52 protein-coding genes (2 of these 52 running past the window's edge) are annotated in these 56,915 nt (G+C 72.7%); 27 read left to right on the top strand and 25 right to left on the bottom strand.

The window, feature by feature from the left end; genetic code table 11:
- The 8 genes in view from ACZ7KX_RS07725 to ACZ7KX_RS07690 are tightly spaced (each overlapping or abutting the next) and all read right to left on the bottom strand, a layout consistent with a single transcriptional unit that may run on beyond the window.
- Nucleotides 1-554, bottom strand: partial view of an NADH-quinone oxidoreductase subunit 5 family protein gene (locus tag ACZ7KX_RS07725; RefSeq protein ID WP_470325759.1) — the beginning only. 1,507 nt of this gene lie to the left of the window's left edge; the window shows 554 of its 2,061 coding nt (coding positions 1-554); it begins with the start codon at nt 552-554; its stop codon lies beyond the left edge, outside the window.
- Nucleotides 551-925, bottom strand: coding sequence for an NADH-quinone oxidoreductase subunit NuoK (nuoK, locus tag ACZ7KX_RS07720; protein ID WP_396549074.1), 375 nt, complete (start codon nt 923-925; stop codon nt 551-553). The genes ACZ7KX_RS07725 and nuoK overlap by 4 nt, the downstream gene beginning before the upstream one ends.
- Nucleotides 925-1,689, bottom strand: a complete 765-nt coding sequence (locus tag ACZ7KX_RS07715) for an NADH-quinone oxidoreductase subunit J family protein (RefSeq protein ID WP_470325758.1) — start codon at nt 1,687-1,689, stop codon at nt 925-927. The genes nuoK and ACZ7KX_RS07715 overlap by 1 nt, the downstream gene beginning before the upstream one ends.
- The gene (locus tag ACZ7KX_RS07710) at nt 1,686-2,267 is read right to left on the bottom strand and encodes a NuoI/complex I 23 kDa subunit family protein (RefSeq protein ID WP_470325757.1); all 582 of its coding nucleotides are present in this window, start codon (nt 2,265-2,267) and stop codon (nt 1,686-1,688) included. The genes ACZ7KX_RS07715 and ACZ7KX_RS07710 overlap by 4 nt, the downstream gene beginning before the upstream one ends.
- Entirely contained in the window at nt 2,264-3,223 is a 960-nt protein-coding gene (gene nuoH / locus ACZ7KX_RS07705; RefSeq protein ID WP_396549069.1) for an NADH-quinone oxidoreductase subunit NuoH, read from the bottom strand. The genes ACZ7KX_RS07710 and nuoH overlap by 4 nt, the downstream gene beginning before the upstream one ends.
- Entirely contained in the window at nt 3,220-4,293 is a 1,074-nt protein-coding gene (locus tag ACZ7KX_RS07700; protein ID WP_470325756.1) for an NADH-quinone oxidoreductase subunit C, read from the bottom strand. The genes nuoH and ACZ7KX_RS07700 overlap by 4 nt, the downstream gene beginning before the upstream one ends.
- Nucleotides 4,290-4,961, bottom strand: coding sequence for an NADH-quinone oxidoreductase subunit B (locus ACZ7KX_RS07695; protein ID WP_470325755.1), 672 nt, complete (start codon nt 4,959-4,961; stop codon nt 4,290-4,292). Before ACZ7KX_RS07695 ends, ACZ7KX_RS07700 begins: the two co-directional genes overlap by 4 nt.
- Nucleotides 4,952-5,368 (bottom strand): NADH-quinone oxidoreductase subunit A, encoded by a 417-nt coding sequence (locus ACZ7KX_RS07690; RefSeq protein WP_350521727.1) that lies wholly within the window; start codon nt 5,366-5,368, stop codon nt 4,952-4,954. Before ACZ7KX_RS07690 ends, ACZ7KX_RS07695 begins: the two co-directional genes overlap by 10 nt.
- Before the next feature lie 304 nt (nt 5,369-5,672).
- Between ACZ7KX_RS07690 and ACZ7KX_RS07685 the strand changes: the two genes are divergently transcribed.
- Nucleotides 5,673-6,896 carry a sensor histidine kinase gene (locus ACZ7KX_RS07685; RefSeq protein ID WP_470325754.1) on the top strand — a complete coding sequence of 408 codons (1,224 nt, stop codon included), beginning with the start codon at nt 5,673-5,675 and terminating at the stop codon, nt 6,894-6,896.
- Between the two features lie 162 nt (nt 6,897-7,058).
- Here ACZ7KX_RS07685 and ACZ7KX_RS07680 read toward each other — a convergent pair whose 3' ends face one another.
- Complete coding sequence (locus tag ACZ7KX_RS07680; RefSeq protein WP_470325924.1) at nt 7,059-8,135, bottom strand: S1C family serine protease; 1,077 nt, start codon at nt 8,133-8,135, stop codon at nt 7,059-7,061.
- 220 nt (nt 8,136-8,355) lie between these two features.
- Between ACZ7KX_RS07680 and galE the strand changes: the two genes are divergently transcribed.
- Complete coding sequence (galE, locus tag ACZ7KX_RS07675; RefSeq protein WP_470325753.1) at nt 8,356-9,342, top strand: UDP-glucose 4-epimerase GalE; 987 nt, start codon at nt 8,356-8,358, stop codon at nt 9,340-9,342.
- Nucleotides 9,343-9,427: 85 nt separating this feature from the next.
- On the opposite strand, the gene ACZ7KX_RS07670 is transcribed toward galE, so the two are convergent.
- Entirely contained in the window at nt 9,428-11,809 is a 2,382-nt protein-coding gene (locus ACZ7KX_RS07670; protein ID WP_470325752.1) for an outer membrane protein assembly factor BamB family protein, read from the bottom strand.
- 424 nt (nt 11,810-12,233) lie between these two features.
- Here ACZ7KX_RS07670 and ACZ7KX_RS07665 point away from each other — a divergent pair, with 424 nt between their 5' ends.
- Nucleotides 12,234-12,881 (top strand): TetR family transcriptional regulator, encoded by a 648-nt coding sequence (locus tag ACZ7KX_RS07665; protein ID WP_030055725.1) that lies wholly within the window; start codon nt 12,234-12,236, stop codon nt 12,879-12,881.
- Between the two features lie 242 nt (nt 12,882-13,123).
- Here ACZ7KX_RS07665 and ACZ7KX_RS07660 read toward each other — a convergent pair whose 3' ends face one another.
- The 6 genes from ACZ7KX_RS07660 to ACZ7KX_RS07635 all read right to left on the bottom strand — a co-directional run bounded on the left by ACZ7KX_RS07660 (nt 13,124) and on the right by ACZ7KX_RS07635 (nt 19,093).
- Nucleotides 13,124-14,068 carry a beta-ketoacyl-ACP synthase III gene (locus ACZ7KX_RS07660; RefSeq protein WP_402804396.1) on the bottom strand — a complete coding sequence of 315 codons (945 nt, stop codon included), beginning with the start codon at nt 14,066-14,068 and terminating at the stop codon, nt 13,124-13,126.
- 140 nt (nt 14,069-14,208) lie between these two features.
- The gene (locus ACZ7KX_RS07655) at nt 14,209-15,522 is read right to left on the bottom strand and encodes a L,D-transpeptidase family protein (RefSeq protein ID WP_470325751.1); all 1,314 of its coding nucleotides are present in this window, start codon (nt 15,520-15,522) and stop codon (nt 14,209-14,211) included.
- Nucleotides 15,523-15,650: 128 nt separating this feature from the next.
- Nucleotides 15,651-16,814: an aminofutalosine synthase MqnE gene (gene mqnE, locus ACZ7KX_RS07650; RefSeq protein WP_396549055.1), complete on the bottom strand. Its 1,164-nt coding sequence runs from the start codon at nt 16,812-16,814 to the stop codon at nt 15,651-15,653.
- 51 nt (nt 16,815-16,865) lie between these two features.
- The gene (locus ACZ7KX_RS07645) at nt 16,866-17,828 is read right to left on the bottom strand and encodes a threonine ammonia-lyase (RefSeq protein ID WP_402804391.1); all 963 of its coding nucleotides are present in this window, start codon (nt 17,826-17,828) and stop codon (nt 16,866-16,868) included.
- A gap of 3 nt (nt 17,829-17,831) precedes the next feature.
- A complete protein-coding gene (locus tag ACZ7KX_RS07640) occupies nt 17,832-18,290 on the bottom strand; it encodes an Lrp/AsnC family transcriptional regulator (RefSeq protein ID WP_030055719.1) in 459 nt (152 codons plus the stop codon).
- Between the two features lie 119 nt (nt 18,291-18,409).
- Complete coding sequence (locus tag ACZ7KX_RS07635; RefSeq protein ID WP_350521556.1) at nt 18,410-19,093, bottom strand: UbiX family flavin prenyltransferase; 684 nt, start codon at nt 19,091-19,093, stop codon at nt 18,410-18,412.
- A gap of 67 nt (nt 19,094-19,160) precedes the next feature.
- Between ACZ7KX_RS07635 and ACZ7KX_RS07630 the strand changes: the two genes are divergently transcribed.
- From ACZ7KX_RS07630 to ACZ7KX_RS07605, 6 genes are all read left to right on the top strand, one after another.
- The gene (locus ACZ7KX_RS07630) at nt 19,161-19,913 is read left to right on the top strand and encodes a cyclase family protein (RefSeq protein WP_470325750.1); all 753 of its coding nucleotides are present in this window, start codon (nt 19,161-19,163) and stop codon (nt 19,911-19,913) included.
- 75 nt (nt 19,914-19,988) lie between these two features.
- On the top strand, nt 19,989-20,705 hold the full coding sequence (locus tag ACZ7KX_RS07625; protein WP_470325749.1) for an MOSC domain-containing protein: 717 nt from the start codon (nt 19,989-19,991) through the stop codon (nt 20,703-20,705).
- Between the two features lie 191 nt (nt 20,706-20,896).
- Complete coding sequence (gene gcvH, locus ACZ7KX_RS07620) at nt 20,897-21,283, top strand: glycine cleavage system protein GcvH (protein WP_470325748.1); 387 nt, start codon at nt 20,897-20,899, stop codon at nt 21,281-21,283.
- 69 nt (nt 21,284-21,352) lie between these two features.
- A complete protein-coding gene (locus tag ACZ7KX_RS07615) occupies nt 21,353-22,108 on the top strand; it encodes an alpha/beta fold hydrolase (protein ID WP_470325747.1) in 756 nt (251 codons plus the stop codon).
- A gap of 325 nt (nt 22,109-22,433) precedes the next feature.
- Nucleotides 22,434-24,866: a HelD family protein gene (locus ACZ7KX_RS07610; RefSeq protein ID WP_470325746.1), complete on the top strand. Its 2,433-nt coding sequence runs from the start codon at nt 22,434-22,436 to the stop codon at nt 24,864-24,866.
- 118 nt (nt 24,867-24,984) lie between these two features.
- Entirely contained in the window at nt 24,985-26,220 is a 1,236-nt protein-coding gene (locus ACZ7KX_RS07605; protein ID WP_470325745.1) for an MFS transporter, read from the top strand.
- 62 nt (nt 26,221-26,282) lie between these two features.
- Here ACZ7KX_RS07605 and ACZ7KX_RS07600 read toward each other — a convergent pair whose 3' ends face one another.
- From ACZ7KX_RS07600 to ACZ7KX_RS07570, 7 genes are all read right to left on the bottom strand, one after another.
- Nucleotides 26,283-27,233 carry an ATP-grasp domain-containing protein gene (locus ACZ7KX_RS07600; protein ID WP_470325744.1) on the bottom strand — a complete coding sequence of 317 codons (951 nt, stop codon included), beginning with the start codon at nt 27,231-27,233 and terminating at the stop codon, nt 26,283-26,285.
- Between the two features lie 38 nt (nt 27,234-27,271).
- On the bottom strand, nt 27,272-27,688 hold the full coding sequence (gene panD, locus ACZ7KX_RS07595) for an aspartate 1-decarboxylase (RefSeq protein WP_350521564.1): 417 nt from the start codon (nt 27,686-27,688) through the stop codon (nt 27,272-27,274).
- 93 nt (nt 27,689-27,781) lie between these two features.
- Nucleotides 27,782-28,423, bottom strand: coding sequence for a methyltransferase (locus ACZ7KX_RS07590; protein WP_470325743.1), 642 nt, complete (start codon nt 28,421-28,423; stop codon nt 27,782-27,784).
- Nucleotides 28,424-28,454: 31 nt separating this feature from the next.
- Nucleotides 28,455-29,786, bottom strand: coding sequence for a hypothetical protein (locus ACZ7KX_RS07585; RefSeq protein ID WP_470325742.1), 1,332 nt, complete (start codon nt 29,784-29,786; stop codon nt 28,455-28,457).
- The gene (locus ACZ7KX_RS07580) at nt 29,783-30,964 is read right to left on the bottom strand and encodes a GNAT family protein (protein WP_470325741.1); all 1,182 of its coding nucleotides are present in this window, start codon (nt 30,962-30,964) and stop codon (nt 29,783-29,785) included. Before ACZ7KX_RS07580 ends, ACZ7KX_RS07585 begins: the two co-directional genes overlap by 4 nt.
- 55 nt (nt 30,965-31,019) lie before the next feature.
- A complete protein-coding gene (locus tag ACZ7KX_RS07575; RefSeq protein ID WP_470325740.1) occupies nt 31,020-32,378 on the bottom strand; it encodes a DUF6002 family protein in 1,359 nt (452 codons plus the stop codon).
- A 384-nt stretch (nt 32,379-32,762) separates the two neighbouring features.
- Complete coding sequence (locus ACZ7KX_RS07570) at nt 32,763-33,806, bottom strand: methyltransferase (RefSeq protein ID WP_350521569.1); 1,044 nt, start codon at nt 33,804-33,806, stop codon at nt 32,763-32,765.
- A 266-nt stretch (nt 33,807-34,072) separates the two neighbouring features.
- Here ACZ7KX_RS07570 and ACZ7KX_RS07565 point away from each other — a divergent pair, with 266 nt between their 5' ends.
- The 16 genes from ACZ7KX_RS07565 (at nt 34,073) to ACZ7KX_RS07490 (ending at nt 52,134) form a co-directional block, all read left to right on the top strand.
- On the top strand, nt 34,073-35,224 hold the full coding sequence (locus tag ACZ7KX_RS07565) for a glycine amidinotransferase (protein WP_470325739.1): 1,152 nt from the start codon (nt 34,073-34,075) through the stop codon (nt 35,222-35,224).
- A gap of 107 nt (nt 35,225-35,331) precedes the next feature.
- Nucleotides 35,332-36,462: a cytochrome P450 gene (locus tag ACZ7KX_RS07560; protein WP_470325923.1), complete on the top strand. Its 1,131-nt coding sequence runs from the start codon at nt 35,332-35,334 to the stop codon at nt 36,460-36,462.
- A 23-nt stretch (nt 36,463-36,485) separates the two neighbouring features.
- Entirely contained in the window at nt 36,486-36,683 is a 198-nt protein-coding gene (locus ACZ7KX_RS07555) for a ferredoxin (RefSeq protein WP_470325738.1), read from the top strand.
- 31 nt (nt 36,684-36,714) lie between these two features.
- Nucleotides 36,715-37,857 (top strand): glycine amidinotransferase, encoded by a 1,143-nt coding sequence (locus ACZ7KX_RS07550; protein WP_470325737.1) that lies wholly within the window; start codon nt 36,715-36,717, stop codon nt 37,855-37,857.
- A gap of 35 nt (nt 37,858-37,892) precedes the next feature.
- On the top strand, nt 37,893-39,191 hold the full coding sequence (locus ACZ7KX_RS07545; RefSeq protein WP_470325736.1) for a cytochrome P450: 1,299 nt from the start codon (nt 37,893-37,895) through the stop codon (nt 39,189-39,191).
- On the top strand, nt 39,188-42,274 hold the full coding sequence (locus ACZ7KX_RS07540) for a non-ribosomal peptide synthetase (RefSeq protein ID WP_470325735.1): 3,087 nt from the start codon (nt 39,188-39,190) through the stop codon (nt 42,272-42,274). The genes ACZ7KX_RS07545 and ACZ7KX_RS07540 overlap by 4 nt, the downstream gene beginning before the upstream one ends.
- Nucleotides 42,271-43,020, top strand: a complete 750-nt coding sequence (locus tag ACZ7KX_RS07535) for a thioesterase II family protein (protein WP_470325734.1) — start codon at nt 42,271-42,273, stop codon at nt 43,018-43,020. The genes ACZ7KX_RS07540 and ACZ7KX_RS07535 overlap by 4 nt, the downstream gene beginning before the upstream one ends.
- A 62-nt stretch (nt 43,021-43,082) precedes the next feature.
- Entirely contained in the window at nt 43,083-44,495 is a 1,413-nt protein-coding gene (locus tag ACZ7KX_RS07530) for an enoyl-CoA hydratase/isomerase family protein (protein ID WP_470325733.1), read from the top strand.
- A gap of 123 nt (nt 44,496-44,618) precedes the next feature.
- Nucleotides 44,619-45,743 carry a pyruvate dehydrogenase (acetyl-transferring) E1 component subunit alpha gene (gene pdhA / locus ACZ7KX_RS07525; protein WP_470325732.1) on the top strand — a complete coding sequence of 375 codons (1,125 nt, stop codon included), beginning with the start codon at nt 44,619-44,621 and terminating at the stop codon, nt 45,741-45,743.
- 1 nt (nt 45,744) lies between these two features.
- A complete protein-coding gene (locus tag ACZ7KX_RS07520; protein WP_470325731.1) occupies nt 45,745-46,761 on the top strand; it encodes an alpha-ketoacid dehydrogenase subunit beta in 1,017 nt (338 codons plus the stop codon).
- Nucleotides 46,758-48,068, top strand: coding sequence for a dihydrolipoamide acetyltransferase family protein (locus ACZ7KX_RS07515; RefSeq protein WP_470325730.1), 1,311 nt, complete (start codon nt 46,758-46,760; stop codon nt 48,066-48,068). The genes ACZ7KX_RS07520 and ACZ7KX_RS07515 overlap by 4 nt, the downstream gene beginning before the upstream one ends.
- A gap of 76 nt (nt 48,069-48,144) precedes the next feature.
- Nucleotides 48,145-49,233, top strand: coding sequence for a branched-chain amino acid aminotransferase (locus ACZ7KX_RS07510; RefSeq protein WP_470325729.1), 1,089 nt, complete (start codon nt 48,145-48,147; stop codon nt 49,231-49,233).
- Entirely contained in the window at nt 49,230-49,481 is a 252-nt protein-coding gene (locus ACZ7KX_RS07505) for a hypothetical protein (RefSeq protein ID WP_470325728.1), read from the top strand. The genes ACZ7KX_RS07510 and ACZ7KX_RS07505 overlap by 4 nt, the downstream gene beginning before the upstream one ends.
- A 182-nt stretch (nt 49,482-49,663) precedes the next feature.
- Complete coding sequence (locus tag ACZ7KX_RS07500) at nt 49,664-50,470, top strand: Rossmann-fold NAD(P)-binding domain-containing protein (protein WP_470325727.1); 807 nt, start codon at nt 49,664-49,666, stop codon at nt 50,468-50,470.
- Nucleotides 50,471-50,515: 45 nt separating this feature from the next.
- Nucleotides 50,516-51,352: an alpha/beta fold hydrolase gene (locus tag ACZ7KX_RS07495; RefSeq protein ID WP_470325726.1), complete on the top strand. Its 837-nt coding sequence runs from the start codon at nt 50,516-50,518 to the stop codon at nt 51,350-51,352.
- Nucleotides 51,353-51,357: 5 nt separating this feature from the next.
- Nucleotides 51,358-52,134, top strand: a complete 777-nt coding sequence (locus ACZ7KX_RS07490; protein WP_470325725.1) for a MerR family transcriptional regulator — start codon at nt 51,358-51,360, stop codon at nt 52,132-52,134.
- A gap of 97 nt (nt 52,135-52,231) precedes the next feature.
- Here ACZ7KX_RS07490 and mqnP read toward each other — a convergent pair whose 3' ends face one another.
- Both mqnP and ACZ7KX_RS07480 read right to left on the bottom strand, forming a co-directional pair.
- Complete coding sequence (gene mqnP, locus ACZ7KX_RS07485; RefSeq protein ID WP_350521583.1) at nt 52,232-53,128, bottom strand: menaquinone biosynthesis prenyltransferase MqnP; 897 nt, start codon at nt 53,126-53,128, stop codon at nt 52,232-52,234.
- Nucleotides 53,125-54,582: a menaquinone biosynthesis decarboxylase gene (locus ACZ7KX_RS07480; RefSeq protein WP_350521584.1), complete on the bottom strand. Its 1,458-nt coding sequence runs from the start codon at nt 54,580-54,582 to the stop codon at nt 53,125-53,127. The genes mqnP and ACZ7KX_RS07480 overlap by 4 nt, the downstream gene beginning before the upstream one ends.
- A gap of 92 nt (nt 54,583-54,674) precedes the next feature.
- Between ACZ7KX_RS07480 and ACZ7KX_RS07475 the strand changes: the two genes are divergently transcribed.
- Together ACZ7KX_RS07475 and ACZ7KX_RS07470 are read left to right on the top strand one after the other, a co-directional pair.
- A complete protein-coding gene (locus ACZ7KX_RS07475) occupies nt 54,675-55,097 on the top strand; it encodes a PLD nuclease N-terminal domain-containing protein (RefSeq protein WP_470325724.1) in 423 nt (140 codons plus the stop codon).
- 452 nt (nt 55,098-55,549) lie between these two features.
- On the top strand, nt 55,550-56,915 hold the 5' portion of the coding sequence (locus tag ACZ7KX_RS07470) for an acyl-CoA carboxylase subunit beta (protein ID WP_470325723.1). The gene runs 236 nt beyond the window's last position; 1,366 of the gene's 1,602 nt are visible here — the first part of the coding sequence; it begins with the start codon at nt 55,550-55,552; its stop codon lies beyond the right edge, outside the window.

Raw genomic sequence — 56,915 nt, 5'->3', positions numbered from 1 at the left:
AGGAAGATCCCGAACAGGAAGGGCACGTCGCCGAGCTTGGTGACCAGGAAGGCCTTGAGCGAGGCCGAGCGGGCGTCCTCGGTCTCCCAGTGGTGACCGATCAGGAAGTACGAGCAGACGCCCATGACCTCCCAGCCGACCAGCAGCACGATCAGGTCGCCCGAGTAGACCACCAGCAGCATGGCCGCGGTGAACAGCGAGACCAGTGCGGCGTACGAGGGGTAGCGCGGGTCCTGCTTGAGGTACGCGGTCGAGTAGACCTGGACGCAGGTGGCGACCAGGCCGACCAGCACCGAGATCAGCGAGCTGTAGCCGTCCAGGTAGAAGCCGAGGGAGATGTCCGGGCCGCCGGTCGGGGTGAGCCGGGTGGCCACGTCGAGGGTCTGGCCGGTGCCGAGCTGGAGGGCGACCACCAGCGCGAGCACGGCCGAGACGGCGACCGGGACGATCGCCAGCGGCCGGGCCAGCCCGGGCGCCTTCTTGCCGGTGGCCAGGGTCGCGGCCGCGCCGAGCGCGGGCAGCGCGGGGACGAGTGCGGGCAGGGCGAGGTTCATGCGGCGGCCTGGCCCTTCAGCGCCTCGGCTCCGTTCGGCGCCTCCTCGACGGCGAGCGACTCGGCCGGATCGCCGAGCGCGGTGGCCCGGTCGATGTCCGCGGTGCCCCGGGCCCGGAACAGCAGCAGGACGATGGCGAGCCCCAGGCCGATCTCGGCGGCGGCGACGGTGATGGTGAACAGGGTGAGCGCCTGCCCGGCGTGCAGCGAGTCGCGCAGCCAGGCGTCGAAGGCGACCAGGTTGAGGTTGACGGCGTTGAGCATCAGCTCGACCGACATCAGCACCAGGACGGCGTTGCGCCGGGCGAGCACGCCGTACACGCCGACGCTGAACAGCAGCGCGGCGAGGACGACGGGGTAGGCGAGGTGCATCAGCTCTCCTCCGGCGCGGACGGCGCGGACGGCGCGGGCGCGGCAGCCCCGGCGGCGGCTCCCGGAACAGCGGCCCCGGCGGCAGTCTCCGGAACGGCGGCCTCCGGCGCGGTACGGGGCGCGGTCGCGGCGACCGTCCCGTTCGACCCGACCGGCCGCCCGGCGCGCAGCTTGCCCGCCCGGGGCGCCGGCACCCGCCGCTTGTCCCCGCGCGACAGCACGATCGCGCCGACCAGCGCCGCCAGCAGCAGCACGGACAGCGCCTCGAAGGGCAGCACCCAGTGCCGGAACAGACTGGCCCCGGTGACGGCGGCCGAGCCGCCGCCCGTACCGAGGTCGATCCAGGAGGTCCGGAAGGCGTCGACCACCAGGGTGACCAGCGTCCCGGCCGAGGCCAGCGCCACGACCAGGGCGACCCAGCGGTTCTTGGAGTCGGCGTCCGGTGAGCGCCCGATCGGCGCCTTGGTGAGCATCAGCCCGAACAGCACCAGGACGACCACCGAGCCGAGGTAGATCAGCACCTGTACCCAGGCGATGAACTCGGCCGTGAGCAGCAGGAACTCCACCGCCAGTCCGCCGAGCGCGACGACCAGCCAGAGCGCGGCGTGCACCAGCTGCCTGGTGGTGACGGCGACCACGGCCGAGCCGAGCACGGCGATGCCGACCAGCAGGAAGACGATCTCCTGGCCGGTCGGGGACAGGAAGGAACGGGCGGCCGGCTCCAACGAGCCGGTCGCCGCGAGAAGCGTGGCGGCGGTGCTCATGCGTCGTCACCCTTCCCTTCCGATTCCGGTGCCTGCGGTGCCGCGGCCGCCGCAGCGGCGGCCGCGGCCAGCTTGTCCGCGGCCTTGCGCGCGGTGGTGATCTCCTTGGGCTCCTCGGCCGCCGGGTCCAGCGCCGGCGGCGCCGGGACGGTCCACATCCACTCGCGGAGCTTCTCCCGCTCGTGGGTCAGCTCGTGGATGTCCGTCTCGGCGTACTCGAACTCCGGCGACCAGAACAGCGCGTCGAAGGGGCAGACCTCGATGCAGATCCCGCAGTACATGCAGAGCGAGAAGTCGATGGCGAACCGGTCCAGCACGTTGCGGGTGCGGGCCCGGGCGTTCGGCTCGGCCGCCGGCAGCGTCTCCTTGTGGGAGTCGATGTAGATGCACCAGTCGGGGCACTCGCGCGCGCAGAGCATGCACACCGTGCAGTTCTCCTCCAGCAGCGCGATGACGCCGCGCGAACGCGGCGGCAGCACCGGCTGCACGTCGGGGTACTGCGCGGTGACGCTCTTCTTCGTCATCGTCCGCAGCGTCACGGCCAGGCCCTTCGCCAGGCCGACACCGGGAAAGCTCATGAGATCGCCACCTTGATGATGCCGGTGAGGGCCAGCTGGACCAGGGCGAGCGGGATCAGCCCCACCCACGCGAAGCGCATCAGCTGGTCCTCGCGCAGACGCGGGTAGGTGACCCGCAGCCAGATGACCACGAAGGCCAGCGCGAAGGTCTTGAGGAGCATCCAGAGCCAGCCGAGCTGGTCCGACATCGGCCCGTGCCAGCCGCCCAGGAAGAGCACCGCGGTCAGCGCGGAGATCACCAGGATGCCCACGTACTCGGAAAGCAGGAACAGCGCGAACCGCAGACCGGTGTACTCGGTGTACGCGCCGAAGATGATCTCCGAGTCGGCGACCGGCATGTCGAACGGCGGGCGCTGCAGCTCGGCCAGGCCCGCCGTGAAGAACACGAACGCGCCGATGATCTGCCACGGCAGCCAGTACCACTGCCAGGAGTCCACGATCCCGGGCAGCGACAGCGTGCCGGCGGCCATCGCCACCGAGGCCGCCGCCAGCACCATCGGCAGCTCGTACGACATCAGCTGCGCCGCCGTGCGCAGACCGCCGAGCAGCGAGAACTTGTTCGCCGAGGCCCAGCCGGCCATCAGCTTGCCGATCACGCCGACGCCCATCACGGCCAGCACGAAGAACAGCCCGGCGTCGATCGCCTGACCGACGAAGCCGTTCGGGCCGACCGGGATCGCCAGCAGCACGAAGAGGTACGGCAGCAGCGAGACGGCGGGCGCCAGCTGGAAGATCCGGCGGTCCGCCCCGGCCGGGACGATGTCCTCCTTCTGAGCGAACTTCACACCGTCCGCGACGAGCTGCGCCCAGCCGTGGAAGCCACCGGCGTACATCGGGCCGAGCCGGCCCTGCATGTGCGCCATGACCTTGTGCTCGGTCTGGCCGATGACCAGCGGGAAGACCAGGAAGACGACGAGGGTGGCGACGCAGCGCAGCACCGTGTCGAGCAGGTTCACGCGCCGTCTCCGTCCCGGTCGGCCGGGGCGGCCGCCGTCTCGTCCTTCTGCTCCGGTTCGGCCGGCTGCTCCGCGGGCCGGTCACCCGACGGGGCCGCGGGCTCGCGGCCCGGCGTCTCCTCGTCGTGGGCCGGCACCGGGTTGTGCCAGGGCGCGTCCGAGGACGAGGGCCGCGCCGGAGCCGGACGCTCCGGCTTCGGCTCGTCGGCGGTCTGGCTGACCGACCCGTCGGAGACCGACCTGGTCCGCCGCGGCCGGTCCGCCCGCACCGCCGGCGCACCCTCGGCGGGCGCACCCTCGGCGGGAGCCGCCTGGCTCGCCGAGCCCTCCGCCACGGAACGCGTCCGCCGCGGCCGGTCCGCCCGCACCGCGGGCGCGCCCTCGGCGGGGGCACCGGCGGCGGGGGTCCCGGCGGCCGTACCGGCGCCTGCGGCCGCCCGGGGCGTGCGCGCCGCCGCGCCCGCCGCCCGTGCACCGCGCGCGGGCCGCTCGGCGACCGGCGGCAGGGTGCCCTTGAGCGGCCCCCACTCGTTCGGGTCCGGCACACCGGCCGGCTGCATCTTGCGCCGGGCCGGCCCGCCCCCGTGGTCGGACTCGCCCGGCTCCTTGGCCCCCGGCCAGTCCTTGGCGACCCTGGCCGCGAGCACGAACTCCTTGCGCAGCGGGTGCCCCTCGAAGCCGTCCGGCAGCAGCAGGGTGGCCAGGTAGGGGTGCCCGGGGAACTCGATGCCGAACATCTCGTGCGTCTCGCGCTCGTGCCAGGCGGCACCGGCGTAGACGGGGACGGCGGTCGGCAGCGCCGCCTTGTCGCGGGGCACCCTGGTGCGCAGCGCGAGGTGCCGGACGCCCGGCGCCTCGACGGCGGCCAGGTGCGCGACCACGGCGAAGCCCTCGGCGAGCTCGTCGACGGCGCTCAGCCAGTCGAAGAAGCCCAGGCCCAGGACGTCCCTGGCGTTGGTGAGCGCCTCGATCCAGTTCTCGGCCGGGACGTCGACGGTGATCAGCCCGTACGCCTCGGCGCCGGTCGCCCACTCCCCGACCGACGCCGCGTACTGCTCCGCCGTGGTCACGAGACCCCTCCCTCACTCGAAGACCCCGCCGCGGGCCCGGCTGCGGAATCCGCCGACGGCCCCGCCACCAGCGGACGGCGCAGCGCCGACGCGGGCGCGGCGTAGCGGCCGGGCAGGGACTCCTCGGCGATCTTCTCCTGCAGCTTGAGGATGCCCTGGAGCAGCGCCTCGGGCCGGGGCGGGCAGCCGGGCACGTAGACGTCGACCGGGATGATCTGGTCCACGCCCTTGGTGACCGAGTACGAGTCCCAGTAGGGCCCCCCGGAGTTGGAGCAGGCACCGAAGGAGATGACGTACTTCGGCTCGGGCATCTGCTCGTAGAGCCGCTTGACGGCCGGCGCCATCTTGTCGGTGACCGTCCCCGAGACGATCATCAGGTCCGCCTGACGGGGGCCTGGCGCGAACGGGATGACGCCCATCCGGATGAAGTCGTGCTTGGCCATGGACGCGGCGATGAACTCGATCGCGCAGCAGGCCAGGCCGAAGTTGAAGCACCAGAGGCTGTAGCGGCGGCCCCAGTTGAGCACCACCTTGACCGGGTCCGGCGCGAGCCGGGCCAGCGGTCCGAGACCGCGGCGCTCGACGGCGCCGGGCCGTGCGGGGTCCGGCAGCCCGAGCGGGACGGGACCGCCCTGGGCGCCGTGCGAGTGGGAGTGCGTCACGTCCATTCCAGAACGCCCTTCTTCCAGGCGTAGAGCAGCCCGACCGCGAGGAAGCCGATGAAGAGGAACATCTCGATCAGCGTTCCGGTGCCGTACCCGGCGGCGGCGAAGACGGTCGCCCACGGGAACAGGTAGATCGCGTCGACCGCGAAGATCACGTACAGGAAGGCGTACACGTAGTAGCGGATCTGGGTGTGCGCCCAGTCCTCGCCCACCGGATCCACGCCGCACTCGTACGCGAGGAGCTTCTCGGGTGAGTGGACCACCGGCCGCAGCAGGCGGTTGGCGGTGAACGCCACGGTCACGAAGAGCACCCCGACGACGGCCAGCAGGCCCATCGCGGCGTACGCGTCGAAGTAGCCGCTGCCGACCGCCGGGTCGGCCACGACGGCAGCCGCCTGCTGCCCCTCCATGCCCTTCGCCTCCACCTCGGCCGTGAACCAGCCCCTCAAGGCAGTTCTACGACGTTTCCTCGCACGGTCATAACCACGGTCACAACCATGGCCAATGCGTGAGTCTAAGGGGACGGCTCCGCTCCGCCCGAACCCTGCCCGCTCCGCAAGACGTCCCGTGGACACCCCGGTGAACACCCGGCGCCCGGGACGGGGGGTGGGGATAACCCCCGACCGGGAAGATGTATCACCCCCATGGCATCCACCGCCCCCGGTTCGGGAAGCTTGCTCCCGTCACACGAACCGAGAGGGACGGTAGATCCGGATGAAGCCGCTGCACCGCCGCGCCGTGGGCGCCGTCAAGGAGCAGGACGCTCGGATGGAGCGCCCGCCGCTGTACGGCGCGCGGATGTGGCACCGGGCCGGGCACCTGTTGCTCAACCTGCCGCTCGGCGTCGCCGGGTTCGTCCTCGCCGTCACCACGCTCTCGGTCGGCCTGGGGCTGTCGGTCACCGTGGTCGGCCTGCCGCTGCTGGCGGTGGGGCTGGCCGCCCAGCGTTCCCTGGGCGCACTGGGCCGCCGCCGGGCGCGGGCGGCGTACGGCTCCGGGATCGACGAGCCGGGGCCGGTGCGCCCGCGCCGCCCGGGTGTGGTCGGCTACACCATCGCGCACCTCACCGACCTGCTGAACTGGCGCACCGCGCTCTACAACGTGCTGATGCTGCCCTGGGGCATCCTCAGCTTCACCCTGACCCTGGTCTCGGTCGTGGTGCTGTGGCCGGCGCTGCCCTGGGTGATCCGCGGCATGGCCGCGACCGACCGGATCCTGATCGAGTCGCTGCTCTTCCCCGGCGCGCTGGCCGAGCGGGTGCGCGAGCTGGAGGACGACCGCGGCACGGTGGTCGACACCGCCGCCGCCGACCTGCGCCGGATCGAGCGCGACCTGCACGACGGCGCCCAGGCCAGGCTGGTCGCGCTGGCGATGGACCTCGGCATGGCCAAGGAGCGGCTGCGCGAGGTGGAGACCGAGCAGGACGTGGCGGCCGCCGCGAAGATGGTCGACAACGCCCACGGCGAGGTGAAGCTGGCCCTGCAGGAGCTGCGCGACCTGGCCCGCGGCATCCACCCGGCCGTGCTCACCGACCGCGGCCTGGACGCCGCGCTGTCGGCGGTCGCGGCCCGCTGCACCGTCCCCGGCGGGGTCAAGGTGAACGTCGACCTGACCGGCCGGGACGGCGAGCCCGAGCGTCCGGACTCGGCGGTCGAGGGCATCGCCTACTTCACCGTCAGCGAGTTGCTGACCAATGTCTCCAAGCACGCCGGCGCCCGTACCGCCTCGGTCGACGTCTGGCGCTCCGACCACCAGCTGATGGTGCTGGTCCAGGACGACGGCAAGGGCGGCGCGGCCCCCTACCCGGGCAGCGGCCTGGCCGGGCTGGCCGAGCGGGTCCGCGCGGTGGACGGGGTCTTCCTGGTGGACAGCCCGGACGGCGGCCCGACCACCGTCACCATCGAGCTGCCCTGGCACACCCGCACCGCCCGCCGCTGACCCCGCGCCCTGCCGCTGGCCTGCCCGGCCCGCCGCTGACCCGCGGACACGGCAAGGCGCCGGGCCCCCGTCGAGGAAGTGACGGGGGCCCGGCGCCGGTCCGGTACGGAGGCGGCCCGCGGAACCCTTGCGCGGCGTGCGGCCCGGCGCGCCGTACCGGGGCTACGGGGACTGCAGCGTGCCGAGGGTGACGTCGGCGGTCTGGGTGTTGCCGTCCCGGGTGTAGGTGACGGTGGTCTTGGTGCCCGGGGTGAGCGAGGCCAGCGCGGTGGTCAGCGCGTTCAACGAGTCGACCGGGGTGTCGCCGATCTTGGTGATGACGTCGCCGGGCTGCAGTCCCGCCGAGGCGGCCGCGCCGCCCGGGCTGACCGCCACGATCACCGCGCCGGCCGGCTGGAACTGCTGGTTGAAGGTGGTCCGGGCGGTGATGCCGAGCGCGGCCCGGCCGGAGTTGGTGACCTTGCCCTGCTTGATCAGCTGGTCGGCGATGTTGGTGATGGTGGACGCCGGGATGGCGAAGCCGATGCCGGGGGCGGCCGCGCCGTTGGTCTCGGGTTCGGTGGCGGCGAGCGTGTTGATGCCGATCACCTGGCTGTCCAGGTTGACCAGTGCGCCGCCGCTGTTGCCCGGGTTGATCGCGGCCGAGGTCTGCACCATGTTGCCGATGGTGGCGCCCGGCGAGCCGCCGCCCTGGGGCTCGGCGACGGTCCGTCCGGTGGCCGAGACGATGCCCTGGGTGACGCTGCCGGCGAGCCCGAGCGGGCTGCCCATGGCGAGGGTGATCTGGCCGAGCTCGACCTTGCTCGAATCGCCGAAGACCGCGGGCTTGACGGCGCTCGGCGGGCTGTTCAGCCGGATCACCGCGAGGTCGGAGTCGGGGTAGCTGCCGACCAGGCTGGCGTCCAGCGCCTTGGTGCTGTTGGCGAGGGTGACGGTGAAGGTGGTCGCGGAGCCGACCACGTGTGCGTTGGTGACGATGTCGCCCTTGTCGTCGTAGACGATCCCGGAGCCGAGGCTGTCGCCGGTGACGATCTGCACGACCGAGGGCAGCACGTCGGCGATCACCTTCTGGTACGCGTCCTGCAGCTGGTTCCCGCTCTGCGCGGGGGCCGGGGAGGCCTGCTTGGAGGCGGTGGAGGCGCCGGCCGCGGACGAGGACGGGGCGGAGGAGGACGAGCCGCTGCTGCACCCGGTCAGGGCCAGCGCGGCGGCCACCGCGACCGCTCCCGTCGCCGGCAGCCGGGTGTGCGCCGCCTTGGGGCCGGTCGGCCGCGGCCCGGCGGGGAGGGGTCGGGTGTGTTCCTTCTTGCGGCTCACCTGGCTGCCTCCGATTCGTCACCACGCCGGGAGCGCGGGAGTGGGAGCACGGAAATCTTTGTCAGCATTTCACCGGTTTGTCCGGTTCGCTGGCCGGACTCGCCCGGAAGGCCCACCCGAACCGGCGCCTAGGATTCGCCGCATGACTTGGTTGATCACCGGCGGTGCCGGATACATCGGCGGGCACGTCGTCCGCCAGCTGCTCGATGCCGGTGAGCGCGTCGTCGTCCTGGACGACCTGAGCACCGGCGACGCGTCCCGCCTCCCGGCCGGTGTTCCCCTGGTCCAGGGCTCCACCCTGGACCGCGCCGTCCTGGACGCCGCGATCCGCGAGCACGGCGTCCGGGGCGTCCTGCACTTCGCCGCCAAGAAGCAGGTCGGCGAGTCGGTCGAGCAGCCGTTCCTGTACTACCGCGAGAACATGATCGGCCTGCAGACCGTCCTGGAGGCCGCCGCCGGGGGCGGGGTCGAGCGCTTCCTGTTCTCCTCCTCCGCCGCGGTCTACGGCATGCCCGACGTCGACCTGGTCACCGAGTCCACCCCCTGTGCCCCGATGAGCCCGTACGGCGAGACCAAGCTCGCCGGCGAGTGGCTGGTCGCCGCGGCCGGGAAGGCCCACGGCATGTCCACCGTGGCCCTGCGCTACTTCAACGTGGCCGGCGCCGTCTCCCCCGAGCTCTCCGACGCCGGGGTGTTCAACCTGATCCCGATGGTCTTCGAGCGGCTCACCGCCGGCGAGGCCCCGCGGGTGTTCGGCGCCGACTACCCGACGCCGGACGGCACCTGCGTGCGCGACTTCATCCACGTCGCCGACATCGCCTCGGCCCACGTGGCGGCCGCGAAGCGGCTGGCCGCCGACCCGGCCGGGGCCACCGCGCTGGTGCTCAACATCGGCCGCGGCGAGGGCGTCAGCGTCCAGGAGATGCTGGCGGTGATCGGCAAGGTCACCGGCTACGACACCACCCCCGAGGTGACCCCGCGCCGCCCCGGCGACCCCGCCCGGGTGGTGGCCTCCGCCGACCTGATCCACCGCGAGCTGGGCTGGAGCGCGCGCCACGGCGTGGAGGAGATGGTCGCCTCCGCGTGGGACGGCTGGTGCAGCCGCCACCCGGAGGCCCGCAGGGCCTGACCGGCCCGGGGCCGAGCTGCCCCGGGCCGGCGTGCCGGTGGCGGCGGGGCAGGTGCTCCGCCGCCACCGGCACCTGTGCCCCGCCTCAGCGGGCGGGCACCGCCGTGCCGTAGAAGGCGTCCAGCGCGTACACGCAGCGGTCCTTGGAACCGACGAAGACCCGCCCGCCGACGGCCACCGGCGAACCGGTGAGCTCGCCCTTGGTGCCGAGCTCCCAGCGCAGCTGACCGCTCGCCAGGTCCAGGGTGTGCAGCGAGTGGTCCCGGCTGCCCAGGTGCACCAGGCCGTCGGCCACCGCCGGGGAGCCGACGATCTCGCCGCGCGCGGTGTAGCGCCAGCGCTCCCGCCCGGTCGCCGCCTCGAAGGCGTACAGCACCTCGCCGCTGCCGACCAGCACCATGCCGTCCCCGACCACCACGGGCTCGCCGCCCTGACGGCTGCCGGTGACCCCGCGCCAGCGGTCCAGGCCGGTGGCCGCGTCCAGCGCGTAGACCGTGCCCAGGTAGTCGGCGACGTAGACGGCGTCGGCGTCCAGCGCGGGCGGGGTGAACAGCACCACCGGGGCCTCGAAGCGCCAGCGCTCGGCCCCGCTCGCCGCGTCCAGCGCGTACACCCGGGTGCCGGCGGTGACGTACAGCACGCCGCCGCGCTCGACCGGGTGCGAGGGCACGTCCTCGCCGACCGGGAAGGACCAGCGCAGGCCGGCGCCGCGCGGATCGATGCAGCGCAGCCGCCCGGCGCCGTAGTAGTAGGCGGCGCCGCCCACCAGGACCGGGCCGGACTGCGGGTTCTCGTAGTCCTGCTGGGCGTCGTCGGCGCGCCACAGCTCGGCGCCGTTGGCCGCCGAGCGCAGCTGGACGCCGCCGCCCCTGATGCCGCAGCAGAGCACGCCGTCGGCGGCCGAGAGCGAGTAGACCCAGCCGTCCAGCGAGGTGCGCCAGCGCTCGGTGCCGTCCGCGGCGTCCACGGTGTACAGGTGCGGGCCGTCCGCGGCGTGCACCCGACCGGCGTCCACCGCGAGCGCCCAGGCGACGTCCCGGGTCTTGTAGCGGCGCTCGCCGGAGCCGATGTCCAGCGCGTGCACCTCGAAGCTGGAGACGAAGAGCGTGCCGTCGGCGACCACCGGGGTGCCCCAGACGTCGTTGGACATCCGGAACCGCCAGGGGCGCCAGCGGGCGGCCGGAGCCGGCGGGGGCGGCGGGGTGGGGGCCGCCCGGCGGACCCAGTCGGTCGCGGCCGGGGCGGTGTTCGGGCCGGGCTGCTCGTGCTCGGCCCGCGGCCCCGGGCCTATCCGCACCGAGGCGCCGGAGAGCTGCACCTCGACGGCGCCGCCGGCCGGCGCGCGGTGCCTGTTCGGGGAGGCGATCTTCGCGGTCGGGATCTCGGCGTCGGAGGCCTGGCCCGGCCGCGGCGAGGCGTGCACCGGCCCGGCCGGCGGCTGGGCGTGCCGGCCCGGGTTGGTGCGCGGGTCGGCCGGCCCGTGGGGCTGCGGCGGGACCTGGGGGTGCGGCGGCGGGGGCGGGGGCGGCTGCGGCGGCTCCGCCGGGCCCTGGGGCGCGCGGGCCGGCGGGGCCGGACGGCGGCCGCGCTTGCGCTCGATCAGCTCCAGCGCGTTGGCCGGCAGCCAGTCCCCGGCCTCTCCGGAGGCGTCGTCCCGGGAGAAGAGGTGCGGGGCCAGCTCGGCCTGGATCTGTGCCGGGGTGGGCCGGTGCTCGGCCGCCTGCTGCATGCAGGCGCGCACCAGGTCCATCAGCTCGGGCGGCATGCCGGTCAGGTCCGGCTCCTCGCGCAGCAGCTGGAACACCGTCTCGACCGGGTTGGAGCCGCGGTACGGCGGGTGCCCGGTGGCGCAGAAGACCATCAGCGAGCCGAGCGAGAAGACGTCGCTGGCACCCCGGACGGTCCGGCTGTCCCGGGCCTGCTCGGGGGACATGTAGGCGGGGGTGCCGACGGCGACGTTGGTCATGGTGAGCCGGGTGCTGGAGACCCCGGCCGCGATGCCGAAGTCGATCACCTTCGGGCCGTCCTCGACCACCAGGACGTTGGAGGGCTTGAGGTCGCGGTGGATCAGCCCGGCCGCGTGGATGGACTGCAGGGCCTCCGCGATCCCGGCGACCAGCCAGCGGGTGGCCTCCACCGGCAGCGGGCCGCACTCCTCGACCAGGTCCTCCAGCGAGGGCGCCGGGATGTACGCGGTGGCCAGCCAGGGCACCCGGGCATCCGCGTCGGCGTCCACCACGGCCGCCGTGTAGAAGCCGCCGACCGTCTTGGCGGCCGCGATCTCCCGCGCGAAGCGGACCCGGAACAGCTCGTCCTCGGCCAGCTCCCCCCGGACGGTCTTGATGGCCACCCGTCGCCCGGACGCGGACCGCGCCAGGTAGACCAGCCCCATCCCACCCGCGCCGAGCCGCCCCAGCACCTCGAAGGGCCCGATCCTCCTCGGATCGTGCGCCGTCAGCTGGTCCACTCCGCTGCCACCTCCCCGTTTCCGCACCCGCCGCGTGGTGCCGGACCCGATTCTCCAACGCCGCCCGGCGCATCTCCAACCTCCCCCGCCCGGAGAGCACCGTCGAGCGCCCCCGGGCCGACGGGAACGGAACGGCCGGATTCTGACGCCCGCTCCGGCTGCGGCTTGCGCTCGGCACCCCGGACCGTCCACTTCGGAACGATTCAGGACCCACCACGAGTCGTCACGCTCCGTCACCCGATCACCCCTCAGCGGACTCGCCGTCACGCTGTGAGATCAAAGGCACACGGGGGGGCTTCAACAGGGGCTTCGGGGCCCGGTGAATATCCGTCCGAAGTGGTTCATGCCGCTATAGCGACCCCCGTGCGGAGTAATAGTCGCATCACCGAATCGCGCCAAGATCGTGCCACGGTAAGCTGACGGCATGACAGGACAAGTTCGCACCGTCGACGGTCGCGTCGCCGGGCGACGCGGACAGGAGACGCGGCAGAAGCTGCTCGACTGCCTCCGCGAGATGCTCAGCACGTCGCCCTATCGGGACGTCAAGGTCATCGACGTCGCCCGTATGGCGGGTACCTCCCCCGCGACCTTCTACCAGTACTTCCCGGATGTCGAGGGCGCAGTCCTCGAAATCGCCGAGGAAATGGCCAAGGACGCCGACACCCTCAAAGAGCTGGTGGCCGGAAAGTCCTGGGCAGGGAAGTCCGGACCGACCACTTCGGAAGAACTGGTCGACGGATTCCTCGCCTTCTGGCGCAAGAACGACGCCATTCTCCGAGTGGTCACGCTCGGTGCCGCCGAAGGGGACAAGCGGTTCTTCAAGATCCGCATGACGGTCCTCAACGCGGTCGCCAAGCCGCTCGCGGAAGCCGTCAAGGAACTCCAGGCGAAGGGTCAGGCCGACAAGTCGCTCGACCCGAACGCCGTGGCCGGGGCCCTGGTCTCGCTGCTCGCTTCGGCGGCCGAGCACCAGAAGGCCTTCACTTCCTGGGGCGTCAAGGTCAAGGACCTCAAGCCCAACCTCGCTCCCCTGGTGTACCTGGGCGTCACCGGCAAGAAGCCGCCCAAGTAGACCGATCCCCACACCCACCATCCGCTCCGCGCGCAGCCCCGGCCTCCTGTCCGGGGAACGACGGACGGCGGCCGTGTCCTCGGGGGAGGTCCGCCGACGTACCGCACCGCGCGCCAGACATGCCGGTGGGCGGGCACCCGTACGAGGGTGCCCGCCCACCGGCATTCGTCGTTGGCGGAGCCTTCCGGCCGCGGCCGGGGCCCGTCTTCGGGACCCGCGCCTGCGGAGGCTTGAGACGGGTCTCAGGGGCAGCGCACGACCTGTCCGGCGTACGCCAGGCCGCCGCCGAAGCCGAAGAGCAGGACGGGGTCGCCGGGCGAGAGCTCGCCGCGCTCGACCAGCTTGGAGAAGGCCAGCGGGATGGAGGCCGCCGAGGTGTTCCCGGAGTCGACCACGTCCCGGGCCACCACCGCGTCGGCGAGGCCCAGCTTGCCGGCGATGGCGTCGATGATCCGCAGGTTGGCCTGGTGCGGGACGAAGCCCTTCAGCTCGGCCGGGTCGATCCCGGCGCGCTCGCAGGCCTGCCGGGCGAGCGGGGCGAGCTGGGTGGTGGCCCAGCGGAACACCGACTGGCCCTGCTGGCTGATCACCGGGTCCCAGCCGGTGATCACCACGGCGTCGCCCTTCTCCGGCTCGGTGCCCCAGACCACCGGCCCGATACCGGGCTCGGCGCCCTCCTCCTGGGCCTCGACCACCGCGGCGCCCGCGCCGTCGCCGAAGATCACGCAGGTGGAGCGGTCGGTCCAGTCGAGCGTGTCGCTCATCCGCTCGGCGCCGATCACCAGCGCGCGGCGGGCCGCGCCGGCCCGGATCGCGTGGTCCGCGGTGGCCAGGGCGTACGAGAAGCCGGAGCAGACCGTGTTGATGTCGTACGCGGCGGGCGAGCGCACCCCGAGCCGGGCGGCCACGGCGGCCGCGGTGTGGGGGCTGCGCTCGATCGCGGTGCAGGTGGCGACCACCACGAGATCGATCTCCGCCGCCGTCCGGCCGCTGTTGGCGAGCGCCTTCTGCGCGGCCTCGGCTGCGAGGTCGACCAGGCTCTCGCCTTCGGCGATGTGCCGGGTGCGGATGCCCACCCGGCTGCGGATCCACTCGTCGTCGGTGTCGACCAGCGCCCTCAGGTCGTCGTTGGTGAGGACCTTGGGGGGCTGGTAGTGCCCGAGTGCCACAATGCGCGAACCGCTCATGCTGCCATGGAACCGGGTTACCCGCTGGTCAGCGGGGCACGACCGGCGACAGGATCCGCGCTCATGATCTGTAGGGGATCGACAAGGACCGTTGGGGGGACCGGGTCCGGCCCCCGCGCCCCGGGGGTGGACGGCGGGGGTCAGGTGGCCAGGGTGGCGGTGTCGCCCATCACGATGACCGGGTGGGCGGCCGGGTCCAGGGTTCGGATCAGCTGGGCCATCTTGTCCTCGGGGATCGACACGCAGCCGTGGGTGGGGCCGTCGTGGTCCACGTGGAGCCAGATGCCGCCGCCCTTCTTGGAGCCCATCGGGCGGCGCGCGTCGAGCGGGGAGTTTCCGGCGACCCGGTTGTAGTTGATCGCGACCACGTAGTCGAAGGATCCGGCCAGCTGGTCGCCGAAGAAGCCCGTGCCGGAGACCACGAAGCTCGGGTCCTTGTCGTACGGGAGCTTGCTGCCCGGGTCGGCCAGGCGGCCGCCCGCGTCGCTGAGGCCGAAGACGCCGATCGGGCTGCGCAGGTCGCCCTCGTTGTGGTCGGTGGTCCAGCCGTTCTTGCCGTTGTGGCCCTGCCAGGTCTCGCCGGCCAGCCAGCGGCCCTCGGGGGTGCGGGTCCACAGGACGACGGTGTTCTTGTCGGTGTTCTTGTCCGCGCCGGAGGCGACCACGACCTGGTTGGTCTCGGCGGGGATCTTCGCGGTGAAGCTTGCACCGAGGCCGGGTATCGCGGCCACCGAGGCGTCCGGGCGGGCCTCTCCGCGGGCGGCGGCCTGGGGCACGGCCTGCCGGTCGGAGGCGGCCTGGACGGCCGCGGGGGCCGGGGCGGGCTGGTCGGGCTTGCTGACGCCGTCGGGGCCGGGGCCGTCGGCCGCGGCGAGGCCGGGCTTGGCGCCCTCCTGGCCGACGGTGTACCAGCCGGCGGCGGCCGCCACCAGCAGGGCGGTGCCGGCCATCACGGCCTTGCCGTGACGTTTCTTCTGCTTCGCCTTGCGCCGTCGGCCCCTGGCCGCCGCGCGACCGCCCGCGACGGGCGTGGCGGCGGGCACCACGGGCGCCAGGGACGCGAGCGGCGCGAGGGGCTCCTGGGCGGCCGGCTCCTGCGCCGGCTCGTACGGCCCGAACGGCTGCTCGTACGCCTCGGAGTACCCGTCAGCGGTCTGCGCGTAGGACGAGTCGTACGGCTGCTCGTGGACGTGCTCGCCGGACTGCTCGTACCCGGGCCCGTAGGACTGCTCGTAGGACGTCTCGTACGACTGCTCGTAGGACGTCTCGTACGGCTGGTACACGCCCTGGCCGTAATCCTGTCCGGCGGGCTCCGGGTACGCCTGCCCGCCCGGCTGCGGGTACGGCTCGTACGTGCCGTACGGCGCCTCCTGCGGCTGCTGCGGCACCCCGTACACCGGTTCCTGCATCGGCTCGTACGGCGGGTACTCGGTGGCGCGATGAGAACCGGACATGTCGTCGATCCTGCCAAACGGCATACCGGTTGGTAAACCCGGGGTCGCGTGCGGAGGCCGTGAAGGCACCGCCGCCCGGGCCGGAGTGCGGCCCGGGCGGCGGGGAAGTGCGCAGGTCGGAGGGTGCGTCAGAGGCGCATCGCCTGCGGCGACTCACGGCGCATCGGGTCCGGGCCCTCGTACTCGCGGATGATCTCGTAGCGGGTGTTGCGCTCGACCGGACGGAAGCCGGCGTCGCGGATCAGGCCCAGCAGGTCGTCACGGCCGAGCTTGTTCGGGGTGCCGAAGTTGTCCGCGTCGTGGGTGATCTTGTACTCGACCACCGAGCCGTCCATGTCGTCCGCGCCGTGGCTGAGCGCCAGCTGCGCGGTGGTGACGCCGTGCATCACCCAGAAGACCTTGACGTGCGGGACGTTGTCGAAGAGCAGCCGGGAGACGGCGAAGGTCTTCAGCGCCTCGGCGCCGGTGGCCATCTCGGTGCGGGCCATCAACCTGTTGCGCACGACGCCGTCCTTGGAGTCGTGGAAGTCGTGCTGGTAGCGCAGCGGGATGAAGACCTGGAAGCCGCCGGTCTCGTCCTGCAGCTCGCGCAGCCGCAGCACGTGGTCGACCCGGTGGCGGGGCTCCTCGATGTGGCCGTACAGCATGGTGGCCGGCGTCTTGAGGCCCTTGGCGTGCGCGAGGCGGTGGATCCGCGACCAGTCCTCCCAGTGGGTGTCGTGGTCGACGATGTGCTGCCGGACCTCCCAGTCGAAGATCTCCGCGCCGCCGCCGGTCAGCGACTCCAGGCCGGCGTCGATCAGCTCGTCCAGGATCTCGTCGGCGGACAGGCCGCTGATCTTCTCGAACCAGTGGATCTCGGTGGCGGTGAAGGCCTTCAGCGAGACGTTCGGCAGGGCCGCCTTCAGCTCCCGCAGCGAGCGCGGGTAGTAGCGCCACGGCAGGGTCGGGTGGAGGCCGTTGACGATGTGCAGCTCGGTGAGGGAGTCGACCTCCATCGCCTTGGCGAGGCGGACGGCCTCCTCGATGCGCATCGTGTAGGCGTCCTTCTCGCCCGGCTTGCGCTGGAACGAGCAGTACGCGCAGGACGCGCTGCACACGTTGGTCATGTTGAGGTGGCGGTTGACGTTGAAGTGGACGACGTCGCCGTTCTTCCGCGTCCGCACGTGGTGGGCCAGCCCACCCAGCCAGGCCAGGTCGTCGCTCTCGTAGAGCGCGATCCCGTCCTCGCGGGTCAGCCGCTCACCCGCGTAGACCTTCGCCTCCAGCTCGCGCTTGAGCCCTGCGTCCATGCGGTGCCCCGCCTCCTCCGACTTCGATTCCTTGCCGGAACGAGGTTACGCCTATGCCGAGAGCAGCTCCGCGAGCAGTGCGGGTTCGATGTTCCCGCCGCTGACCACGGCCGCCACCGACTGGCCGCCGGTCTCGGCGGCGCGGTGGAAGTACGCGGCCGGGGCGACCGCCCCGGAGGGCTCGGCGACCAGCCGGCCACGCCGGGCCAGCAGGGCGACGGTGGCGCGGATCTCGTCCTCGGTGACGGTGACGATGTCGTCCACGTAGGCCGTGATGTGCTCGTACGGCAGCACGCCGACGGACGGCGTGCGCAGGCCGTCCGCGATGGTGCGGTAGGTGTCGGCGACCGGCCAGGAGAGCCGTCGGCCGGCCCGCAGGCTGGCCTGGGCGTCCGCCGCCAGCTCGGGCTCGACCCCGATCACCCGGATGCCCGGGCGGGTGAGCTTGAGCGCGGCCGCCGTGCCGCCGATCAGGCCGCCGCCGCTGACCGGCACCAGGACGGTGTCCAGCCCGGCCGGGGCGTCCTCGGCGATCTCCAGGCCGACGGTGCCCTGGCCCGCGATGATGAACGGGTCGTCGTACGGGGGCACCCAGACGTAGCCGTGCTTCTCGGCGAGCTCGCCGGGCAGGGTGTCCCGGTCTTCGGGCGACACCAGGACCACCTCGGCGCCGAAGGCCCGGGTGGCGTCCACCTTCACCGCGGGCGAGGTGTCCGGCATCACGATCACGGCCTTGATGCCGAGCAGCCCGGCCGCGTACGCCACCGCCTGCGCGTGGTTGCCGCTGGACTGGGCGACCACGCCGCGGGCCCGCTCGTCCGCGGTGAGCGCGGCCAGCCGGTTGTAGGCGCCGCGGGTCTTGAACGCACCGGTCGGCTGGAGGTTCTCGGGCTTCAGCCAGAGCTGCCGCTCCCCCTCGGCCGCCCAGGGGGCGGGAACCAGCGGGGTGCGCACGGCGACCCCCGCGATCCGCTGCCGAGCCGCGCGCAGCTCCTCCAGTCCGACCAGTGCCATGCGTCACTCTCCTACAGGAGGAAGTTCACTCACCCGGTTCTCCCACTTCGTGGAGAGTACGACCGTGGTGCGGGTCCGGGCCACGCCTTTTGTGCCCGAGATCCGCTTCACCACCGACTCCAGGCCCGCCACGTCGGCCACCCGGACCTTGAGCATGTAGGAGTCGTCGCCGGCGATGAACCAGCAGTCCTCGACCTCGTTGAGGTCCTTCAGCCGGAACGCCACGTCCTCGTGGTCCGCGGCGTCCGTGAGCTGCAGGCCGATCAGGGCCGTGACGCCGAAGCCGAGCGATGCCGGGTTGACCGTCGCCCGGTAGCCGGTGATGACCCCGGCCTGCTCCAAGCGGTTGATGCGGTCCGTGACGCTCGGGCCGGAGAGTCCGACCAGCCGGCCCAGCTCGGCGTAGGACGCACGGCCGTTCTCCCGGAGCGCCTGGATGAGCTGTCTGTCCACCGTGTCCATATACCGTCCGCGTCCTTCCGAACCTCTCCAGACCCACAGATCATTATCCGGATTCAAAGGCGCTGTGCGCCGACCGACCCGGATATCGCAGAGAACATACTCTCCCGCCCTCGGTCTCCTTACTCCCCCTCAGCCGGAGCGCCGTCCCCGCCGCCGGTCCGGCGGGCCGCCGCCCCCAACTCCCCTTCCCAGCGCAGGTACAGGGAATGCGGTACGCCGACGGCGTCGAGCACCCGTCCGGCGACGAAATCCACGAGTTCGCGCACGGTGGAGCCGCCGGCGTAGAAACCGGGCGAAGCGGGCAGGACGACCGCGCCCTGCGCGTCGAGTTCCACCAAGTGCTTCAACGTCACCCCGTTGAGTGGCGTCTCGCGGACGCACACGACGAGCGGCCGGCGCTCCTTGAGGGTGACGCTGGCGACCCGCTGCAGCAGGTCCTTGCTCAGCCCCAGCGCGATCCCGGCCACCGCGCCGGTGGTCGCGGGCACCACCAGCATGCCCTTGGCGGGGTACGAGCCGCTGGACGGGCCGGCCGCGAAGTCCCCGGCGGGCCAGTAGCGGACGTCGCCCAGGCCGTCCTCGGGGCCCTCGACGCCCAGCCAGGCGGCCAGGTCGGCGCGCCAGTGGGCGTCCCGGAAGGAGATGCCGGTCTCGTCCAGGATGGTCAGCCGGGCGGCCCGGCTGACGATCAGGTCCACCGCCTCCCCCGCGGCCAGCAGCCCCCGGATCACCGAGGCCGCGTACGGCGTCCCCGACGCGCCCGAGACCCCTACCACCCACGGTTGACGCTTCGCATTTCCCATGGGGCATTTCTATCCGGCTTCCCCGGGTCCGGCCGCATCCGCGGTCGCCCCTGGAAGGATGGGGGCCATGGCAGCGACCCTCGTCGACCTCACCCATCAGGTGACCACCGCGATGCCGGTCTACCCCGGCGACCCGGCCGTCGTGCTGACGCCCGCGCTCACCACGGCCACCGCCGGGGTGAACGTGCTGGCCCTGCACCTCGGCTCGCAGTCCGGGACGCACGTGGACGCGCCGTACCACGTGGACGTCACCTGGCCGACGCTGGACGGGCTGCCGCTGGAGCGGTTCACCGGCCCGGCCGTGCTCGCCGACCTGCGCGGGCTGGAACCCCGGGCGGCCGTCACCCCCGAGCTGCTCGCCCCCGCGCTGGAACGGGCCGCGGACTCCGGCGAGGGCACCGTCCTGCTGCTGGCCACCGGCTGGGCCCGGCACTGGGGCACCGACGCCTACCTCGCCCACCCGAGCCTGACGCCGGCCGCCGCCGCGGCCATCGTGGCCGCCGGGGTGCGCACGGTCGGCGTGGACGCGCTCAGCGTGGACCCGACGCCCGACCCGGGGCCGGGTGATCCCGCGGTGGCCGCGCTGCTGGCCGACCTCACCGACGAGCACGACCCGGACGCCGCCGACGAACCGTCGCTCGCCGCGCACCGGGTGCTGCTGGGGGCGCCCGGCGGCGGAGTGATCGCCGAGAACCTGACCGACCTGCGGGCGCTGCTGGAGGCGCAGGAGGCCGGCCGCCCGGTGACCGTCTCGCTGTTCCCGCTGCGGCTGGTCGCGGCCGACGGCGCCCCGGTACGGGCGGTGGCCCGGCTGGGCTGAACCGCGCCGATCGCCGCCGCTCGTACGCCACTTGGTCTAGACCATCCCCCGGTGGCGGCAGTACGCTGTCCGCCCATGGCTGAGATCATCGGAGTGATCGAGCGACTCTGGCGCTACCCCGTGAAATCCACCGGCGGCGAGCGGCTCGACTCCGTCGAGGTGGACCGGCGCGGCCTGGCCGGCGACCGCCTCTACGCCGTCCGCGACGCGACCGGGAAGCTCGGCTCCGGCAAGAACACCCGCCGCTTCCGCCGGATGGACGGCCTGCTGCGCCTCTCCGCCCGCCTCGGCCACCGGATCGACGGCCCCGAGCTCTTCGACCCGCTCGGCCGCCCGGTCGACCGGCCGACCGCCTTCCTCCGGGCCTACCTCCAGCGCGAGGACGTCGAACTCGCCCGCGAGGACGCCGTCCCGCACGTCGACCGGCTGCCGGTCAGCCTGCTCACCACCGCCACCCTGGACTGGGTCCGCGAGACCGTCCCCTTCGCGGTCGTCGACGAGCGCCGCTTCCGGCCCAACATCGTGCTGCGCACCCCGCCCGGCACCCCGCCGTTCGTCGAGGACGCCTGGTTCGGCCGCCGGGCCCGCGCCGAGGCCCCGGGCAGCGCCCGGCTCGCCTTCGTCACCTCCAGCGAGCGCTGCGCGATGACCGGCGCCCCGCAGCCGGGGCTGCCGCACGCACCCGAGATCCTCAAGGCCGTCGTGCACGCCCACGACGGCCGCCTCGACGCCCTCGCCGAGGTCGCGGCCCCGGGCCGACTCCGGGTCGGCGACCGACTGATCCTGGACTGACGCCGACTCGCTCCACCGTACGGGGAGGCCCGATCGGGAAGAACGGGGGCGTCCGGCCGGGGTCGGCGTGGCGCAACGCCCGATTCTCACTCTTTCGGGTGACCGTCACGGCGGCGGGCGTCGGGCTGTAGCAGTCTGAAACACCAGAACTGACGCCTCGTCAGCCGAACGCCGATCCCACGGAGGCCGCGATGTCCGCAATCCCGAACAACCTCAAGTACACCGAGGATCACGAGTGGGTGGACCTCTCGACGAAGGGCAAGGCCCGGATCGGCATCACCGACTACGCGCAGAAGCAGCTCGGCGACATCGTCTTCGTCGAACTCCCCAAGACGGGGCAGAAGTTCACGAAGGGCGACGCGTTCGGCACGGTCGAGTCGGTCAAGTCGGTGAGCGACCTGTTCGCACCGCTCCCCGGGACGGTCGCCACGGCCAACGAGGAGCTGGAGAGCGACCCCGAGCTGATCAACACCGACCCGTACGGTGACGGCTGGATCATGGAACTCACCCTGGACGGGTCCGCGGCACCGACCGAGCTGCTCACGGCCGCCCAGTACAAGGCCCACCTCTCCGAGTAGCGGGCGAGCGGACGGACGCCCCGCGAACCGGCCGTTCGGGCGGGCGGGCCGAGGGGAAGGACCCATGGCATGACGATCCCTCACCGCACGACCGGAACCGGCGACCACCACGTCCTGGTCCTGCACGACTGGTTCGGCACCAGCGCGGGCTGGGGCCCGTTCCTCGACTACCTCGACGGCGGCGCCTTCGGCTACGCCTTCCTCGACTACCGCGGCTACGGCGAGCGCAAGGACGTGACCGGCGACTACACCCTCGCCGAGATCGCCTCCGACGCGCTCGCCCTGGCCGACCAGCTCGGCTGGGACCGCTTCTCGGTGGTCGGCCACTCGATGGGCGGCAAGGCGGCGCAGCAGGTGCTCGCCGAGGCGCCGCTGCGGGTGCGCAAACTGGTCGGCCTGGCCCCGGTGCCCGCCGGGGCCTACCCGCTGGACGAGGCCGGCGAGGCGCTGTTCTACGGCGCCGCCGGGGACCGGGAGAAGCGCCTCGCGATCCTTGACCTGGTCACCGGGCAGCGGGCCGGGCGGGTCTGGCTGGACCGGATGGTCGACCAGTCCCTGCACCTGTCCACGCCCGAGGCCTTCGGCGGCTACGTCCGCGACTGGACCACCGCCGACCTGGAGCGCCGGATCAGCGGCAACCCGGTGCCGGTCAAGGTGATCGTCGGCGCGCACGACCTCGCCCTGACCGCCGACGTCATGCGCGGGACCTGGCTCACCCACTACCCCAACGCGGAGCTGGAGGAGCTCGGCGGCAGCGGCCACTACCCGATGTACGAGAGCCCGGTGGCCCTGGCTGCATCGCTGGAGGGCTTCCTGCACGACTGACACCCGGCCGCGTCCGGCTCGGGGATGCCACTCCGAACAAGTCTGCTATACTGCCCGCAGGTTCGTGATCTCCGAACCGGTTTCCCGAGGCGCTGCACGGTGGCTCCGCCACCCCGCCTCGCCCGCTCGCTCCCCGGCTCGACGGGTGCACCGCGGCGGACCGCAGAACACAGCACAGCAGCCCGACGACGCGATTCCCGGCCTCCGGGACCCACGATCGTCGACCCCGACACCCTCCAGGCCACCGGCCGGGAGGGTGTTCGTCGTTTTCCGCCCCCGTCACCGGCGCGCCACCGGGCACGCCGGCCTTCGCCATGGAGCCGCTATGACGTCTTCCCCACCGGAGCACCCGGCCGAGCCGGTCGAGCTCCACCGTGAGCAGAACCAGCTCGACCTGCTCTACCGTCAGATGGACGTCCTGCGTGAGGAGACCGGCCGGGAACTGCGCGACGTGCTGCACGAGTCCACCGGCACCGCGCAGGCGCGGGTGGAGCGCGGGGCCACGGCGGCGCGGCTCGGCCGGCGGCTGGCCGCCCTGGAGGCCGCCGAGCACGGCCTGTGCTTCGGCCGGCTCGACCGGGCGGCCGGTGACCGCCTCTACATCGGCCGGATCGGCGTCCCGGGCATCGGTCCGGACGACGACCCGCTGCTCATCGACTGGCGCGCCCCCGCCGCCCGGCCGTTCTACACCGCCACCGCCGCCGCCCCCCAGGGGGTCCGGCTGCGCCGCCACCTGCTGACCCGCAACCGCCGGGTCCTGCGGGTGGACGACGAGGCGTTCGACGACCTCGCCACCGTTCCCGACGACACCCTGCAACTCTCCGGCGAGGCCGCGCTGCTGGCCGCCCTGCGGCAGAGCAAGACGGGCCGGATGAAGGACGCCGTCGCGACCCTCCAGGCCGAGCAGGACCGCATCATCCGCGCGCCGCACGCGGGCGTCCTGGTCGTCCAGGGCAGCCCGGGCACCGGGAAGACCGTGGTCGCCCTGCACCGCGCCGCCTACCTGCTCTACACCCACCAGCGCCTGGAGCGCACCGGAGTCCTGGTGGTCGGTCCGAACCCGGTCTTCCTCGACTACGTCGGCCAGGTCCTGCCCGGCCTCGGCGAGACCAGCGTGCTGCTGTCCTCCGTCGGCGGGCTGTACCCGGGGCTCTCGGCCGTCGGCGAGGAGCTGCCGGGTGCCGCCGAGGTCAAGGGCCGGCTGGCCATGGCCGACGTCCTGGCGGCGGCCGTACGGGCCCGTCAGGCGGCCGTCACCGAGCCGGTCGAGGTGGTGGTCGGCGGCGAGTTCATCCGGCTGACCCCCGAGTTCCTGGCCGAGGCCGCAGCCGGTGCGATCGGGGACGGCGTCCAGCACAACCTCGCCAGGCCCGCGTTCCGCGAGGCCCTGTTCGACGAACTGGCCGACCGGCTGGCCCGGGTGATCGGCGAGATCGAGGCCGGCTTCGAGGACGTCCTGGCCGGTCAGCTCGACGTCTCGGAACTCGACCGGTCCATCCAGGAGGACCTCGCGAGCGTCTTCGGCGAGGGCGTCGCCGCGTACGACCTCAAGGCGCAGGAGCCGGTCGAGTTCGCCGAGCGGAAGGCCCACTGGCTGGACGCGCTGCCCCGCGACCCGGTGGCCCGCAAGCTGCTGGACTCGCTCTGGCCGCTGCTCACCCCGGAGCAGCTGCTCACCGAGCTGTTCGCCGACCCCGGCCTCCTCGCCGAGGCGGCGCCCCAACTCGACGACGCCGAACGGGCCCTGCTGCGGCGCGCTCCGGCGGCTCCCTGGACCCCCGCCGACGTCCCGCTCCTCGACGAGGCGGCCGAACTGCTCGGCCACGACGACCGGGCCGAGACCGCGCGGGAGGCCGCCCGGCGGGAGGAGCAGAACGACTACGCCCAGGGCGTCCTGGACATCGCGCGCGGCTCCCGCGACCGGGACGGCTCGTCGGAGGACTCCGAGCGGCTGCACGTCTCCGACCTGCTCAGCGCCGAACAGCTGGCCGCCTGGCACACGGAGGCCGATTCGCGCACCATCGCGGAACGGGCGGCGTCCGACCGCTCCTGGGTCTTCGGCCACGTCATCGTCGACGAGGCGCAGGACGTGTCGCCGATGACCTGGCGCCTGCTGGTGCGCCGCTGCCCCACCCGGTCGTTCACCATCGTCGGTGACGTGGCGCAGCGCAGCGAGGCCGCCGACTCGGTCTCCTGGCAGCAGGTCCTCGAACCGGTCTTCGGCACCCGCTGGCGGATGACCGAACTGACCGTCAACTACCGCACCCCCGTGGAGATCATGGCGGCCTCGCACCGGGTGCTGGCGGCGATCGCCCCGGACCTCACCCCGGCGCACGCGGTCCGCGACGGCGCCGAGCCGCCCCGGTACGAGCGCACCACCCCCGAGGAGTTCCCGGCCCGGCTGGCCGAGGTGGCGGCCGGGGCGGCCCGCGGCAGCGCGGGCGCGCGGGTCGCCGTGATCGTGCCCACGGGCGAGCTGGAACGGCTCGCCACGGCCGTCGCCGCGGCGGTCCCCGGCGCCTCCTGGGGCACGGACCCCGACCTGCAGAAGGACGTCGCCGTCCTGAGCGTCCGGCAGGCCAAGGGGCTGGAGTTCGACTCGGTCGTGGTGGCCGATCCCCAGGGGATGCTGGACGGCTCCCCGCGCGGACTCAGCGACCTCTACGTGGCACTGACCAGGGCCGGCCGGAGCCTGCACGTGCTGCACCCCGGCCCGCTGCCGGCCGTCCTCGACCTCCGCGACCGGCAGCCCTCCTGACCGGTCCGCCGGCGCCCGCACCCCCGCCCGCCCCTCCGTCCCCCTGCCATCCGTCCTCCTGCCTCTCCGTCCCCCTGCCCTCCGTACGCCCGCCCCGGACAAGGAATCCACCAACGACATGTCAACCACGCTGACCGTCCCGCTCCGCCAAGTCGCGGGGTTCCGGAACTTCTGGCTCTCCCGTGCGGTCTCCGGCCTCGGGTCCGCCATCACCACCGTCGCGCTGCCCGTCCTGGTCTTCCAGGAGAGCGGCTCGCCGCTGCTGGTCTCGCTGGTCGCGGCCTCCGCGACCCTGCCCTACCTGGCCTTCGGCCTGATCGCGGGGGCGGTCTCGGACCGGGTGGACCGCCGCACCCTGATGATCGTCACCGACGTGCTCAACGCCCTCTGCATCGGCTCCGTCCCGCTGGCCTGGGCGATGGGCTGGCTGACGGCGGGCCACGTCGTCGCGGTGGCCTTCCTGTCGTCGAGCCTCGCCCTGTTCTTCGACGCGGGGGTGTACGGCTTCGTGCCCGACATCGTCGGGAAAGAGAGCCTGACCCAGGCCAACAGTGCGATCTACGGCGCGGAGACGGTCGTCCGCATCGCCGGCAACGCGGTGGCGGGCGGGCTCATCGCGCTGTTCCGCCCGGCCGGCACGCTCGCCCTGGACGCCCTGAGCTTCGCCGTCTCGGCGCTCTTCATCAGGGCCGTCACCAATGTCGCGGCCCGGATCGCACCCGCGGGCGCGCGGCCGGGCTTCAAGGAGTCGATCAGCGAGGGCCTGCGCTTCCTCGCCGGCCACCCCACCCTGCGGGTCATGACGGTGGTCGGCACCCTCCAGTCGTTCTCCGGCGGTGCCATCGTCGGCCAGCTGGTGGTCTTCGCCGACCGGGTGCTGGGCATCCACGGCTCGGACGGGCGCATCGGCCTGCTCTACATGGCGTGGAGCGCCGGCGGCATCGGCGGGTCCATGCTGCTGCCCCGGCTGCGGCGCCGCTTCGACGCCTTCCCGCTGCTGCTGTGGGTGCTGCCGGTCGGGGCGCTGCTCGGCCTCGTCGTCGTCCTCACCACCGACTGGCGGATCGCCCTGGTGGCGCTCGCGGTGTGGGGCACGGCCTACCTCGTCGTCCTGGTGAACACCATGACCTACTCCCAGGAGGTCACGCCGTCCGAGCTCCAGGGCCGGGTCAACACCACCCGCCGGATGCTGTCCTCGGGCCTGGGCGTCCCGCTCGGCGCGCTGGTGGCGAGCACCGTCACCCTGTCCGTCGGCATCCGGGCCGGGATGGCCACCGCGGTCGTCTCGATCACCCTCGCCGCCGTGGTCGTGTGGGTGGTGCAGCTGCGGCGTCGGCTGAGCCCGGCGCAGTAAGCAGACGGAGGCCGCGCCGCCCGACAGGGCGGCGCGGCCTCGTCACCGTGGTCGGAACCGGCTCACCGGCCGGGCCGCGCCTCGAACCGGCGGCGGATCCAGCCGAAGAAGGCGTCCGCGACCTTGCCGAGCTCCGGCTCGGGCATCATGGTGAAGCCGCCGTGCGCGGTGCTCCACTCGTTGAGCACCGGGCCGGACTCGGTCATCAGCCAGTCGATGCACATCCATTCGGCCCGCAGGTCCTGCGCCATCCGGCCGCAGAACTCGGCGACCTCGAAGTGGTCCTCGTTCACCTCGATGCTCCCGCCCTGGCTGACGCTGGCCAGGTAGCCGCCGGGACGGGGACGGCGGGTCAGGGAGGACACGACCTTGCCGTCGGCCACGAAGACCCGCATGTCGCCGAGGTGTTCGATCAGGGGCTGCACGATGTACCCGGAACCGGCCTGGGCGGCGATGTCGATCGTCGCCGCGAGCTGCTGGTCGGAGTCGACCCGCAGGACACCGAAACCACCGGTCATCTCACGCGGCTTGACGACGTACGGTCCGTCGCCGAGCTCCCGCCGCACCTCCTCGATCGCCCGGCGGGCGTACCTGCCGGGGGGCACGGTGACGGTCGGCGCGGTCGGTATGCCCAGGCCGGCGGCGTGCTGGAGCTGTGCGAGCTTGTCGCGCTCCAGGTAGTCGGGGCCGTCGAACGAGCGGTTGAGCAGCACCGATCCACTGGCCTCGATGGTGCGGTAGACGGCGCGCAGCGCCTGCAGGCCCTGCGGGTCGGTGGCCATGTCCTCCACGATGAAGCACTGCCGCTGCTCCAGCAGGTCCTCACCGCCGTGGCGCAGGACGGGTCGGCCCACGCAGGACGGCACCAGCTCCGTCGCCCTGATCACCCGGAAGTCGAAGCCGCGGGGCTGCGACAGCACCGAGTAGCGCCGGGTGATGCTCTCCTCGAACGCCTCCACCTCCGCCGGATCGGAGTCCTCGGACTGGTAGATCCATGAGATCACCGGGTTCATACGCGTGAGTCCTTCTCTCGCTGGTGAGTGGGCCACCGCTACCGGGACACCCGGTTGCCGGGCGTCAGGCCGAAGCCGGCCGGGACCTGCGCAGGGTCACTGTCCTGGCTCACGATCCGGTTGTCGCCGTCCACGAAGACCACCCGGGGCTTGAGGTCCCGGGCCTCGTCGTCGGTGACCGTTCCGTACGCGATGAGGATGACCAGGTCCCCGGGGCTGATCAGGCGTGCGGCGGCACCGTTGATGCCGATGACCCCGGAGTCGCGGGGGCCCTCGATGACGTACGTGGTGAGCCGGGCCCCGTTGTCGATGTCCACGATGTCGACCTGTTCGCCCGGGAGCAGGTCGGCCGCCTCCATGAGGTCGGCGCTCACGGTGACCGAGCCGACGTAGTGGAGGTCCGCCTGGGTCACGGTCGCGCGGTGGATCTTGGACTTCATCATGGAACGCAACATGATGCGGTCTCCTTGCATGGTGTCTTGGGGTGAACTGCCAGGGCCCGTCTTCGAGCCCCCGCCTGCGGGGCGACGGGGGTTTGAACACGGGCCCTAGGCATGTTCGGGCAGTCGGGACCAGACGAAGTAGTAGTCCTCGTAGCCGTCGCCGCACTCGAAGGCGCCGACGACCTCCAGGCCCGCCTTCTCGGCCATCCCGGTGAAGTCCTCCGGGGCGGAGAACCGGTGGTTCTCCTGGACGACGACGGACCCGCCGGGCCGCAGCCGCTCCGCCGCCGCGTCGTAGAACTCCCGGTGGATGGCCCAGTCGGTGTCCTTCCAGATCAGCGGGGAGTGGCTGTGCTGGTACTCCGAGCCGGCCGCGACCGCGTTGACGTGCGGCGGGTTGCCGACCATCAGGTCCCAGCGAAGGTCGCCGGGCACGTCGTCGAAGCCGTCCGACAGGTGGAACCGCACCTTCCCGTCGAGGTCGTTCGCCTCGACGGTCCGCGCGACCGCCGCCCCGGCGTCGGGGTTCACGTCGCCCAGGTCGAGCCGGTCGCAGAGACCGGCCGCCAGCAGGGAGAAGCCGATGAATCCGGGGCCGGCACACCACTCGAAGACCGAGCCGACCCGGCCGAAGCGGGACCGGACGAACGGCTCGTAGGCCCGCCCGAAGGCGTTGCCGCCACCGTCGAGTTCGGCCGTGTAGGACACCGAGAGCGGTCCGTACCGGGCCTGCGCGTAGGTCGTCATGCGATCCTCCTGGGAAGGGTTCGGGTGCCGGTCACCGGAGGGCGAGCGCCACGTTCGACAGGGCGCCGTGACCGTGGATGCTGACCACGCCGTCCCGGTCCGGCGGCAGGTAGCGCACCATGCAGCCGGCGTCCCGCCGGTCGAACAGGAACGGGCTGAACACCGGGACCACGTCGGCCTCGTGGCCGCCGGATCCGTCCGGCCCGGCGAACTCCATGCGGTACGGCACCGGTTCCACCAGCTCCTGTGCGATGTGGTCCTCCGCCGCGACGGCCGCGGCGACCACGGCCCGCCAGGTCCGCGGCGGGCACGAGCGGCCCACCACGACCTGGGCGCCGCTCATCCCGATGGCGGGCTTCAGCACGAAGTCCTCCTGCCGGTCCAGCAGCAGCTCCGGCAGCGGCACGGTACGGCCGTGCCGTTCGACCGGACGGTCCCCGACCACCCGGGTCCACGGCAGGTAGCGGGCGACGACCTCCCGGTCCCGGTCCGTCATCCACGGCCGCCCCTCGGAGACCCAGCCGAGCACCTTCTTGTTGGCGACCAGGTAGGCGGTCTGGCTCGCGATCAGGTGGACGCCGGCGTCCAGCGCGGTCCGCACGGGTGCCAGGTCGATGCCGTGCTCGCGCCATTCGAGGATGGTGAAGTGGCGCAGGCCGAGCCGGAAGCGGGGTTCACCGGGCAGTCCGAGCCCCTCCAGCAGGTCCTCGGGCTCGAACACCTCGGCCGCCAGGCCGCGCCGACGCAGCGACTCCGCCTGGACCTCGAAGTAGCGGCCGTTCCCCCCGAAGTCGCGGAGCGTGCCGACGATCGCCACCGCGGGCGGGACGCCGAGGTCCCGGACGGCGCGGACGAAGAGGTCGTCGCGCACCGCGAGCGGGTCGACGGCGTCGAAGGGCATCCGCCCGGGGCCGCCGAACGCCGCCACCCAGGCGGCGGTGTGCAGGGCGGTGTCCACCACCCCGCCGATGCCGGACCCGATGTTGAACTCCACGAACTTGGGGCCGTCCGCGCCCACCATGACGTCGGGCCGGGCGATGCAGGTGGCGTAGTCCTCCTCCACCGGGCCGGCCGTGAACAGGGGGTACATCCGCTCGTCGGCGCCGAGGGCGGCGATCCGCCCGGCCGCCGTGGGTGCGCGTTCCAGGAGGGTCCGCCGCAGCAGGCCCAGCAGCGCCGCGGTGGCGGTGAACAGCTCGTCGTAGGAGGCCCGCGGCAGCAGGACCGGCCGCAGCGATGCCGTGGAGGGCACCACGTGGGCGTACTCGCCGTCCGCCAGCCGCGCCAACTCCGCTTGCACGGCGGCCGGTTCGGCCCGATTGCCGAGCGGCAGCGGCTCGCTGCCGTACCACCGGGCGGTCACGAGCCGGCCCTTCCGGCCCGCCGGCCCGCCACCGGGGCGAGGAACCGGTCGAGGTCCACCTCGCGCACCCCCGCCACTCCGGGGGACTTGGCGGAGTAGTCGAGCCGCGGGGCGCGCTGCGCGTCGTGGAAGTAGACCGCCTCCAGGGAGCCGTCCGGGGCCTCGGCGAGCAGCGGGTTGGCGACCAGGTAGTCCCGCACCTCGGGGGTGTCGCTGCGGACCTGGAACCACAGCCGCTTGTGGCCGAAGTGGTTCGGCGGCAGGACCACGCTGGTGCCGAAGCGCCGCTTCCACTGGTAGGTGCCCTTGCTGAGGAAGGGCTCGGTGCCCTGGAAGTCGAGCCGGCGCACGCCGTGGCGGGCGCACCAGTCGATCAGGAGGTGGTAGATCGCCTTGAACGCGCCGCTGTCGTAGTGCTGCTGCGCGCCGTCGGCCACGCCCAGCAGGCGCAGGGTCATGGTGCGGGAGGCCCGGTCCCAGTGGCAGAGCGCCCCGCCGATCCGCTCGCCGCCCTCGGAGAGGACGAACATCCGGCCGTTCCGGAAGAGGCACTCGTAGGAGACGTCCCTGGTCTCGGTGCGCTCCCGGGCCCCGTGCCGCTGGAACATGGTGGGGCGGTAGTGGCCGTCGTAGAAGCGGTCGAACCAGGCCGGGTCGCGGTCGAGGCCCCAGGTCCAGTCGTGGCCCTTCAGGTCGCGCCGGAACTGCTGGCGCTCCCGCCTGGAGATGCGCTGCTGCGCGCTCTCCGGGTCCCCGTCGAAGTCGATCACGAAGTGGACCCGCATCGGCACGACCAGGGAGGCGGCCCGCGGCAGTTCGCGGGCGTGCCCGGCACTCGTGCCGACGATGACGATGTCCGCGTCCGGCAGCCGCTCCGGCGCGCGGAGGGCCGCCCCGGTCAGCCGGCCGGTCCGGCGCGCGGCCCCGAGCCGGTCGGCGTCCCGCCGCAGTTCGGTGAACTCCAGGGTGTACGCGAGGCCCTCGGCCAGGCCCGCGTAACTCACCGACAGGCCGCCGACCTCGGAGCGGACGGCCGGGACGCCGGCACCGCCCCGGACGTCCCACGCGGCCCGCGCGGTGGCCAGGACGTGGTTGCCGCTGTTGCGCCAGTGGTAGCCGGCGTGCATGCGCAGCCGCTGGGGCAGCGGGGAGCGCGGGGGCGGGACGGCGGGAAGCACGTCGGATCTCACCTCGGCAGGTCGTCGGTTCGTGCGGGCGGTACGGGAGCGGCGGTCACGAGGAGGACGCGGCCTTCAGCACCACGTTCTTGAGGTCCTCGGCGTCCTCCACCGGGTGCAGGTCGCGGACGGTGAGGTGGCCGTAGTCCCGGGCCGTGTAGCTGCCGGACCCGTGGACCAGGATGTCGGTCTCGGTCACCAGCCCGCGGTCGACCGCGTTCAGGACGCCGGTCACCGCCATGGTCAGCGACCACTCGCGCAGCTCGGTGGGGTTCGCCGGCAGCTGCACCCCCGCCGCGCCGAGCATCGCGCGGACCTGCCCGTAGCGGCTCAGGCACTCGGCCAGCGAGACCACGATGCCGGCGCCGCCCTGGCTGTGGATGATCTCGTTCATCCGCGGGGAGGTGGGCGGGTTCCGGGTGTAGAAGGTCGGGTCGAGCGTCTCGCCCGGGTCGAAGGTCGTGGCCGGGTAGTGCGGGTCGGCGCCCTGGGCGTACAGCCCGGTCTCGGCGTCGAGGGCGTACGCGGGGAGGTTGGCGGTGTCGGTGGAGCCGTCGTTGTACAGGCTGAGCACCATGTCGGGCGCGCCCAGGTGCTGGACCAGGAGGTAGCGCGGCGGCAGGGTCCGCGCCCGGACGTCCTCGGGGAGCCGGCTGCGCCCGTACGCGTGGCCGAGCAGGCCGTACGCGCTGGACACCGCGTGGACGTGCAGCCGGGCCTCGTCGGGCGCCGAGGGGAACAGCTCGGCCTCGGCCAGCGCCCTGACCACGTCCGCAGCCAGGTAGTTCTCCAGCTGCAGGGTGTACCAGAGGTTGGTCTCGCACTCCTTCTCCACCCGGCCCCGGAACTGCTCGGCGAGTCCGAGGGCGATGGTCTTCACCGTGCCGGGCGCTTCGCCGCCGTAGACCGCGATCGGGTTGCGCGCCCGCAGTGCGGGGTCGGTGAACAGCTCCGAGGAGCGCAGCTTGGCCACCGAGCCCTCGGGGACCACCGTGACCACGTTGAGCTGGGAGGCGTCGACCAGGCCGGTCCGGATGGCCCGCAGCACGGCGTCGCGCATGGCGATGGCCTTGTTGGCGGAGGACGGCGTGACGATGGTGACCCGCTGGCCGGTGTCCTGGATGAAGCGGATCGCCCTGGCGACGATGACCAGCGACGCGAAGGTCTTGGTGGTCATGGTGGCCGGGTTGCGGGTGAGGTCGAGCAGTGCGAGGCGCCGGCCCCGGTACGACGGCATCCCGACGTGGCCGAGGGCGGAGACTGACAGGTACTCGCGCATGGCGGGAGTGAGTTCGGGCAGTTCGACGCCCGGGGTGAACCCGTCGGTGTCGTTGTCGTCCCGGTCGCCCAGGAGGTCCCGCAGTGTCGCTCGGATCTCGTCGTAGTACTGGACAAGAGCGTTGTCGAGAACCACTTTTCCGTACCTTTCGGATACTGTTCCCGGCCACGGACCGGCATGTTCGGCCGACGAGTTCTTCGTCCGTGACGGGGTGGACGTCCGCAGTCCGCGCGCGTGGTCGCCGCCTGCCTGCCGGCTCGGCCGTCGTGGTCGACCGCCTCACGCGCCGGACCGTGCCCGGGGGGAGGCCGCGAGCGCCGAGCGCCGGTGGGCGCCGGGCCACGGCAGCGGACGCGCGTTCATGGTGTCGCAGACCGGACGGACCACCGAACGGCCGACATGCGGCGGGGGCGGCCCACGGAATTCCACGTCGCCGCTGTTTCCCAACGCTCCGCGAGACGGTGGCACGGCCTGCTCCCGGAAGCCTCAGCAGGTCGTGCCACCCGTTTTACGCGTCTACTACGGCTTGACTCCGATGTGGAAGCCGTGCTCGTAGTCGAGTTCCCCGACGGTCCTGACGTCGACGAATCCGACCTTGCTCAGCCAGCCCTCGAAGTCCTCCGCGGGATAGGCCATTCCCGTACCGCTGGCGAGAATGTTGAAGTAGAGGCCGAGCCGCGCGCCGTAGATTCCGGTGGTCTCTTCATTCGTGACGTTGTAGTCGTAGATGAAGATCCGGCCGCCGCTGGGCAGCACGTCATAGGCCTTCTTGAGAAGGGTGACGATCTGCTCCGGGGAGAAGATGCCCAGCACGTGGCTGAAAAGCACCGAATCGGCACCCTCGGGGAAGGGGGTGTCGAAGAAGTCGCCGGTGACCAGGTCGATCCGGTCGATGAAGGCCTGTGCTTCCTTGCCGTGGGCGAGCTCCGAGACGCTCGGCTGGTCGAAGACCGTCGAGCGCATGTTCGGGTAGCGGGCGAGCAGGCGGGCCGTGGTGGTGCTGTCGCCGCCGCCGATGTCCAGCAGGTGGCTGACGGTGCCGAACTCCTCGCGCTCCACCAGGTCGTTGATCGACGCGAGGGTGAAGGCCGCCATCGCCTTGTGGAAGACGGCTTCCAGCTCGGGGTTGCGGGTCAGCCGCTTGTAGAGCGTGGGCTCGTCGCCGGGGTAGCTCTCCAGCGCGGTGTTGGTGCCGGCCTTCAGGGCCTTGGTCATCTGGCCGAAGGCGGGGTAGTAGATCTCCTTCCAGCCGATGAGGGTGTGCGCCCAGCTGTCGGGCTCGTCGGACGCCAGGAGGTCCTCGGCGACGGCGGAGTTGCGGTACTTCCCGTCGGTGCGCTCCATCAGACCGGCCGCGCAGATCCCCTGCAGCAGCACGCGGAGCTGGTGGGCCGGGACGCCGGAGAACTCACGCAGCGCCTCGAAGTCGGAACCGGGGTTCTCCGACAGGTAGATGAAGAGACGCAGCTCCGCCCCGGTCGCGGCGGCGTTGAACAGCGCCGGCGCGTTCATGAGGAAGTCGAACTGCTGATAGTCAGGGCCACTCTTTTGCTGGCTTGGCATTGCCTCTGAGCCTCCGCACCGGAACTCTCGTGAAGATCCGGATGGTTGGGTGGATTCGCGCCATCTGATGACGTAGCAGCTACGCAAACCGGAGTATTGATCGATTGCGTGGACACCGTCAACCACCCGCCGATGTGACGCAGGTTACACCGCCGCGGCTCACGGGTGACGTTGCGTCACAGAGTTCACTGTGCTTAGCATGACAAAAGTTTGTCGTGTAACTTGCCTTCCCTTTCGGTCAGTGCACACATATACGGGGAGCGTCAGTGCGGCTGAATAGCTTTGATGAATGGTCACCCCTTAGGGAAATAATCGTAGGCTCGGCCGAGAACTATGTTTCACACGAGCGTGAGCTTTCTTTTGAACTCTTTTTCCATGACAACATCGCCGGGGACAACCGCTCCGAGTGGTACTACCCGCGCCTGACGTCCCGCAGCGGCGACCCGACCGCCGGCGGCACCCGGATCCCGGTCAAGCAGCGCTACGTCGCCGAGCTGAACGAGGACCTGCAGGGCCTGGTCGACACCCTCACCTCCCTCGGAGTGACGGTGCACCGGCCGACCGACGTAGCCCCGGAGACCGCAGAGGTGCGGACACCGGCCTGGTCGGCCTCGGTGGTCCCGCCGCTGAACCTGCGCGACAACACCCTGATAGCCGGGGACGAGATCATCGAAACCTCGCCGATGATCCGCTCCAGGTACTTCGAGACCCAGCTGCTGAAGCCGGTGTTCCAGGAGTACTTCCGGCGCGGCGCCCGCTGGTCGACCATGCCCCGGCCGCTGATGACCGACGCCTCCTTCGACCTGTCGTACGCGCGCTCCAGCAAGGCCGGCGGCCCGATGGAGCCGATCGAGGACCCGCAGTCGTCGCCCTACGACGTCGGCCACGAGATGCTCTTCGACGCCGCGCAGTGCCTGCGCCTCGGCCGGGACATCGTCGCCAACATCGCGACGGAGAACCACGCCCTCGGCGTCGACTGGCTGGAGCGGCACCTGGAGGGCCGCTTCCGCGTCCACCGCGTCCACAAGCTGAGCGACAGCCACATCGACAGCATGGTGCTGGCCCTGCGCCCGGGCACGCTGCTGTGCCGCTCGCAGGCCGTGGTCGACCTGCTGCCCAAGCCCCTGCGCAGCTGGGACGTCATCATCCCGCCGGCTCCGGAGACCTACAACTTCCCCGAGTACGCGGACGACGACCTGATCCTCACCAGCCCGTTCATCGATCTCAACGTGCTCTCGGTGAGCCCCGACACCGTCCTGGTCAACGAGGCGTCCCCCGAGCTGATGCGCGAGCTGGAGCGCCACGGCTTCACGGTCGTGCCGGTGCGCCACCGCCACCGCCGGCTCTTCGGCGGCGGCTTCCACTGCTTCACCCTCGACACGGTCCGCGAGGGCGGTCCCGAGGACTACCTCGACTGATCGACCGGCAGCGCCTCTCACACGAAAGGAGGTCGACCGTGCCCACGGACCCCGTGCCATCCCATCCGACCGAGCGCGTCCGTCCGTTCGATCCGCCCGTGGACCTGATGGAGTGGCAGTCCGTCGAGCCGCTGCGGCGGATGAGCTACCCGGACGGCCACGTCGGCTGGGTGGTGACCAGCCACCAGCTGGCCCGCCAGATGCTCACCGATCCCCGCTTCAGCGCCCGTTCCGAGTTCAAGCGGGCACCGGTGTACCGGCCCGGCGCGGATCCGTTCTTCGGTGTCCCCGCGCTGCCCGGCTGGCTGGTCGACATGGACCCGCCGGAGCACACCAGGCTGCGGCAGCAGCTGGCCGGCCAGTTCACCGCGCGCCGGATGCGGGAGATGCGGCCGCAGATCGACCGGATCGTCGACGAGCTGCTGTCCGGCCTGGAGCGCTCCGGCCCCGGGACGGACCTCGTCGAGGCCTTCGCCCTGCCCCTCCCCTCGCAGGTGATCTGCGAGCTGCTCGGCGTCCCGTACCACGAGCGCGCGGAGTTCCAGCACAACAGCAAGCGGCTCTTCGACCTGGAGTCCACCGCGGCCGAGACCTCCGCCGCCATGGACCAGCTGTACGCCGTGGTGCGCGAGATCGCCGCGGGCCGCTCGAAGGACGAGACCCCTGGTCTGCTCAGGTCGCTCGCCGAGGACGGCACGCTGGACACCGAGGAGATCGCCGGCGTCGGGGTGCTGCTGCTGACGGCGGGCCACGACTCCACCATGGGCTCGCTCGGGCTCAGCGTCCACGCCCTGCTGTCCCACCCCGACCAGCTGGCCAGGCTGCTCGCCGACCCGTCGATCGTGGACAACGCGGTTGAGGAACTGCTCCGCTACCTGACGATCTTCCACTTCGGCGTGCCGCGGACCCCGCTGGAGGACCTGGAGTTCGCCGGGCAGCACCTCAAGGCCGGCGACTCCGTCACCGTGTCGCTGTCCGCGGCCAACCGGGACCCGAACTGGTTCCAGGACGAGGCCGACCGGCTGGACCTCGGCCGGCGCACCACCGGCCACCTCGCCTTCGGCTACGGCATCCACCAGTGCCTCGGCCAGAACCTGGTCCGCATGGAGATGCGCGCGGCGCTCCCCGCGCTCTTCCACCGCTTCCCGACGCTCGAACTGGCGGTTCCGACCGACGAAGTCCCGCTCGCCACCGACCGGAGCGTGTACGGGGTGCACCGCCTGCCCGTCACCTGGTGACGCCGACCGCACCGGAGGACACCATGCGCGTATCCGTGGACACGCACACCTGCATCGGGGCCGGCCAGTGCGCCATGGCCCTGCCCGAGGTCTTCGACCAGGACGACACCGACGGCCTCGTCGTCCTGCTGGACGACACGCCGCCCGAGGATCTGCACGACGCCGTGGACGAGGCGGTCAGGCGCTGTCCGGTGCAGGCGATCACGACCACCGACTCCTGACCGCCACCCCGCCGAGAAGGGCACCGCTCCCATGCGACTCAACAGCTTCGACGACTTCACCCCGCTCAAGGAGATCATCGTCGGCTCCGCGGACGGGTACGCCGATCGCATCCGCGACCTGTCGTTCGACATGTTCATCAGCGACAACCTGTCGGGCACCCGGGGCTACTTCCCGAGCCTGTCGACCTGGCGCGACAGCGAGGCCCGCCGGCTGCGCAACGAGCCCGACCGCCTGGCCCTCAAAGAGCGGTTCCTCCGGGAGCTCATCGAGGACGTGGAGGGCGTGGTCGAGCAGCTGGAGGCCCTGGGGGTGACGGTGCACCGCCCGCTGGAGCCCGCCGCCGACCTCACCCGGGTCACCACCCCCGCCTGGGACGCCGCGGTGGTGCCCCCGCTCAACCTGCGCGACAACACCCTCGTCATGGGCGACGAGATCATCGAGACCCCGCCGACCCTGCGCGCCCGGTACTTCGAGAACCAGTTCCTCAAGCCGACCTTCATGGGCTACTTCGCCCAGGGGGCGCGCTGGACGGTCATGCCGCGGCCGATGATGACCGACGCCTCCTTCGACCCGGACAACGACAACCCCGCGCCCAACATCGAGGTCCCGGAGAACCCGCAGCCGTCCCCGTACGACTCCGGCCTGGAGCCGATGATCGACGCCGCGAACTGCCTCCGGCTCGGGCGCGACCTGATCGTCAACGTCGCCAACCGCAACCACGCACTGGCCTACGACTGGCTGGAGCGCCACCTCGACGGGCGCTTCCGGGTGCACCGCATGGACAAGCTGACGCAGAGCCACATCGACAGCGTCGTGGTGCCGCTGAGGCCGGGCACGCTGCTGCTCCGCTCGGCCGACGTGCTGGACTACCTGCCCGAGCCGCTGCGCACGTGGGACGTGATCGTGCCGCCGGCCCCGCAGATCAGCGACTACCCGCAGTACGAGAACGGCGACCCCATCCCGCCCAGCCCGTACATCGACCTCAACGTGCTCTCCATCGACGAGAACACCGTCATGGTCAACGACGCCTGCAAGACGCTGATCCGGACCCTGGAGGAGCACCGCTTCACCGTCGTCCCGGTCCGCCACCGCCACCGCCGGCTGTTCGGCGGCGGCTTCCACTGCTTCACCCTCGACACGGTCCGCACGGGCGGTGCCGAGGAGTACATCTGACCCGGTCCCCACTCGTGTCGTAGGGAAGCAGAACCATGCGCATAACCTCTGGCGGGGCCGCCGCGGACGACGAGCCCGGACCGGACCTCTCCGATCCGCACTACTTCGGCACCGGGGACCCCCACCCGGTCTGGACCCACCTGCGCGCCCACGATCCCGTCCACCGGCAGTGCCCGATGGGCGGCAAACCGGAGTTCTGGGCGGTCACCCGGTACGCGGACGTGTCCCGGGTGCTCTCCCAGCACGGCGAGTTCACCGCCACGCGGGGAAACATCCTGACGACCCTGGGGCAGACCGACATCGCCGGCGGGAAGATGCTCGCGGTCACCGACCCGCCGCAGCACAAGCGGCTCAAGGACCCGCTGTCCCCGCACCTGACCAGGCAGGCGGTCCAGGCGCACGAGCCCGCGCTGCGGGAGTTCTCCCGCCGCCTGCTCTCGATCGGTGCCCGGCAGGACACCTGGGACTTCGCGGCCCAGGCCGCGTACTACCCGATCGCGATCGCGGGGCTGCTGCTCGGCATCCCGGAGTCCTCCTGGAACCGGCTGAGCCACTTCACCTACGCGGCCGTCGCCGAGTCCGACCCGGACTACGCCGGAACCGGCGACTCCCGCTCCGCCGTGCTCAACCGGGCGCACTCCGAGATCTTCCTGTACTTCCACACCGAGGTGTCCCGCCCCGGCCGGGAAGAGGCGGACGACCTCATCGGGGCGCTGCTGCGGGCCGCGCCGGAGGGCGAGCAGCTGAGCCGTGAGGAGGTCCTCCTCAACGCCTACAGCCTCCTCATCGGGGCGACCGTCACCACCTCCCACGCGGCCGCCGCCGGCCTGCTCGCCCTGCTGGAGAACCCTGTCGAGCAGGAGCGCTGGCTGGCGAGCGGGGACACCGAGTCCCTGGTGGAGGAGATCCTGCGCTGGTCCTCACCCGCCAACCACGCACTGCGGCACACGACCGGGGAAGTGCGGATGGGCGGCACGACCATCGGCGCCGGCCGGCCGGTCACCGCGTGGCTGGGCTCCGCCAACCGCGACGAGACCGTGTTCGACGAGCCCTTCCGCTTCCGGGCCGACCGGACCCCCAACCGCCACATCGCGTTCGGCGTGGGCGCCCACCGCTGCATCGGGACCCACCTGGCCCGGCTCGCCCTGACCGTCCTGTTCGACGAGATCGCCAGGAACTTCGAGCGGATCGAGTCGGCCGGGGAGCCGCGCCACCTGCACTCCACCTTCATCGCGGGGATCAAGAGCCTCCCCGTGCGAACGGTCCTGCGACCGGACGGAGCCGGGCTCCGCGACCTCCCACCACTCGGCGACACCTCTGAGGAAGCACTGTGACAGCCCCGGCACACCCGACGTCCGCCCCGCTCGAACCGGGACCGGCCCCCTGGTCGCACCCCTCCCACCACGTGGTCCGGTGCTTCCGGCTCACCGGGGACTTCGACCCCGCGGCGGCGCACCGCGCGCTGCAGGAGCTGACCTCGCGGCACGCCGTCCTGCGGACCGTGCTCCCCGCGTCCACCGGACTGGCGGTGCCGCAGCCCGCCGCGCCGGACACCGGGAGCGCGGCGCAGGCCGACTTCGCCGCGGTCCGCGTACCGCCGGAGGAGGCGACCGAGCACGCCGCCCGGCTGGCCGCCGAGCCCTTCGACCTCGCCCGCGGCCCGCTGCTGAGGGTCCGTGCGCTGCGGGTCGGCGAGCAGGAGTGGCTGCTGCTCGCCGTCGCGCACCGCCTGGCGCTCGACCCGGTCGCCATGGACGCCCTCCTCGTCGAGCACGCGCTCGCCCACACCGCCGTACGGCGGGGGGAGCCGCTCCCCGCCACGCGGGCCCCGGAGATCCGCTGGCCCTCCGCCGCGGAGGCGAGCGTCGAGCTCGGTCACTGGCTGGACCGGCCCGAGGCGCTCCCCGTCGTCGACCTGCCGACCGACCGGCCCCGCCGGCCCCGGGCCTCCCGCCCCGGCGGCGTGGAACACTTCGCCCTTCCGGCCGGCCTCGCGCCGCGCCTGCGCGAGCTGTCCGGAACGGCCGACGCGTCCAGCGCCCTGTGCGCCGCCGCACTCGCGCTGCTCGCCCGCCAGACCGGACAGCAGGCCGTCCCGCTCCTGGTCGCGGTCCGCCCCGACCCGGACACCCCGCTCGGCCGGCCGGAGACCGACGTCGTCCTGGACCTCCGGCTGGACGGCAAACCGACCTTCCTGGACGTCGTCGAGCAGGCCCGGGCGGAGCTGGCCCGGGCCCGCGCGCACGCCACCGCCCTGCCGCCGGGAGCCCTGGCCGGGCCGGCCGGAGCCTGCGGCGACCCGGCCCGCCAGCCGGTGCCGGTCAGACTCGCCGCCCGGAACTTCGGCACCGCGCTGCCGGACTATCCCGGTGCCACCTGCACCCCCGTCGACCTGCAGCCGGGCACGGCCGCCCGGGACCTCTCGCTCGTCTTCGAGCTGCGCGGGGACGAACTGCGCGGAACGGTCGAGTACGACGCCGACCTGTTCGAGCCGGTCACCGCGCGGCGGCTGGCGCGGCGGATCGAGCTGCTGCTCACCGCCGCCGCGGAGAACCCGCACACACCGGTCGCCGCCCTGCCCGCGCTCCCGCCCGAGGAGCGCGCCCTCGTGGTGACCGAATGGAACCGCACCGGGAGGGACTTCCCGCGCGACCGCACCACCGCCGCCCTGTTCCAGGAGCAGGTCCGCCGCGACCCCGCGGCGACCGCCCTCGAACACGAGGACGTCCGGCTCGGCTACGGCGAACTGAACGCCCGGGCGAACCGGCTGGCCCACCGCCTGATCGAGTGGGGCGTGGGCCCCGACGTCCCGGTCGGCATCTGCCTGCCCCGGTCGGTCGACATGATCGTGTGCCTGCTGGCCGTGCTCAAGGCCGGCGGCGCCTACCTCCCGCTCGACCCGGACCACCCCGCGCAGCGGCTCGCCTTCGTGGTCGGGGACGCCGGGGCCCCGGTCGTCCTCACCGACACCGGCCACGCGGAGGCCTTCGCCGGGTCCGCCGCCCGGCTGCTCCGGCTCGACGCGCCGGACGACACGGCGCCGACGGACGGCCTGCCGGCCACCGACCCGGTCGTCCCGGCGGCCACCGCCGAGCACCTCGCGTACGTCATCTACACCTCGGGCTCCACCGGCGCCCCCAAGGGCGTCGCCGTCACCCACCGGGCCCTCAGCCGACTGGTCAAGGGCGCGGACTACGTACGGCTCGGGCCCGGCGAGGCGCACCTGCAGCTCTCCCCGCTCACCTTCGACGCCTCGCTGATCGAGCTGTGGGGCGCGCTGCTGAACGGCGGCACGCTGGTCCTGCCACCGTCCGGGCTGCCCTTCCCCGACCTGCTCAAGGCCGCGCTGCAGCGCCACCGGATCACCACGCTGCTGCTCGTCTCGCCCCAACTCCACGTGGCGGCAGAACAGTTCCCCGAGGAACTGGCCCGCGTCCGACAGCTGATGGTCGGCGGTGACGTCCTCTCGCCGGCCAGCGCCGCGCAGCTGCTGCCGCACCTGACCGACACCAGCTTCCTGCACGTGTACGGTCCCACCGAGTGCACCCTCTTCGCCACCTGGAAGCCCATCGAGGCCGCCGACACCACCCGCCCCACCATCCCCATCGGCCGTCCGATCGCCAACACCCAGACCTACGTCCTCGACGAGGACCTGGAACCGCAGCCCGTCGGCGTCGCCGGTGACCTCTGGCTCAGCGGCGACGGCCTGGCCCGGGAGTACCTGGGCCGCCCCGAACTCACCCGGGAACGGTTCCTGCCCGACCCGTTCGGCCCGCCGGGCAGCCGGATCTACCGCACCGGCGACCTGGCCCGCTGGCTGCCGGACGGCAACCTCGAATTCCTCGGGCGCGGCGACGACCAGGTCAAGATCCGGGGGTACCGGATCGAGCTGGGCGAACTGGACGCGGCGCTCGCCGCGCACCCCGACGTCCGGGCCGTGGCCACCGTGGTCCGCGACGACGCGCCCGGCGGGCCGGCCCTGGCCGCCTACCTGGTGGGCGACGCGCGGCCCGACCACGCGCAGCTGCGGGAGTACATGGCGGCCCGGGTGCCGTCGTACATGATCCCGGCGGCCTTCGTCTGGCTCGACGAGATCCCACTGACCGCGAACGGCAAGCTCGACCGCAAGGGCCTGCCCGCACCGGAGTACGACTCCGGGGCCGGCCCCGGCTCCGCCCCGCGCACCCCGGTGGAGGAACGGGTCCTGTCCGTCATGGCGCAGACCCTCGAACGCGAATCGGTCGGCCCCGACGACGACTTCTACGCGCTCGGCGGCAACTCGCTGCTGCTGGTCACGCTCTTCACCCACCTCCAGTCGGCCTTCCCCGACGCCGGGTTGAGCCTCGTGGACCTGCTGGACAACCGCTCCGGCGGGCAGATCGCCGCACTGCTGGAAACCCGGCGGGGCACCGCGTGACCGCCGACCCGACGCCCTGGCTGCTGGGCTCCCCGGCCGGCCGCGGGACCGGGGAGCGGCTGTTCTGCTTCCCGCACGCGGGCGGCGGGGCGAGCGCCTTCGCCTCCTGGCGCCCGCACCTGCCCGACTCGGTGGACCTGGTCCCGGTCCAGCTTCCGGGCCGGGAGAACCGGATCGGCGACCCGCTGCCGGCCACGCTCGAAGAACTCACCGTCCAGGTGGCCGGGGCCCTGCTCCCGCTGCTCGAACCGCCGTACGTCCTGTTCGGCCACAGCTTCGGGGGTCTGCTCGCCTACTCGCTGACCAGGCACCTGCACGAACACGGCCACCCGCTGCCCCGGGCCCTGCTGATCTCCGGTGCCCGGCCGCCGCACCTGGCCGCCGACACCGCGTACCACGCGCTGCCCCACGACGAACTCCTCGACTTCCTGCGCGCCACCAACGGAGTTCCCGAGGTCCTCCTGCAGCACGAGGAGTTCGTCCGCCGACTGCTGACCGGCCTGCGGGCCGACCTCGCACTCGCCGCCGAGTACCGGCCCGCCCCCGCCGCGCCCCTGCCGTGCGACGTCCGGGTCTTCGCGGCGACGGAGGACCCGGTGGTCCCGCCCGCCGCCCTGGAGGGCTGGCGGGCCTACGCCGGCGGGGAGTTCACCGTCCACCGGCGGCCGGGCGACCACCACACGGTCTACGAGCCCTCCGGCGGCCTGTTCGACGCGATCGTGAGATCGGGGCTGACCCGCCCATGACGGCCCGCGCCGGTACGGACCGGCCACGTGCCGCGAGAACACCCATGAGGAGATGACCCAGCATGCACACACCCGTGCCGACCCAAGCAACGGCGGCGCAGCCCGACCCGTCCCGCGGCGCGGCGTCCCGTGCCACCGGGGTCCCGCGCTTCCGCGGGGACCACCGGGCGGACACCCGCCTGCTGACCGCCTGTCTCGACGCCTTCGGGGACCAGACCGCGGCGCTGCCGCCGCGCGCCGAGCGCACCGCCGCCGAGCGCGACACCGCGGAGCACGTCGCGCGCGCCGCCCGGCAGGCCCGGCACCAGTTCCTCGACCTGCACGCGGGCCGCGTCTACGACGAGCTCACCACCGGCCGCCGCCGCCAGGTCCGGGTGGACGACCTCGCCTTCGCGGCGGCGGAGGCCTACCCCGGGCTGGTCCCCAGCCGCGCGCAGATCGCCGCGGACCGCCTGGTCCCGCAATCCGCGAAGTCCGGCGGGGAGCTCGACCAAGGCGTCTTCTTCACCCACCTGCTGGGCCTGCGCGACACCGGCGAGCACCTGCTGCGGTCGATGCTGGCCCCCACGCCCCGGGCCCTGGAGCTGCTCCCCGAGTTCCGCCGGACCGGCCACCTGGACCTCGGCCAGGCCACCGTCCGCCGCGACGGCTTCGTGGCCGAGGTGACCATCTGCAACCAGCACGTCCTCAACGCCGAGGACGACGCGGTGGTGGAGGCCCTGGAGACCGCCATCGACCTGGCCCTGCTCGACGACGAGGTCGCGGTGGGCGTGCTGCGCGGCAGCGAGCTGTCCCACCCCCGGTACCGCGGCCGGCGGGCGTTCGGGGCCGGCATCAACCTGACCCACCTCTACGAGGGGAAGATCTCCTTCGTGGACTTCATGCTCCGTCGCGAGCTGGGGTACATCCGCAAGCTGATCCACGGACTGCGCAGCCCGGGGGACGACCTGCTCGACCCGCCCGGCGGCAAGCCGTGGATCGGCGCCGTCGAGACCTTCGCGATCGGCGGTGCGACCCAGGTCGCGCTCGTCCTCGACCGGGTGGTCGCGGGATCCGACGCCTACTTCTCGCTGCCCGCGCTCAACGAGGGCATCATCCCCGGCGCCGCCAACCTGCGGCTGGGCCGGGTGGTCGGGCGGCGGATGGCGCAGCGCCTGATCTTCCACGGCGAGCAGGTCCCGGCGGACAGCCCCCAGGCGCTGGCGCTCTGCGACGAGGTCGTCAAGCCCGACGAGGTCGACGCGGCCGTGGCCTCGGCGGCCGACCGGCTGGCCGACCCGGCCGTGCCCGCCAACCGCCGGATGATGCACCTGGCCGAGGAGTCCGACGACCTGTTCCGGACCTACCTGAGCCGGTACGCACTGGAGCAGTCCGTTCGGATGCACAGCGCGGACGTGGTGGCGAAGCTGGAGCGCACCTGGGTCAACCGGCGGGCGTCCGCGAAGCCGGACGGGGACTCCGCCGCGCACGCCTGACGGACCGCCGTCCCTCCTCCGCCACCGCCACCCGGCACCGGCCGCCCGCCACCGGCCGCCCACCACCGCAGAGAACCCGAAGCGAACCCGCAGAGACCCCGCAGAGAAAGCGAGCCCCTCCCCATGTCCGCCACGGCCACAGCGTCCGAGCAGGGCCTCCGACCGGCGGCGAAGGCGCTGCTGCCGTCAGCCACCCCGGTCCGGCTGGTCACCGAGGCCGGCACCGCGGCCACGACCCCCTCGGGGTACCAGGCGCCCCCGGCCGAGCGGCTCCGCGAGGCGTACCGGCGGATGGTGGTGGGGCGGCGCTTCGACCAGCAGGCGACCGCACTGACCAGGCAGGGCCGGCTCGCCGTCTACCCGTCGAGCCGGGGGCAGGAGGCCTGCCAGATCGCCGGCGTCCTCGCCCTGCGGGACGGGGACTGGCTGTTCCCCACCTACCGCGACACGGTGGCCCTGGTCGCGCGGGGCGTGGACCCGGTGGAGGCCCTGACCCTGCTGCGCGGCGACTGGCACTGCGGCTACGACCCGACGGCGGTCCGGGTCGCGCCCCAGTGCACGCCGCTGGCCACGCAACTGCTGCACGCCGTCGGCATGGCCGACGCCGTGCGCCGCAAGGGCGAGGACGGCGTGGTGATGGCCTTCGTCGGGGACGGCGGGACGAGCGAGGGCGACTTCCACGAGGCGCTGAACTTCGCCGCGGTGTTCCGTTCCCCGGTGGTCTTCCTGATCCAGAACAACCAGTACGCGATCTCCGTGCCGCTCGCGCGGCAGACCGCCGCACCGGCCCTCGCGTACAAGGGGGTCGGCTACGGGGTGCGCTCCGAACAGGTCGACGGCAACGACCTGGTGGCGGTGCTGTCGGTGCTGGACGCGGCCGTCGAGCACGCCCGTTCCGGTCAGGGCCCGTTCCTGGTGGAGGCCCACACCTACCGCGTGGACGGACACACCAACGCCGACGACCCCGGCCGCTACCGGGACGAGGAGGAGGTCCGCCGCTGGGACGCCGCGGACCCGCTGGACCGCCTGGAGACGTACCTGCGCGGCGCCGGGCTGCTCGGCGAGCAGGACGTCGACTCCGCGCGGGAGGCGGGCGACGCCCTGGCGGCGGACCTGCGGGCCCGGATCGACGTCGAGGAGCAGCCGGACCCGCTCGAACTCTTCGAGCACGTCTACGCCGAGCCCACCCCCCAACTGCGCGAGCAGCGCGACCAGCTGGCCGCCGAGTCGGACGACACGGAGAACTGACATGGGAACGGCCACGATGGCCCAGGCGCTCAACGCGGCGCTGCGGGACGCGCTGCGCGAGGACGAGCGGGTGCTGGTGTTCGGCGAGGACGTCGGCCGGCTCGGCGGCGTCTTCCGGATCACCGACGGGCTGACCGCCGAGTTCGGCGAGCACCGCTGCTTCGACACGCCGCTCGCCGAGTCGGGCCTGGTCGGGCTGGCCGTCGGGCTGGCGATGGGCGGGTTCCGGCCGGTGGTGGAGCTCCAGTTCGACGCCTTCGCCTACCCGGCGTTCGAGCAGATCGCCTCGCACGTGGCGAAGATGCGCAACCGCACCCGGGGGCGGATCTCCCTGCCGATGGTCCTACGCATCCCGTACGGCGGCGGGATCGGCGGCGTCGAGCACCACAGCGACTCCAGCGAGGCGTACTACGCGCACACCCCGGGGCTGAAGGTCGTCACCCCGGCGACCGTCGAGGACGCCCACTGGCTGCTGCGGGACGCCGTGCGGGATCCCGACCCGGTCGTGTTCCTGGAGCCCAAGAAGCAGTACTGGTCCAAGCAGGACGTCGACCTGGAACGGCGCGGGGCACCGCCCTTCGGCCGGGCGGCGGTCCGCCGCGTCGGACGCGACGCCACGCTGATCTCCTACGGCCCCGCCGTCCCGGTCGCGCTCGCCGCGGCGGCCGAGGCGGCGCTGGACGGCATCGAGCTGGAGGTCGTGGACCTGCGCACGCTCGTGCCCTTCGACGACGACACGGTGACGGCGTCGGTGCGGCGGACCGGCCGCTGCGTGGTCGTCCAGGAGGCGCAGGGGTTCGCGGGCGTCGGCGCCGAGATCGCCGCGCGGGTGCAGGAGCGCTGCTTCCACTCGCTGGCCGCACCCGTCCTGCGCGTGGCCGGGTTCGACATCCCCTACCCGCCGCCGAAGTTGGAGCACGCCCACCTGCCCGGGGTGGACCGGGTGCTGGACGCCGTCCACCGCCTGCAGTACGACGACGAGCCGGACACCCGGCACCTCGCGCGGGTGGCCTCGTGACCGCCGCGGCCGGGCCCCGGGTCTTCCTGCTGCCCGACCTGGGCGAGGGCCTCACCGAGGCGGAGGTCGTCGGCTGGCGGATCGCCGCCGGGGACACCGTCGAGGTGGACCAGGTGGTCGTGGAGGTCGAGACGGTGAAGGCGGCCGTCGAGGTGCCCGTGCCGTACGCCGGGACGGTGCTGGAACTGCACGCCGAGGTGGGGGCGGTGGTCGCGGTCGGGGCGCCGCTGGTCTCCGTCGCTGCGGCCGTACCCCCCTCCCCCGAGCCGTCTCCCTCCCCCGAGCCGTCTCCCTCCTCCGAACTGCGTCCGCCCGCCGAGCTGCCGCCCGCGCGGGAGGCCCATGGCGAGGAGGCGCCGGCACCGAGCGGCAACGTCCTGGTCGGCTACGGGACGCGGCCGGTCCCGCCCGGCCGCCGCCGCGACCGCGGCCGCGGCACCACCGGCCGGACCGGGGTGCCGGAGCGGTCCGCCGTCCCCCTGGTGATCTCCCCGCTGGTCCGCGCGCTCGCGCGCGAGCACGGCGTCGACCTCACCCGGCTCACGCCCAGCGGACCGCACGGCGTCATCCTGCGCCGTGACGTCGAACGGGCCCTGCGGCCCGCGGTGGATCCCGTTCCGCGGGAGCGCATCCCGCTGAGCGGCCTGCGCCGGGCCGCGGCCGAGAAGCTGACCCGCAGCAGTGCGGTCCCGACCGCCACCACCTGGGTCGACGTGGATGCCACCGGCCTGCTCCAGGCCCGGGACACCCTCCGGGACGCCTCCCCGGACCGGCCGATCGGGCTGCTCGCGCTGCTGGCGCGGATCTGCGTCGCCGCGCTCCGCCGGTTCCCCGAGCTGAACTCGACCGTGGATGCGGCGCGGGAGGAGATCGTCCGCTTCCCCCACGTGAACCTGGGCTTCGCCGCGCAGACCGACCGCGGTCTCGTCGTGCCCGTGGTGCGGGACGCGCACCTGCGGACGACCGCCGAACTGGCTTCCGAACTCGTCCGGTTGACCGCTCTGGCGCGCTCCGGCAGCCTGCCGCCGGGGGAGCTGACCGGCGGCACCTTCACGCTCAACAACTACGGCGTCTTCGGCGTCGACGGCTCCACGCCGCTCCTCAACCACCCCGAGGCCGCGATCCTCGGCGTGGGACGCGTCGTCGACAAGCCCTGGGTCACGGACGGCGAGCTCGCCGTCCGCAAGGTCACCCAGCTGTCCCTCACCTTCGACCACCGGGTCTGCGACGGGGCGGTGGCCGGCGGTTTCCTGCGCTACGTCGCGGACTGCGTGGAGCGCCCCGCCCTGCTCCTCGCCGCCCTCTGACCGCCGCCGCCCCGCCCCGCCCCCGCAGCACCCCGCCCAGCACCGCCCGATCCGCACCCCTCCGCAGGAGTTGACGATGAGCCCGGCCTTCCCCCTGGTCCGCACCACGAGTCCGGTGCCGGAGGCGGAACGCGCGGCGGTCCTGGCCGCACCGGAGTTCGGCCGGCACTTCACCGACCACATGGCCCAGGCCCTCTGGACACCGGAAGCCGGCTGGCACGACCGCTCCGTGGGCCCGCTGCAGCCGTTCTCCCTGCACCCCGGCACGGCCGCGCTGCACTACGCCCAGGAGGTCTTCGAGGGGCTCAAGGCCTACCGGCACGCCGACGGCAGCATCTGGCTGTTCCGCCCCGAGCGCAACGCGCGCCGCTTCGCCCGCTCCGCGGCGCGGATGGGCCTGCCCCCGCTCCCGGAGGAGGACTTCCTCGCGAGCGTCGAGGCCCTGGTCCGCGCGGACGAGCCCTGGGTGCCGGTGACCGCGGGCGAGGAGAGCCTGTACCTGCGGCCGTTCATGTTCGCCGCCGAGACCTTCCTCGGTGTCCGTCCGGCCGAGCGGGTCGCCTACTCCGTGATCGCCTGCCCCACCCGGCCGTACTTCTCCGCGGGCACCGGCGGCGTGGCCCTGTGGGTCAGCACGACCTACACCCGGGCGGGCAGGGGCGGCACGGGCGCCACGAAGTGCGGCGGCAACTACGGGGCGAGCCTCGCCGCGCAGGCGGAAGCCCTGCAGCATGGCTGCGACCAGGTCCTCTACCTCGACAGCATGGACGAGGAGGGCTGCATCGAGGAGTCCGGGGCGATGAACCTCTTCCTGGTCACCGCCGCCGGCGAGCTGGTCACCCCGGCACTCGGCACCATCCTGGAGGGCGTCACCCGCGACACCGCGCTCACGCTCGCCCCGGACTTCGGCCTGGCTCCGGTCGAACGCCCCGTCACCTTCAAGGAGTTCCGGGCCGGCCTCGCCGACGGCACCGTCACGGAGGTCTTCGCGGCGGGCACCGCCGCCGTCCTCACCCCGGTCCTCGGCATCAAGGGCGAGGGCTACGCCCTGACCGTCGGCGACGGCACACCCGGCCGGCTCACCACGGCCCTGCGCGAGCGGATGCTCGACCTCCAGTACGGCCGGGCCGAGGACACCCACGGCTGGCTGCGGCGCGTCCTGTGACCACCGTCGTCCTCGTCCTGCTCGGCGTCCTCACCACGGCTCTCGGCTCCCTCTGGGCCGCCGACTTCCGGGGGATCGTGACCCGCCTCCACCGCCGCCAGCTCGCCGAGCGCGCCGGCCTCCCCCCGCACCTGCGCCGTGCCGCCCCTCCCCCGACCGCCCCCGCCGCCCAACGCGCCCTCGGCGCCCTCCTCGCCCTCCTGGGCCTCACCCTCCTCCTCACCGGCCTCAACGCCCTCACGTCCTGACGGCCGGTGTCCGGCCGCCCGCCGCGGTACTCCCCCGGCGGGCGGCCGGACACCGACGAACTGCCGGCGCTCGACGCACTGGAGGGGCGTACGGGAGTCGGTGCGCGCCGGGTAGACGATGGCGCATGGACCCGAGACCCGTGCGCATTGGGCGTCTCATCTTCGTCACCTACGTTCTAGGCATGACAGAAAAGCGAGTTGACGATTCGTCGGCCGTGCTGGTGGTCGGCGTCTCCGGGACGGTCGGGCGGCACGTCGGGCTGCAGCTCGCGGCCGCCGGGGCACGGGCGCGGACGCTGACGCAGCGGGACCTGCTCGACCCGGCGTCCCTGGAGGCGGCGGCGCAGGGCGTCGACGCGGTGCTGCTGGGGTGGCCGCACCCGACGGCGGAGGCGGCGACGGACGCGGTGGGCGTGCTGGCCCGGGAGGTCGGGCGGGTGGTCTTCCTCTCCTCGGCGGCCGTCCGGGACGTCCCCGAGCAGCCGGAGGGCGAGATCGAGGCGCTGCTCGCCCGGAGCGGGGTGCGGTACACCGTGCTGCGGGCGTACGGGTTCGCGGCCGCGCTGCAGTGGGCGGAGGAGATCCGCGCCGGCGACGCCGTACGGGGCTACGGCGGTGCGGCCGAGCTGAACCCGGTGGACGAGCGGGACATCGCGGCGGTCGCCGTCCGGGCCCTGGTCGAGGACGGCCACGCCGGCGCCCGGTACGTGCTGACCGGCCCCGAGTCGCCGACCCAGGCCGAGCAGGTGGGCATCATCGGCGAGGCGGCCGGCCGGCCGGTGGCGTGGGAGGAGATCCCGCGCGAGGCCGCCCGCCACCGCATGACGGCCACCGGCCGGCCCGGGCCGGCGATCGACAGCACGCTGGACTTCATCCACGCCCGCATCGCCGACCCCGAGCCGGCCACCACCACCGTCCAGGACCTCACCGGCCACCCGGCCCGCAGCTTCCGCACCTGGGCCGCCGACCACGCCGCGCTGTTCCGTTGAAGCGGGGTTGACCTTGACCCAAGGTCAAGCCTCACGCTCATATCCATGACCACGAACACGAACGCGAAGCAGAACCCCGACTCCCGCCGGACCGGCATGATTCCGGTCGAGGACACCGCCCTGGCCGTGACCGACACGCGCGGGACCGGCCGCCCGGTGATCTACCTCAACGGCTCGTACGCCACCCAGCGGAACTGGCGCCGCACGATCGCCGAACTCGGCGGCGACTACCGGCACATCACCTTCGACGAACGCGCCCGCGGCAAGTCGAAGACCTCCTCCGACTACTCCTTCGAGGCCTGCCTGCGCGACATCGACGCCGTCATCGACGCCACCGGCGCGCAGCGGCCGATCCTGGTGGGCTGGTCCTACGGCGCGGCGCTCGCACTGCACTACTCCACCCGCAACCCCGGCCGGATCGCGGGCGCGGTCATGGTCGACGGCGGCTACCCATGGGACTACCTGGCCACCGTCGAGGGCGGCCGGGAGGCCGGCAAGGAGCAGATCCGCAAGATGTTCCGGCAGTTCGGGTGGATCATGCCGCTGGTCAGGCCGCTGGGCATGGCCGCGCGGATGTCCGCCGCCGAGCACGCCGAGATCAACATCGAGCTGAACGAGATCGTCGCCGCGAGCGATCCGGTGTTCGACCTGGTGAACTTCCCGATGCGGTACCTGGTGGCCACCGGCGCCAGTCTCGGCGGCACCGCCGAGGGCCTGGCGGCGATGCGCGCCACGCTGGACCCGGTCCTCGCCCGCAACCCCCACGTCCGGGTCAGCGCCACCGTCCCGAGCAAGCACACCACCATCGTCCGCAAGGACTTCCGCGCCATCGCCACCGCCGTCCGCGAGGTTGCCGCCACCGCCGGCGATGGGGTCAACTGATGCGCATGACCGACGGAGTGACCATCAGCCAGGCCGCGGCCTTCGCCGGCGTCACGGTGAAGACCATCCGGCACTACCACAAGAACGGCCTGGTCGAGGAGCCCGCGCGCGACCTCTCCGGCTACCGCCGCTACGGAACGGCCGAGCTGCTGCGACTGGTGCAGGTCCGTACCCTCGCCGGGGCGGGCGTCCCCCTGGCCGAGGTCGGCCCGATCCTGGACGCCGAACCGGATCGGTTCGCGGCCTCGCTCGTCGAGGTCGAGGAGACCCTCACCGGCAAGATCGACGAACTGGTCGCCCGACGCGAGGTCCTGCGCCGCCTCGCCCACGGCGACCGGGTCCTGCTCCCCGAACGGGCACTCGCGCTGCTGGACCGGATGCCCGCACTCGGCTTCTCCGCCGAGGACGTGACCACGGCCCGCGAGGCCCTGATCCTGGTCCGGGCCCTGATGCCGGAGGGCTTCGAGGAGTACCTGGCCCAGATCGAGCACGGCCTCGACGACCCCGGGCACGTCGCCGTCGTCAAGATGACCTGGGCCGCCGGGAGCTGGGAGCCGGACGACCCGAGGATCGAGGAACTCGCCACCGAGGTGGCCGGACACTTCATCGCCGACCCCTCCCTGCTCCCGACCCTCTCCGGCCTGCAGGACCGCGAGGACGGCGATACCCGCAAGGAACTCCTCACCCACCACGGCGAGGACCGGCGCCCCGGCTGGACCCGGCTGACGACGCTGATCGAGCAGAAGATCCGGGCGGCCGGCATCGATGCCCACCGGGGCTAGGGCCCGCCCTCGAACCCCGCCGTCCGCCCGGCGGGCGGGACGGCGTCGAGGTGCGTGCACCGCAGGCGGAGGACGGGCGACTCCCCGGTCGTCGGGATCAGATCCCGAGGCCGCGGATGATCAGGTCCAGCAGGGCGAAGCAGAACAGCGAGATGCCGACGAACCCGTTGGTCTGGAAGAACGCCCGGTTCAGCTTCGACAGGTCGTTCGGCTTCACGATGGTGTGCTCGTAGACGAAGGCGCCCGCGACGACCGCCAGGCCGACCCAGAAGGCCGCCCCGGCGTGCGTCAGGACCGCGAACCAGCCCAGCAGCAGCGTGGTCAGGACGTGGCAGACGCGCGCGCCCCGGATGGCCGCGGGGATGCCGAACCGGGCCGGCACCGACCGCACCTTGCCGTGGCGGTCGGACTCGACGTCCTGGCAGGCGTAGATGAGGTCGAAGCCGCCGATCCAGATGCCGACGGCGACACCCAGGACCACGGCCTCCCACGACCAGCTGCCCGTGACCGCGAGCCAGGCGCCGACCGGGCCCATGGCCTGGGCCAGGCCGAGGATCGCCTGCGGGAAGTCCGTGAAGCGCTTGCCGTACGGGTAGACCACCATCGGCACCACGGCGACCGGCGCGAGCGCCAGGCAGAGCGGGTTGAGCATCGCCGCCGCGCCGAGGAAGACCACCAGCGCGACCGCCGAGCCGATGTACGCGGTCCTCAACGACACGGCGCCGGTGACGAGTTCGCGCCCGGCCGTGCGCGGGTTGCGGGCGTCGATCTCACGGTCGATGATCCGGTTCGCCGCCATCGCGAAGGTCCGCAGGCCGACCATGCACACCGTCACGACGAACAGCTGGCCCCAGTGCACCCGCTTGTCGGCGAGGAACATCGCAGTCAGCGCGGCGATGTACGCGAAGGGCAGGGCGAAGACCGAGTGCTCGATCATCACCAGGCGCAGGAACGCCTTCGTGCGCCCCGGGGTTTCGACGGCCGCCGTACTCACAGTCCGTACTCCTTCCAGCGGCGGGACACCAGTGCGGCGGTGGCCGGGTCCGAGGACACCATCTCCGGCCAGCCGCCGTCGCGGGTGTAGCCCTCCTCGGGCAGCTTGCGGGTCGCGTCGATGCCCGCCTTGCCGCCCCAGAACTGCTGGTACGAGGCGTGGTCGAGGTGGTCGACCGGGCCCTCGACCACGGTGAGGTCCCGGCTGTAGTCGACGTTGCCGAAGGCCCGCCAGGCGACTTCCTGGTAGTCGTGCACGTCGCAGTCGGCGTCCACCACGATGATCAGCTTGGTCAGCGACATCATGTGCGCGCCCCAGATCGCGTGCATCGTCTTCTGGGCGTGCTTGGGGTACTTCTTGTCGATCGAGACGATCACGCAGTTGTGGAAGCCGCCGGCCTCGGGCAGGTCGTAGTCGACGATGTCCGGGATGATGATCTTCAGCAGCGGCAGGAAGAACCGCTCGGTGAACTTGCCCAGCGGGCCGTCCTCCGTCGGCGGGCGGCCGACCACGATGGACTGCAGGATCGGACGGCGGCGCATCGTCACGCAGTCGATCTTCAGCGCCGGGAACGGCTCCTGCGGGGTGTAGAAGCCGGTGTGGTCGCCGAACGGCCCCTCGGGCAGCATCTCGCCGGGCTCCAGCCAGCCCTCCAGGACCACCTCGGCGTCGGCCGGGACCTGCAGCGGGACGGTCTTGCAGTCGACCATCCGCACCCGCTCCCCGGCGACGAAGCCGGCGAAGAGGTACTCGTCGATGTCGCCCGGCAGCGGCGCGGTGGCCGCGTAGGTGACGGCGGGCGGGCAGCCGAAGGCGATCGCGACCGGCAGCCGCTCGCCCCGCTTCGCCGCCACCGCGTAGTGGTTGCGGCTGTCCTTGTGGATCTGCCAGTGCATGCCGATGGTGCGGCGGTCGTGCCGCTGGAGCCGGTAGAGGCCCAGGTTGCGGACGCCGGTGTCCGGGTCCTTGGTGTGGGTGAGGCCCAGGTTGAAGAAGGAGCCGCCGTCGAGCGGCCAGGTGAAGAGGGCGGGCAGCGCGTCCAGGTCGACGTCGTCGCCGGTGAGCACGACCTCCTGGACGGGGGCGTCGCCGGGCTTCACGTGCCGCGGCGGGACGTGCGCCATGGAGGCGAGCTTGCCGAAGGCGTCCCGGAAGCCGGTGAAGCCCTGCGGCAGCTCCGGCTTGAGCAGGCCGGCGATCTTCTCCGAGATGTCGTCCGGGCCCTTGAGGCCGAGCGCCTTGGCGAGGCGCCGCTCGGTGCCGAAGACGTTCATCGCGAGCGGCATCGACGAGCCCTTGACGTTCTCGAAGAGCAGCGCGGGGCCCTTGGCCTTCTGCACACGGTCGACGATCTCGCCGATCTCCAGGTGGGGGTCCACCTCCGCCTTGATGCGCTTGAGGTCGCCCTCGCGGTCGAGGGCCCGGAGAAACGAGCGGAGATCGTCGTATGCCATGCCTGTCAGTATCCGCCACCCGATAGCCTGGCTTGCGTCAAGGGCCCCGGCAAGGCGCCCGCCACGCCGCCCGCTGGGGGAAGATCGCAGCCATGTTGCGGATCCTGCTGACCATCGTCCTTCCGCTCGCGTTCTGGGTCTGGGCGTTCGTCGACTGCCTGACCACGCCCGAGGACGAGGTGAAGCACCTGCCGAAGGTGGTCTGGGTGCTGATCGTGCTGCTCTTCCCGCCGCTCGGGCCGATCGCCTGGCTGATCGCCGGAAAGCAGCGCGGCTTCCTGCGGGCCGCGACCCCCGACAGCCACCCGGGGCACCCGGCGGCCGACGGCCCGGGGCGCGCCCCCGGTCGCGGCGGGCGGCCGCTCGCGCCGGACGACGACCCGGAGTTCCTCGCCTCGTTGAAGAGGAACGACAAGGACCACGAGGACATGCTCAAGCAGTGGGAGGCCGATCTGCGCCGCCGCGAGCAGGAGCTGCGCGACCGGGACGAGCCGGAGGACGGCCGCAGGAGCTGATCACGGGGGCTGCGCGGGGTACCTCCAACAGCCCACCCGGGCGACCTCGGGTGGGCTGTCGCCTTTTTGGCGCTTCCCTACGACTGGACGCCGCCCCACCCTGACATCCGCACCCCGGCCCCCCGGCTTGAGCGGACCTTGAGCAGCACCCAAGACGACCGGCCTACATTACTGAGGGACGGCCCTGACCTGCGCTTTCCTTCACGCTCAGATCATCGGACCATCACCTGTCCGACAACCCCCGGTATTCGAACGAACACCGAGCGCACCGGCTCCGACCCGACCGCTTCTGTGCAGGCCTCACAGCTAAACGAACCCGACCTTGTACGGAATCGACGCCGAAACCAGCGCACGGCCCCTCGTACAGTCATAAGTGAAGAAAGTGATTCGCGGCCGGGGGCACAGCAGACGTTGGCTGTCGGACAGTTCCCTCACCCTTGGAGTGGTTCGAGATGACGGTTGTGCATGAGGCGCCGGTCGACGGCGAGGTCCACGAGGTCCCGGCCGACGCCCGCGGGCGGGTCGCCGAGCTGCACGAGCTGCGCGAGAAGGTCCGCCGCGGCCCGAGCGACAAGGCCACCGAAGCCCAGCACGCCAAGGGCAAGCTGACCGCCCGCGAGCGCATCGAGCTGCTGCTGGACGAGGGCTCCTTCCACGAGGTCGAGCCGCTGCGCCGGCACCGCGCCCAGGGCTTCGGCCTGGAGGCCAAGAAGCCGCACACCGACGGCGTCGTCGTCGGCTGGGGCACCGTGCACGGCCGCACCGTCTTCACCTACGCGCACGACTTCCGGATCTTCGGCGGCGCGCTGGGCGAGGCCCACGCGCAGAAGATCCACAAGATCATGGACATGGCCATCGCGGCCGGTGCGCCGCTGGTCTCGCTGAACGACGGCGCCGGCGCCCGCATCCAGGAGGGCGTCACCGCGCTGGCCGGCTACGGCGGCATCTTCCAGCGCAACACCAAGGCCTCCGGCGTCATCCCGCAGATCTCGGTGATGCTCGGCCCGTGCGCCGGCGGCGCCGCGTACTCCCCCGCGCTGACCGACTTCGTCTTCATGGTCCGCGAGACCTCGCAGATGTTCATCACCGGCCCGGACGTGGTCCAGGCGGTGACCGGCGAGAAGATCACCCAGAACGGCCTCGGCGGTGCGGACGTCCACGCCGGCGTCTCCGGCGTGGCCCACTTCATCTACGACGACGAGCAGTCCTGCATCGAGGAGGTCCGCTACCTCCTGTCGCTGCTCCCGCAGAACAACCGCGAGATGCCGCCGTCCGTGGTGAGCGAGGACCCGGTCGAGCGGCGCAACGACAGCCTGCTGGACCTCGTGCCCGCCGACGGCAACCGCCCGTACGACATGCGCAAGGTGATCGAGGAGATCGTCGACCACGGCGAGTACCTGGAGGTCCACGAGCGCTGGGCCACCAACGTGCTGTGCGTGCTGGCCCGGGTCGACGGCCACGTCACCGGCATCATCGCCAACCAGCCGCAGTCGCTGGCCGGCGTGCTGGACATCAACGCCAGCGAGAAGGCCGCCCGCTTCGTGCAGATGTGCGACGCCTTCAACATCCCGCTGGTCACCCTGCTCGACGTGCCCGGCTTCCTGCCCGGCGTCGACCAGGAGCACGGCGGCATCATCCGCCACGGCGCCAAGCTGCTGTACGCGTACTGCAACGCCACCGTGCCGCGCATCTCGCTGATCCTGCGCAAGGCCTACGGCGGCGCCTACATCGTGATGGACTCCCGCTCCATCGGCGCCGACCTGTCCTACGCCTGGCCGACCAACGAGATCGCCGTCATGGGCGCCGAGGGCGCGGCCA

The organism is Kitasatospora sp. NPDC038210 (assembly GCF_055600605.1).
Note: the sequence above shows the minus strand (reverse complement) of the source record. Positions and strands in the feature narration are given on the sequence as shown.

Coding starts and splice junctions, on each gene's coding strand:
- ACZ7KX_RS07545 (WP_470325736.1), top strand. CDS start 37,893: ATGCGCATAACCTCTGGCGGGGCCGCCGCGGACGACGAGCCCGGACCG.
- ACZ7KX_RS07715 (WP_470325758.1), bottom strand. CDS start 1,689: ATGAGCACCGCCGCCACGCTTCTCGCGGCGACCGGCTCGTTGGAGCCG.
- ACZ7KX_RS07490 (WP_470325725.1), top strand. CDS start 51,358: ATGACCGACGGAGTGACCATCAGCCAGGCCGCGGCCTTCGCCGGCGTC.
- ACZ7KX_RS07550 (WP_470325737.1), top strand. CDS start 36,715: ATGCGACTCAACAGCTTCGACGACTTCACCCCGCTCAAGGAGATCATC.
- ACZ7KX_RS07645 (WP_402804391.1), bottom strand. CDS start 17,828: ATGGCACTGGTCGGACTGGAGGAGCTGCGCGCGGCTCGGCAGCGGATC.
- ACZ7KX_RS07605 (WP_470325745.1), top strand. CDS start 24,985: ATGTCAACCACGCTGACCGTCCCGCTCCGCCAAGTCGCGGGGTTCCGG.
- ACZ7KX_RS07615 (WP_470325747.1), top strand. CDS start 21,353: ATGACGATCCCTCACCGCACGACCGGAACCGGCGACCACCACGTCCTG.
- ACZ7KX_RS07660 (WP_402804396.1), bottom strand. CDS start 14,068: ATGAGCGGTTCGCGCATTGTGGCACTCGGGCACTACCAGCCCCCCAAG.
- mqnE (WP_396549055.1), bottom strand. CDS start 16,814: ATGGACGCAGGGCTCAAGCGCGAGCTGGAGGCGAAGGTCTACGCGGGT.
- ACZ7KX_RS07475 (WP_470325724.1), top strand. CDS start 54,675: ATGTTGCGGATCCTGCTGACCATCGTCCTTCCGCTCGCGTTCTGGGTC.
- ACZ7KX_RS07630 (WP_470325750.1), top strand. CDS start 19,161: ATGGCAGCGACCCTCGTCGACCTCACCCATCAGGTGACCACCGCGATG.
- ACZ7KX_RS07510 (WP_470325729.1), top strand. CDS start 48,145: ATGAGCCCGGCCTTCCCCCTGGTCCGCACCACGAGTCCGGTGCCGGAG.
- ACZ7KX_RS07710 (WP_470325757.1), bottom strand. CDS start 2,267: ATGAGCTTTCCCGGTGTCGGCCTGGCGAAGGGCCTGGCCGTGACGCTG.
- ACZ7KX_RS07655 (WP_470325751.1), bottom strand. CDS start 15,522: ATGTCCGGTTCTCATCGCGCCACCGAGTACCCGCCGTACGAGCCGATG.
- ACZ7KX_RS07635 (WP_350521556.1), bottom strand. CDS start 19,093: ATGGGAAATGCGAAGCGTCAACCGTGGGTGGTAGGGGTCTCGGGCGCG.
- ACZ7KX_RS07600 (WP_470325744.1), bottom strand. CDS start 27,233: ATGAACCCGGTGATCTCATGGATCTACCAGTCCGAGGACTCCGATCCG.
- panD (WP_350521564.1), bottom strand. CDS start 27,688: ATGTTGCGTTCCATGATGAAGTCCAAGATCCACCGCGCGACCGTGACC.
- gcvH (WP_470325748.1), top strand. CDS start 20,897: ATGTCCGCAATCCCGAACAACCTCAAGTACACCGAGGATCACGAGTGG.
- ACZ7KX_RS07640 (WP_030055719.1), bottom strand. CDS start 18,290: ATGGACACGGTGGACAGACAGCTCATCCAGGCGCTCCGGGAGAACGGC.
- nuoK (WP_396549074.1), bottom strand. CDS start 925: ATGCACCTCGCCTACCCCGTCGTCCTCGCCGCGCTGCTGTTCAGCGTC.
- ACZ7KX_RS07560 (WP_470325923.1), top strand. CDS start 35,332: ATGGAGTGGCAGTCCGTCGAGCCGCTGCGGCGGATGAGCTACCCGGAC.
- pdhA (WP_470325732.1), top strand. CDS start 44,619: ATGTCCGCCACGGCCACAGCGTCCGAGCAGGGCCTCCGACCGGCGGCG.
- ACZ7KX_RS07495 (WP_470325726.1), top strand. CDS start 50,516: ATGACCACGAACACGAACGCGAAGCAGAACCCCGACTCCCGCCGGACC.
- ACZ7KX_RS07570 (WP_350521569.1), bottom strand. CDS start 33,806: ATGCCAAGCCAGCAAAAGAGTGGCCCTGACTATCAGCAGTTCGACTTC.
- ACZ7KX_RS07695 (WP_470325755.1), bottom strand. CDS start 4,961: ATGGACGTGACGCACTCCCACTCGCACGGCGCCCAGGGCGGTCCCGTC.
- ACZ7KX_RS07610 (WP_470325746.1), top strand. CDS start 22,434: ATGACGTCTTCCCCACCGGAGCACCCGGCCGAGCCGGTCGAGCTCCAC.
- ACZ7KX_RS07685 (WP_470325754.1), top strand. CDS start 5,673: ATGAAGCCGCTGCACCGCCGCGCCGTGGGCGCCGTCAAGGAGCAGGAC.
- ACZ7KX_RS07690 (WP_350521727.1), bottom strand. CDS start 5,368: ATGGAGGGGCAGCAGGCGGCTGCCGTCGTGGCCGACCCGGCGGTCGGC.
- ACZ7KX_RS07480 (WP_350521584.1), bottom strand. CDS start 54,582: ATGGCATACGACGATCTCCGCTCGTTTCTCCGGGCCCTCGACCGCGAG.
- ACZ7KX_RS07590 (WP_470325743.1), bottom strand. CDS start 28,423: ATGACGACCTACGCGCAGGCCCGGTACGGACCGCTCTCGGTGTCCTAC.
- ACZ7KX_RS07520 (WP_470325731.1), top strand. CDS start 45,745: ATGGGAACGGCCACGATGGCCCAGGCGCTCAACGCGGCGCTGCGGGAC.
- galE (WP_470325753.1), top strand. CDS start 8,356: ATGACTTGGTTGATCACCGGCGGTGCCGGATACATCGGCGGGCACGTC.
- ACZ7KX_RS07500 (WP_470325727.1), top strand. CDS start 49,664: ATGACAGAAAAGCGAGTTGACGATTCGTCGGCCGTGCTGGTGGTCGGC.
- ACZ7KX_RS07555 (WP_470325738.1), top strand. CDS start 36,486: ATGCGCGTATCCGTGGACACGCACACCTGCATCGGGGCCGGCCAGTGC.
- ACZ7KX_RS07530 (WP_470325733.1), top strand. CDS start 43,083: ATGCACACACCCGTGCCGACCCAAGCAACGGCGGCGCAGCCCGACCCG.
- ACZ7KX_RS07625 (WP_470325749.1), top strand. CDS start 19,989: ATGGCTGAGATCATCGGAGTGATCGAGCGACTCTGGCGCTACCCCGTG.
- ACZ7KX_RS07665 (WP_030055725.1), top strand. CDS start 12,234: ATGACAGGACAAGTTCGCACCGTCGACGGTCGCGTCGCCGGGCGACGC.